Source organism: Enterobacter cloacae complex sp. AR_0002 (genome assembly GCF_001922365.1).
Lineage (GTDB): Bacteria > Pseudomonadota > Gammaproteobacteria > Enterobacterales > Enterobacteriaceae > Enterobacter > Enterobacter hormaechei_C.
In genome coordinates this window covers 287250-344362 of sequence record NZ_CP018814.1, presented here as the reverse complement: position 1 = coordinate 344362, position 57113 = coordinate 287250, and the positions used below count along the sequence as shown (strand labels likewise).

The following is a 57113-nucleotide window of genomic DNA, read 5'->3' as shown; positions in this document are numbered from 1 at the left end:
GCCATGAAGGGTAATGCGGCCAAATTCCGGGGCGGGCAGCAGCGTATCCAGCGCTACCTGCTGCGGATGGCCGATAAAGGCGCTGTAAGCCTCAAACACCTGGGTTGTGCCACGCGCTTTGCCTTCAAGGGTATAACCCGCGATATGTGCGGTACCTACGTCTACCTTATCCAGCAATGCGACGTTGAGATCCGGCTCTGGCTCCCAGACGTCCAGCACGACGCTAAGCTCTTGTTCTTCGTCGAGACATGCCAGCAGCGCCGCGTTATCCACCACCGGTCCCCGGCAGGCATTTATCAGAATAGTGCCAGCCTTCAGACGGCGGATCAGCTTTTCGTCGGCCAGGTGCAGGGTCTTATACGGCCCCTCTTTAAAGAGCGGCGTATGGAAGGTGATGACGTCGCACTCGTCGACCAGCTCATCCAGTGTGCGGAAGTCGCCTTCATCACCGTTATCCTTACGCGGCGGATCGCACAGCAGGGTGCGGATTCCCCAGGCTTCCAGACGCTTTTGCAGACGTCCGCCCACGTTGCCCACACCCACAATCCCGACGGTGCGATCTTTCAGCGTAAAACCATCGCGCTCGGCCAGCATCAATAGCGAGGAGAAAACATATTCCACGACGGCAATGGCGTTACAGCCTGGCGCCGCGGAAAAACCAATCCCCGCTTGCTTAAGCCACTGGTCATCCACATGATCGGTCCCGGCCGTTGCCGTCCCGACAAATTTAACCCCTTTGCCGGTGAGCAGCGCCTCATTTACTTTAGTCACCGAGCGCACCATCAGGGCGTCTGCATCGTCCAGTTCGCTGACCGGAATCGGGCGACCAGGGACAGCCTTAACCTCACCCAGGCGGCTGAACAGCTCACGGGCGTAAGGCATATTTTCATCAACGAGGATTTTCACGTCTGAGTACCTGTTTGAGAGGAAGTAAACCTGCCAAGTGTGCCATAATCTCGCCGCCGGGCATATATCTCCGCCCGGTTACGCAGAGTTTGACTTTAAGGATTTTTGACGATGCAGCCCATTTCAGGTACGCCTCCGCGCCCTCCGGGTGAAGGCCCCGTAACGCCCAACACGCCAGGCGAACAACCGCTCTCCACGCAGCAACGCACCGTACTGGAGCGTCTGATCACGCGTCTTATTGCGTTGACCTCACAGCAAAACGCAGAGGTGTGGGCCGGCGTGAAGCACGATTTGGGCGTCAGAAACGATGCGCCGCTACAGTCGCGCCATTTCCCTGCCGCCGAACAAAACCTGAACCAGCGTCTTACCAGCGCACAGCAGCAACATACCACCCGCCAGATTATCTCGCAGCTGACCGAGCTGTTGGGCCAGGGGAATAATCGCCAGGCGGTGAGTGATTTTATCCGTCAACAGTACGGTCATACCGCCCTGAGCCAGCTTTCGCCGGAACAGCTGAAAACCGTGTTGACCCTGCTGCAAAGCAATCAGCTTTCTATCCCGCAGCCGCAACAGCGCCCGTCTACAGAACGGCCATTGCAGCCTGCGGAGCATAATACGCTCAAGCAGATGGTCACTAAGCTGGCTGCCGCAACCGGCGAACCAACAAAGCTTATCTGGCAATCCATGCTGGAACTTTCCGGTGTGAAAGCGGGCGAGATGATCCCGGCAAAACAGTTTACCCATCTGGTCACCTGGCTCCAGGCGCGTCAGACGCTCAGCACCCAGAGCGCCCCGACCCTGCACAGCGTACAGGCGGCGCTGAAACAACCGCTGGAACCGCACGAGTTCGATACGATCCGGGATTACGCTCAGCAGAGCTGGCAGGCTACGCCGCAAACGCTGCTGACCACCGCCCAGGTGCAGGATGTGCTCAATCAGATCTTTGTTCGCCGCGCCGAGCGGGAAGGCGGCGTGCCGGAGGTAAGAAACATTCAGCCGATCTACAGCCCGCTGTTTGCCCCCGTAGTTGATACGTTCAAAACGCTTTCTGCCCGTCCGGGATTGATGTTGATCGCGTTGGTGATTGCGCTGGCGATTTTCTGGCTGGTTGCGTGAGGATTTGCCCGGTGGCGCTTCGCTTACCGGGTCTACAACGGCTCGAACCGTAGGCCGGGTAAGGCGAAGCCGCCACCCGGCAACATACTACCGCTTGCGAAACGCCACCAGCGTCACCACAATCCCCACCACCGCTGACACCGCACCGGCGAGAAATACGGAAGGATAGCCAAACGACGTTGCAAGCAGCCCCGCCAGCGGCCCGGTGACCCCGTATGAGATATCCTGAAACGCCGCATAGCCGCCCAGCGCCGTGCCGCGCACCTGCGGAGCCACGCGTTTCACCACTTCAACGCCCAGCGCCGGGAAGATCAGCGAGCAGCCGCAGCCGGTTAACGCCGCACCCAGCAGCGCAACGGATGCAGAGGGCGCCTGCCAGAGCAGTGCCAGACCCACGGTCTCAATGACAAGTGACGCCACGGCCACCTTCACGCCGCCAAAGCGATCCGGCATCCAGCCAAACAGCACGCGCATCAATACAAACGCGCCGCCAAAGGCCGTCAGCGTAAAGCCCGCCATCGCCCAGCCGCGGCTCATGAAATAGAGGGAGACAAAGGTACCAATAACCGCGAAGCCCACCCCCTGAAGCGCCAGCCCAAGCCCCGGCTGCCAGATTTGCCCCACCACGCTCCACAGCGAAGGACGCTCGCCTTTATGGGCGGGCACCTTACGCACCGAACCGTTAAACGCCCACGCCAGCAGCGGCAATACCATGGTGGTGCCTGCCAGCGCCGCAAAACCAAACTGGCTGTGGATCAGCAGCCCCAGCGGCGCGCCTGCCGCCAGCGCGCCGTAAATCGCCATCCCGTTCCAGGACATCACTTTTCCGGAACGCGCAGGTCCCACCAGCCCCATTCCCCAGGTCAGGGTGCCAGTCAGCAGCTGGCTTTCGCCAAAGCCGAGGATCAGGCGCCCTACCACCAGCAGCGCGAATTTATACGCTGCATCTATTGGCAACAGCGCCGCCAGCAGCCAGGCTCCCCCCGCCAGCCCGCAGGCAAACATGCCCTGCAACGCCGAGCGTTTTGCGCCGTGCTGATCCGCCAGGCGACCGGCGTAGCCCCGGGTTAATACCGTCGCTAAAAACTGAATGCCCACCGCAATGCCGACCATGGTGTTGCCATAGCCCAGCTCCTGGTGAACGAACAAGGGGATCACCGGCAGCGGCAGGCCAACGGTCATATAGGTCAGAAACACCGCAAAGGCGATGCGGAAAAGGGAAAGGTTCCCGGAAGGAGCGCTCTTCTCAGGGGTAACAGCCTTCATGCATAACTCCGTGTTCAGGCATAAAAAAAGGGAGCCGCGCGGCTCCCTTCTACTATACCTTCAAACGCTTACGCTTTCAGCTTACGCATCACCAGCGTGGCGTTGGTGCCGCCGAAACCGAAGCTGTTGGACATAACGGTCGTCAGCTCACGTTCGGTGGTTTCAGTCACGATGTTCAGGCCAGCCGCCTGCTCGTCCATCTCTTCGATGTTGATGCTTGGCGCGATAAAGCCGTTTTCCAGCATCAGCAGAGAGTAGATCGCTTCCTGCACGCCCGCCGCACCCAGAGAGTGACCGGTCATGGCTTTGGTTGCAGAGATAGCCGGGCTGTTGTCGCCGAACACTTCACGGATCGCACCCAGCTCTTTCACGTCGCCTACCGGCGTTGAGGTGCCGTGGGAGTTCAGGTAGTCGATTGGAGTATCAACACCGTGCATCGCCATCTTCATGCAGCGCACCGCGCCTTCACCGGATGGAGCAACCATGTCAGCGCCGTCAGACGTTGCGCCGTAGCCCACGATCTCAGCATAGATGTGCGCGCCACGCGCCAGCGCGTGTTCCAGCTCTTCAACCACAACCATACCGCCGCCGCCAGCGATAACAAAACCGTCGCGGTGTGCATCATAAGTACGGGACGCTTTGTCTGGCGTTTCGTTGTATTTAGTGGACAGTGCGCCCATCGCGTCGAACTCACAGGCCATTTCCCAGCCCAGCTCTTCGCCACCGCCAGCAAATACGATGTCCTGTTTGCCCAGTTGGATCTGCTCAACCGCATTACCGATACAGTGTGCGGAGGTCGCACATGCGGAGCTGATGGAGTAGTTCACACCGTGGATTTTGAACGGCGTTGCCAGGCACGCGGAAACCGCTGAACCCATGGCTTTGGTCACAACATATGGACCGACCGCTTTCAGGCCGCGCGGGCTGCGCATGGCGTCAGCACCGAACACCTGAGCTTTAGAAGAACCGCCGGAACCTGCAATCAGGCCCACGCGTGGGTTGTTCTGGTAAACGTCTTCGCTCAGACCAGAATCCTTGATCGCTTCCTGCATGGAAAGATAGGCGTAGATAGAGGCATCGTTCATGAAACGAACCACTTTACGGTCAATTAAACCGGTGGTGTCCAGTTTAACGTTACCCCATACGTGGCTACGCATTCCAGAATCTTTAAACTCTTCAGAGAAAGTGATCCCGGAGCGTCCTTCACGCAGAGATGCCAGGACTTCCTGCTGGTTATTACCGATGCTGGAAACGATGCCCAGGCCAGTAATCACTGCACGTTTCATTCAATACCTCTGTAAGTCGCACTATAAAAAGTTTCGAGTCGCACAATAGCGTACACTTGTACGCCGAACAAGTCCGATCAGCCATTTTCTGTGGAAATTTGCACCGATGGGCTCACATCGCTAAGATCGTGCCACTGCCTGTCGGACGAGTAACTTACGTGAAACAAAACGCCATACAACCTGCCAACCTCGAATTCAACGCTAAGGGTACACCTGTTTCCCGAGATTTTGATGACGTCTACTTTTCTAATGATAACGGACTGGAAGAGACGCGCTATGTTTTCCTCGACGGAAATCATCTCGGCACCCGCTTCCCTGAGCATCCGCGCAGTCTGTTCGTCGTGGCGGAGAGCGGTTTCGGCACCGGGCTGAATTTTCTGACCCTCTGGCAGGCATTCGATTGTTTTCGCGCTTCATACCCCGAGGCTACCTTACAAAGATTACATTTCATCAGTTTCGAAAAATTTCCGCTTACCGCGCACGATCTGCGGCTTGCCCATCAGCGCTGGCCGGAGCTTGCCCACTGGGCGGAACAGCTTCAGACTCAGTGGCCACCGGCTATCGGCGGCTGTCATCGTCTGATTCTGGATGACGGACGCGTCACCCTCGACCTGTGGCTGGGCGATATTAACGACCTGACCGATAAGCTTGATGACTCAATGAATCAGAAAGTGGACGCCTGGTTCCTGGACGGTTTTGCGCCCGCTAAAAACCCGGACATGTGGAGCCCGCACCTGTTCAGCGCCATGGCACGTCTGGCGCGCCCGGGCGCGACGCTTGCTACCTTCACCTCCGCGGGCTTTGTCCGTCGTGGGTTGCAGGAGGCGGGGTTTACCATGCGGAAAACCAAAGGCTTTGGCCGCAAACGCGACATGCTGGTCGGGGTGATGGAACAGGATCTGGCGATCCCGGCGCAGGCCCCCTGGTTTGCCCGCCGCGCCAGCACCTCGCGTGAGGTCGCTATTGTGGGCGGGGGTATTGCCAGCGCCCTGCTCTCGCTGGCGCTGCTGCACCGTGGCTGGCAGGTGACGCTCTACTGCGCTGACGAGGCGCCGGCGACGGGCGCATCAGGCAACCGTCAGGGCGCGCTTTATCCCTTATTAAGTTCACACGATCCGGCACTGTTCCAGTTCTTCCCGGCGGCGTTTACGTTTGCTCGCCGCCTTTACGATAGCCTGCCGGTTGCGTTCGACCACGACTGGTGCGGCGTGACGCAGCTCGGCTGGGACGAGAAGAGCCAGCAGAAAATCACCCAAATGCTGTCGCTGGGGCTGCCGGAGGACATCGCCCATGCAGTGACGGCACAGCAGGTTGCTGAGACCGCTGGTGTCGACACCGGCTGCGGCGGAATTCAGTATCCACTCGGCGGCTGGCTGTGTCCGGCTGAACTGACTTCTGCGGCGATAGCCCTCGGGCAGTCGCGTGGGTTGACAGTGCATTATGCCCATAAGGTTCAATCGCTAAGCCGCACTGCGCACTGGGAACTGCGTTTCGCTGACGGTAAAGAGGCCCAGCATGCCAGCGTTGTGCTGGCCAACGGACATCATATCAGCCAGTTTACCCAGACAGCATCATTGCCGGTTTATCCAGTCGGCGGCCAGGTGAGCCATATCCCGACCGCGCCCCAACTGAGCAAACTGCGTCAGGTGCTGTGTTACGACGGCTACCTGACGCCGCAAAATCCCTCCAACGGCCATCACTGCATCGGCGCCAGCTACCATCGCGGTGAAACAGATATGCATTACAGCGAAGCGGATCAGCAGCAAAACCGCCAGCGCCTGGTCGACAGTTTTCCGGATGCGTCGTGGGCGAAAGAGGTGAATGTCGGTGAGGGTCAGGCGCGCTGCGGCGTACGCTGCGCGACCCGCGATCACCTGCCGATGGCGGGAAACGTGCCGGACTATGACGCCACGCTTGAAGTCTATCAGGATCTTGCAGACAGCAAAGAAACGGCGGTAAGTGCGCCCGTTCACCCCGAGCTGTTTATGCTGGGTGGCTTAGGCTCGCGGGGATTGTGCTCCGCGCCGCTGCTGGCTGAAGCGTTAGCCGCGCAAATGAGCGACGAGCCGGTTCCGCTGGACAGGGTTACGCTCGCGGGGCTGAATCCAAACCGACTGTGGGTGCGGAAATTGCTGAAGGGGAAAATGGTCAAGTAGGGTGCGGTCTGGTGCCCTCACCCCGGCCCTCTCCCTGTGGGAGAGGGCGGTGATACACTTACTTCGCTTTCGCCTGCTGGAACAAATTATCCCACATGCCCAGCACTAAAGACTGGTCGCGCGGAGAGAGTTCCCCGGCCTGAATAGCGTTTTCCAGGCTGCGAGTGACTTCCGCGTGAACGGCGTCGGCAGAGTGATCGTCCCCGGCTTCCAGCGCGGCTACCGCCAGCGTCAGGTGACCACGCAGATAACCGCTGGCGAACAGCTCATCATCACTGGCGTGTTCCACCATGTCATCAATTAACGCCAGAATGCGTGATTCAAATTCTGCGATCATCTTCTTTCCTCTGTTAAAGATCTTCCGGCCACGGGAAGCGTTCCGCCGTGATCTCCGGCGTGTGGTAATAATTCTGTAAAGCCTCGATCAGGCGTGCCGGACGTGCCGGGATGCCTTTCTCAAGATATTCCATCACCTGCGCATGAACGCGGCGCTGGAAGACGATACGGTCTGGCTCGAAGTCGCCTTCGAGGTTGTCACAGCTCACGTTGAACGGGAAACCCGCCGCCACGCAGAACAGCCATTCCAGCGCCTGGGGTTTCACCTCCACATCTTCAAACTGCCCCTGGGTGGCGGCGTCGCGCCCGTCCGGGCAGTACCAGTAACCAAAGTCCACCAGCTCGCGACGCGCTTTCCCGGCGATACACCAGTGCGAAATTTCGTGCAAACCGCTGGCGTAAAAGCCGTGGGCAAAGATGATGCGGTTATACGGAACCTCGTCATCAGCTGGAAGATAGATCGGTTCGTCGTCGCCTTTAATCAGACGGGTATTAAAATCATCAGCAAAACAGCTATCGAAGATCTCAATCAGCTGTTCGTAGTTATGCGTACTGTTCATTAGTTCATCCCCAACCAGGTGAGGATCTCCTGTCCATGGCTGTCATAAAGAAGTTTGGCGCTCATCACCGCCGAGACGACAACAATCATCGGGCGGATCAGCTTTTGCCCTTTGCTTAATACCAGACGCGAGCCTGCGCGCGCGCCCAAAAACTGCCCTGCCATCATCACAAACCCGGTTGCCCAGATAACCTTGCCGCCAATGATAAACAGCAGCAGACCGCCAACGTTGGAGGTCGCGTTGAGGACTTTGGCGTGGGCGGTGGATTTGGCGAGGTTGAACCCGGCCAGCGTCACGAATGCCAGCGCGTAAAACGAGCCTGCCCCCGGGCCAAAGAAGCCATCGTAAAAACCGACGCAGCCACCGGCGATCAGCGCAAACGGCAGGCCGTGAAGGCGACGCTGTCGATCTTCTTCCCCGAGCTTTGGCATGAGTAAGAAATAGAGGCCGATACAGATAACCAGCAGCGGCAGGATCTGGCGCAGAATGTCGGACTGTACGTGCTGGACCAGCAGCGCGCCCGCCGTTGAGCCAATAAACGTCATCAGGATATTGAGCTTCTGATCGGCGAGATTCACAACTTTACGCCGAATGAAATAGAGCGACGAGGAGAGCGAACCGCCGCATGCCTGGAGTTTGTTGGTGGCAAGCGCCTGGGCAGGGCTCATGCCTGCCGCCAGCAACGCCGGAACGGTGAGCAACCCGCCGCCGCCCGCCAGGGCATCGATAAATCCGGCTAACATTGCAACAAAAAAGAGCACCGCCAGCAGCAGCGGTGACACCATGAACAGGTCGACGAAATTATCCATTAAAGTACATGCTCATCCAGTAGCGCCTGGCAGGAAGGCGGCAACGGAGGCGGTGTCTTCTTCTCAGGCTTAGAGGTTCCAGGCTTGGCTGGTTCAAACCAGCTTTGCAGTTCGTAACCACAACCATCGCCAGGCGGTGGCAGCGGCTGATCTTCACATTCCAGGCTGTTCGCCGGGCAGCGCAGGCGAACATGCATATGGGCACGATGCTGGAACCACGGGCGCACTTTACGCAACCAGTCGCGATCCGTTCCCGCATCCAGGCAAAGCTGCTGCTTGATGGCCGGATTAACAAAGATCCGCGTGACGTCGTTATCCTTTGCCGCCAGCTTAATCATGCTGGAAATTTCCGGCGACCATCGCGAGGCGACGACACGTTTACCGTCGGCCGAGACCAGATCCAGCGCCTGCGGTTTCAGCAGTTGCGCTGAGCTCCAGCGCGTTTTCGGCAATTGCAGGAAGATATCCACATCCAGTCCGGTCTGGTGGCTGGCGTGACCGCCGTTAAAGCGGCCACCGGCAGGCATCCCCATATCGCCAATCAGCATCGTGCCCAGCCCCAGATTATGCACCTGGTTGCCAAGACGCTGAATAAAAAGCACCAGGTCAGGATGGCCGAAATAACGGCGCTGGTCGGTGCGCATCACCTGATAGGTATCCGATTGCAGCGGAAGTTCCTGCGCGCCGACGATACACCCGTTGGAGAAAGCGCCAATGGACTGCGCGCTCCCCGCTACCGGATGGGTGATTTTCTGCCACGGCGTAGCGGCCAGGCTTGCTCCACTGACCAGCAGCGCCAGCAGAGCGATTGCGGTTTTTTTCATAGTTACCAGCGTGGAATGGTGGTCGTCACATCCGCATTCTGCGCGCGCTGGCGCAGGAAGTGATCCATCAGCACGATCGCCAGCATCGCTTCTGCGATCGGTACCGCGCGGATCCCCACGCACGGATCGTGACGCCCTTTGGTGATCATCTCAACTTCATCGCCAGCGCGGTTAATCGTGTGGCCCGGCACGGTAATGCTGGACGTGGGCTTCAGCGCGATATTGGCAATAATTTGCTGCCCGCTGCTGATGCCGCCCAGAATGCCGCCCGCATGGTTGCTCTGGAAACCCGCCTTCGTGATTTCGTCGCGGTTCTGGCTGCCGCGAAGCTTAACCACGTCAAAACCGTCGCCGATTTCAACGCCTTTCACCGCGTTGATGCTCATCAGCGCGTGGGCGATGTCGGCGTCAAGGCGGTCAAATACCGGCTCGCCCCAGCCAGCCGGCACGCCGTCGGCTACCACGGTGACTTTCGCACCAATGGAATCGCCCTCTTTTTTCAGGCCACGCATCAGCTCATCCAGCGCGTCCAGCTTGTCGGCATCGGCGCAGAAGAACGGGTTAAGTTCTACCTGATCCCAGTCTTTGATTGCCAGCGGAATGTCGCCCATCTGGGTCAGACAGCCGCGGATAACGATGCCGAATTTCTGCTGGAGATATTTTTTGGCAATCGCCCCTGCCGCCACGCGCATCGCGGTTTCACGTGCGGAAGAACGTCCGCCGCCGCGATAGTCGCGAAAGCCATATTTTTGTTCGTAGGTGTAATCAGCGTGGCCCGGACGAAAGACGTCTTTAATCGCGCCGTAGTCCTGAGAACGCTGATCGGTGTTTTCAATCAGCAGACCAATGCTGGTCCCGGTGGTACGGCCTTCAAATACGCCGGAGAGAATTTTGACCTGGTCCGGCTCGCGACGCTGCGTGGTGTAGCGAGAGGTACCCGGACGCCGACGGTCAAGGTCATGCTGTAAATCGGCTTCGGTCAGTTCGATGCCTGGCGGGACGCCATCAACGATACAACCCAGTGCCAGACCGTGCGACTCGCCAAAGGTGGTCACACGGAATACCTGTCCAATACTGTTTCCTGCCATCACGGCTCCGATGTTGTTGTTTGTGTTTGAGCGTTGTGAAACGGGCCGAAGCCCGCTGGATTAATCTTTGTAAATACTGAAGTATTCGCGTGCATCAAGCAGCTGCGCCTTGGTCAGCATAAAGACGCCGTCACCGCCGTTGTCGAACTCAAGCCAGGTGAACGGCACATCCGGGTACTGCTCTATCAGATGTACCATGCTGTTGCCCACTTCACAAATCAGAACGCCGTCGTCGGTCAGATAATCCGGCGCGCAGGCCAGGATGCGGCGGGTCAGCTTCAGCCCGTCAGAGCCGGACGCCAGACCCAGCTCCGGCTCGTGACGGTACTCGTTCGGCAGGTCGGACATGTCTTCTGCATCCACGTACGGCGGATTGGTGACGATCAGGTCGTATTGCAGCGTCGGCAGGTCGCGGAACAGGTCAGAGCGGATAGGCGTGACGTGATGAATCAGCCCGTGCTCTTCAATGTTGTGTTCGGTGACGGCCAGCGCGTCGGTGGAGATATCGACGGCGTCCACTTCCGCTTCCGGGAAGGCGTACGCGCAGGCAATGGCGATGCAGCCGCTGCCGGTGCACATATCAAGAATGTGCTGCGGCTGATGGTTAATCAGGCCGTCAAAGTGGTTGTTGATCAGCTCGCCAATCGGCGAGCGCGGCACCAGCACGCGTTCATCAACATAGAACTCATGGCCGCAGAACCAGGCTTTGTTGGTCAGGTAAGCCACCGGAATGCGCTCGTTCACGCGACGGATCACGCGCTCAACGATGCGGTGTTTTTCGCTGGAGGTCAGGCGCGCGGTGCGCATGTCTTCCGGAATATCCAGCGGCAGATAGAGAGACGGCAGCACCAGCTGAACGGCCTCATCCCACGGGTTATCCGTACCGTGGCCGTACCAGATATTGGCGGCGCTGAAGCGGCTAACCGACCAGCGCAACATGTCCTGTATGGTATGCAGCTCGTTTACTGCTTCATCGACAAAAATTTTATCCACTCTTTCCTCCAGGGCATGCTCGCATAATTTTCGGCGGCTAGTTTGCCATGAAGACGGCGATAAATCAGCAATGACGCGTGTCGCTTGAGGTTAAAAAATGCGTTTAGTCGGGTACACTATCGGAAATACGAGATGAGAATGACGAATGAAAAAGAAAACATCGCTCAGCGAGGAGGATCAGGCTCTCTTCCGCCAGCTGATGACCGGGACGCGTCAAATCACGCACGACACCATTGTCCATCGCCCGCAGCGTAAAAAAGTCAGCGAGGTTCCGGTCAAACGTCTGCTCCAGGAGCAGGCCGATAACAGCCACTATTTTTCAGATGAGTTTCAGCCGCTGCTCAATACTCAGGGTGCGGTGAAATACGTGCGCGAAGACGTCAGCCATTTTGAACTGAAAAAATTACGCCGGGGAGATTACTCGCCGGAGCTGTTCCTCGATCTGCATGGGTTGACCCAGATGCAGGCGAAACAGGAGCTGGGGGCGTTGATCGCGGCATGTCGTCGCGAGCATGTTTTTTGCGCCTGCGTAATGCACGGCCACGGCAAACATATTCTTAAGCAACAGACACCGCTGTGGCTGGCTCAGCACCCGCACGTGATGGCGTTTCATCAGGCACCCAAAGAGTACGGCGGAGATGCCGCATTGCTGGTATTGATTGAAGTGGAGGAGTGGCAGCCGCCAGAGTTGCCCTGACAGGATGGCGGGAGGCACGCTGCACCCCGCCATATCGCACGTCACGTCAGATGGCTTTTGCCATCTTCAGGTTGCACGGACTCATTTGCCAGTTAAAGACCCCTTTGCCGGTTTCGTCGAGGGTGACGTTGGCAATGGCGGACGTAGTGAACATCGGTGGCGTTTCGCCCGGGCACAGCTCAGATACCAGATAGCCGACCAGCGGCAGGTGGGAAATGACCAGTGCGGAAGCGACACCTTCATTGCACAGCGCCTGAAGATAAGCACTGACAAGGCCAACATCGCCACACGGCGTAAGTTCAGGGAGCACATCCACACTGGATGGCAGGTTCATACACTCCCCTACCACATCCAGCGTCTGTTCTGCCCGCAGGAACGGACTCACCAGAACGCGTTCAATGTCCACTTTTTGACCTTTAAGCCATGTCGCCATCTGACGGGATTCGTCGCAGCCACAGACGGTTAAAGGACGTACTGAGTCACTGGCGGCATCGAGTGCCGCGTCGCCGTGACGCATGATAAAAACTTGCATATTGCACCGCTTTTGTTAACCAGAATCACCGGCGTTGACTACCCGCGATTAATGCTCTGAGGTAGAAAACCCGATGGCCGGGCATTGTGCCTGATCCATTCGGTGAATGAAACGCTGTTTTTTACCTCAATGGCGTAAGTATAGTCAATCTCTGTTTACAATTTCGCCAGAACAGGTTCCATCACCTCAGGATTTACCCTTCTTTGACTTCAGTTTACGCAATCAGTTTCCCTTACGGGCCAGAATGTCTGACCCCGTTCCGCCATCTGCAATAATTCGTCACAAGGTGTAAACCGTGGACCATATTGCGAGGCCAGACGTTGCAGAATCGCAACCACTTCACCCGCCCCGAGGGTATCCATATACCGGAACGGACCGCCAAGGAATGGCGGAAAACCGATACCAAACACGGCGCCGATGTCGCCGTCGCGTGCGCTCTTGATCACCTGCTCACCAAAGCAGCGCGCCGCTTCATTGAGCATCATCATTACGCAGCGCTCAGCACACTGAACCGCCGACAATTTTGCCTGACCCGTGACAGGAATAAGCGCATAAACCGAAGGGTCGACCTGTTTCTTGCTTTTACGCCCTTTCGCGGCGTAAAGATAGAAACCGCGTTCATTTTTTCTGCCTTTGCGATCGTCCTTCAAAATTGCAGAAACAAAGTTTGCAGGCGGCGCAAAACGATCGCCATAAGCCGCTTCCAGCACAGGGATAATTTTAGTCCCCGTATCAATTCCTACCTCATCCAAAAGTTGGATTGGGCCGACGGGGAAACCAAACTTCACCAGAGCGTCATCGACGTGCTCAATTTTCTCCCCTTCCGTCAGCAACCGCATCGCTTCGTTAATGTACGGCGCCAGAATGCGGTTGACGTAGAAGCCGGCTTTGTCCGCGACCACAATCGGGGTTTTGCCCTGTTTTTTCGCCAGCTTCACCACGGTGGCAATAGTTTGCGGGCTGGTTGTGGCATGCGGGATAACCTCCACCAGCGGCATTTTTTCGACAGGGCTGAAATAGTGCAGCCCTATTACCTTCTCCGGGCGCACGGCTTTCGCCGCGATGTCGCCGATCGGCAAAGACGAGGTGTTTGACGCGAAAATGGTGTGCGGCGCGCAGTGCTGTTCAACGTCCGCCACCATCTGCTGCTTAAGGGCCAGATCTTCGAACACGGCTTCAATCACCAGATCGCGGTGTGCAAACCCACTGTAGTCGGTGGCGCCAGTGATCATCGCGAGGGTTTTATCGCGCTCACTGGCCTTGATATGGCGGCGTTTCACTTTGCGATCAAGGTTCTGCCAGCTGTACTGCAACGCGTGGTTGATACCCTTAGGGTTGATATCTTTGATACGTACGGGCAATTTGCCTTTGCTGGCGGTGACAAATGCGATGCCGCCGCCCATCAGCCCACCACCCAGAACGCCAATGGCGCGCAGCGGAGCCGGTTCAGCTTCACTGCCCGGATCTTTTTTAACCTCCGTGCTGGCAAAGAAAATGCCGCGCAGCGCCTGCGACTGCGGCGTCATCGCCAGCTCGCCAAAGGCTTTCGCTTCCGCAGCATAACCGCTGCTGCTGCCCTGCGATAAACCGGTTTCAATCACCTTCAGAATGCGCGTCGCTGCCGGATAGTTCCCTTTGGTTTTTTGCTCGGTTTTTTTACCCACCATATTGAACAGCAGCGTGCGCCCCAGCGGCCCGGCGAGGATACGCTCGCGCACCGGCAGAGGGCGTTTCGCCTGACGACCTTTCAGCGCCCGCTCAACGGCGGCCTCAAGCAAGATGGCGTGCGGAACGACCTCATCAACCAGACCCGCCTTTAACGCCTGACGGGCGCGCAGCTGTTTACCGGTTAAAATCATCTCCAGCGCCGTACTGACGCCCACCAGACGCGGCAGGCGCTGCGTGCCACCTGAACCGGGCAGCAATCCAAGCTGTACCTCCGGCAGTCCGAGTACCGTTTTCGCATCGTCGGTACAAATGCGGCTGTGACAGGCCAGCGCCAGCTCAAGCCCACCGCCCAGGCAGGCCCCGTGGATCGCAGCGACAACGGGTATCGACAGCGCATGGATCTCCGCCATTACCTGCTGCCCCTGACGCGCCAGGTCTTCTGCTTCCTGAGCGCTTTTCGCCCGGGCAATCATGTTGATATCGGCCCCGGCAATAAAGTTATCCGGCTTTGCCGAGATAAATACCAGGCCACGTATCGCTTTGTTTTCGCGGATCTGTCTGAGCATCGCACGCACCTGAACGCCGAACTCGGCCTTCAGGGTGTTCATCTTTTCGTCGGGTACATCAATGGTGATAACAGCCACGTTATCAAGGCGAACAGCCAGGTTAAATGCAGATGTCGTTTCCATTATTCAGCCTCCAGAACCATTGCTGCACCCAGGCCGCCCGCCGCACAGGCGGTAACGAGACCAAAACCGCCGCCGCGGCGACGCAGCTCGTGCAAAGTCTGGGTTATCATTCTCGCGCCGGTCGCCGCAAATGGATGGCCGTAGGCGATGGATCCGCCAAGCACGTTAAACTTACTCTGATCCACTTCGCCGGTCGCGTGGGCGCGGCCCAGTACATCGCGCGCGAAGCGCTCGCTTGCCAGCAGCTGAATGTTTGCCAGGGTTTGTGCGGCAAAGGCTTCGTGCATATCGATCAGGGTTAAGTCAGCCAGCGTCAACCCCGCACGCTCCAGCGCCAGGGGCGTGGACCAGGCCGGACCGAGCAGCATGTCCTGCCAGACATCAATGGCGGTAAAGGCGTAGCTACGCAAATAGCCCAGCGGTGTGATGCCAAGCTCTTTCGCCCGGGATTCCGTCATCAGGATCACGGCGGCGGCACCGTCCGTCAGTGGCGTACTGTTGGCCGCCGTAACGGTGCCATGTTTACGATCAAACGCCGGGCGCAGTTTTGCGTAATCCTCCAGCGTCGAGGTGCCACGGATATTGTTATCTTCCACCAGCGGTTCGCGGAAAGGCGGGATATAAGCCGTCATAACCTCGTCGGCAAGTTTGCCTTCCGACCAGGCCTTCGCAGCGAGCTGATGCGAGCGATGCGCCAGTGCATCCTGCTGTTCGCGGGTAATACCGTAGGTTTTTGCCATCTGCTCGGCAGTGTCGCCCATACGCAGGCCGGTGGAGTATTCAGCAACGGCAGGTGGCACGGGCATGAGGTCACGCAGGCGTAAACGCGAGAAGAGTTTAAGCTTTGCACCGGTAGTGCGAGCTTTGTTGGCATCCACGAGGATGCGGGCCAGCTGTTTGCTGACGCCGATGGGCAGCACGGAGGAGGAATCCGCGCCGCCGGCGATCCCCGCGCGAATGGTCCCCGCCATCAGGCTTTCCGCCACGTTCGCCACCGCCTGGAAACTGGTGGCGCAGGCGCGGCTGACGCTGTAGGCGTCGGTATGAACATTCATGCCGGTGCCCAGCACGATTTCACGCGCGATATTGGGCGCTTCCGGCATCTGCACCACCTGGCCGAAAACCAGTTGCTCAATAACCTCTGGCGGGATCTCGCTGCGAGCCAGCATCTCCCCCACTACCATTTTTCCCAGATCGACTGCCGGTATACCGTGAAACGCGGTTGCCTGACGCGCAAACGGCGTACGTAACCCGCTGATAATGGCAATGCGGTCACCGTGTCGGGTGATAAGCGGTAATGCCTGACTCATAACACTCCCCTGTAAAAAAATTTTGCGCGCACATTAAGTGGTCTGACCTGATAACAGTCTTAACTATTTTTTTACATTGAGCCAATCGGGGAAGCGAAAAATTGCGAGCTAAGGCACAGAGAAGAAAAAGAAAATGCCCCTGCATGGCAGAGGCATTTGTGAGATTTGTTGCCGGGTTGCGGCGTTGCCTTACCCGGCCTACACGATCATAGGCCCGTGCAAAAAGTATTAACGCAGGCCTAACTGGAAGATCAGCGTTTCTGCTTCGCAGGCGAACACAAAGTCGATATCCAGCTGCACGCCGCCTTCCACTTCCGTGAAGGTGGATTTGATTTCACACGGATCGGATTCGACTTCACGCGCGCGCTGGCTCAGCGCGGCCAGCGTCTCTTCCGCTTCAGCACGGTTAGGGAATACGCGGCTGTAAGAGGCGGTGCAATCGGTGTTGTCCATAATGGTGCCAACATCCATACAGCAGCAAACCGGGGTTTCATCAGCACTGCATTTACTCATAGCTCAATTTCCTCTGTATTCGCGCAGGGCGCGAGATAAACACGATGCGTCTATTTTACGCCCCCGGACGAGCCCCCTCCAGCCGTTAATGGCGCAAAATCGGATAAGTGAGCAATATCACACTAAAAAATGATCTAAAACAAAATTCCCCTTTTCAGAGGAATCGCACTGGTCACAATTTTGCCAACCAGATCTCGTTTCAAGAAACATATCTGAAAATATTAATAAACAAACTTGCAACATCCCAGCTGGTCAGACCTATACTCTCGCCACTGGTCTGATTTGTAAGTCATACCTCAGACCCTACACTTCGCGCTCCTGTTACGGTATGTAACAATTATTGAATAAAAATAACTCAATGAGGTTATGGTCATGAGCCAGAAAACCCTGTTCAAACAAACTGCTTTAGCAGTTGCAGTGGCAATCGTCTCAACGTCCGCCTGGTCAGCGGGCTTCCAGTTAAACGAATTTTCTTCCTCTGGCCTTGGCCGTGCGTATTCCGGGGAAGGTGCGATTGCCGATGACGCAGGCAACGCGAGCCGTAACCCGGCGCTGATCATGATGTTTGATCGCCCTACCTTCTCTGCCGGTGCGGTTTACATCGATCCTGATGTCAATATTTCTGGCAAATCTCAATTCACCGGCGCAGATCTGAAGGCGGATAACATTGCGCCGACCGCGTGGGTGCCTAACCTGCACTTTGTTGCGCCAATCAATGAACAGTTTGGTTGGGGTGCCTCTGTCACCTCTAACTATGGCCTGGCAACGGAGTTCAATAACAACTATCCGGCCGGGGAATACGGCGGTAAAACCGACCTGACGACCCTGAACCTCAACCTGAGCGGCGCATATCGTCTGAACGATAACTGGAGCTTTGGTCTGGGCTTTGATGCTGTCTACGCCGATGCAAAAATCGAGCGTTACTCCGGGGAGCAAACTGCTGCGCTGCCGAAAAACAGCAATAAAATTGCCAGCCTGAAAGGCGATGAATGGGGCTACGGCTGGAACGCCGGTATCCTGTATGAACTGGATAAAAACAACCGCTGGGGTCTGACCTACCGCTCAGAAGTGAAGATTGACTTCGATGGCGATTACAAAAGCGGCATCCTGAGCCCAGTCAACGGTATGGTACCGGGCGCAGGCACCACCATTCCATGGGGTACCTCGAATCAAACCGTACCGGGTTCACTGTCACTGCATCTGCCAGAAATGTGGGAAGTGTCAGGTTATAACCGCGTTGCGCCGCAGTGGGCTATTCACTATAGCCTCGCGTATACCAGCTGGAGCCAGTTCCAGGAGCTGAAAGCCACCGGCAGCAACGGCCAGACGCTGTTCTATAAAGACGAAAGCTTCCACGATGCTTACCGTATCGCACTTGGTACGACCTATTATATGGATGACAACTGGACGTTCCGTACTGGCGTGGCATTTGATGACAGCCCGGTACCGGCAGATAAGCGTTCTATCTCCATTCCGGATCAGGACCGTTTCTGGGTGAGTGCGGGGGCAACCTACGCGTTCAACGAGAATGCCTCTATCGACGCGGGCGTGTCGTACATGCATGGACAGAAAGTGACCTTCCAGGAAGGCCCTTACGAGTTTACCTCTGAAGGTAAAGCCTGGCTGTTTGGTACCAACTTCAACTACGCGTTCTAATTCCAACACGATTAAAAAAGGTGAGCATCGCTCACCTTTTTTATTTATTCCGAATCGATATCTTTTAATTCGTTCTCGATGGCTTTCGCGTTCGGATTATCTTCCGGCTTCAGCTTACCGCCGTTGGCTATAAAGTCATGGTTCTGGAAGTAGGCCTCGCGGACCATGATGTACGGATCGGAAGACTGACGCAGCAGACCGTCAGAGTCCAGCAGTTGCGCACGTGTTTCAATTCCTTCCACGGTCCATTTACCAATCGACAGCGGCCAGGTGAGCCATGACAGCACCGGATACAACGTATCCACCATGTCGCCGCCATCATCACGCACGGTAAAGCTGCCGTAGAATGGCAGGTGCACATACGGCCCATAACCTACGCCATAATGCCCCAGCGTGCTGCCGAAACGGTGCGGCTGTTCACGCTGTAATTTCGGGTTCGCCATGCCCGCGACATCAATTAAGCCGCCCATACCCAGCAGGGAGTTCAGGAAGAAGCGGGTGAAATGCACCATCCCCTGATACGGGTCGCCCTGGAGGAAGTAGTTGACCATAACCGCTGGCTCTTCCAGGTTACTGGTAAAGTTGCTCAGCCCGTTACGCGCCGGCTGCGGAACGTAGTCACGCCATGCCACGGCAACCGGACGAACCAGATACGGATCCAGCACATTATAGTTAAAGCTGTACATTGAACGGTTAAATCCTTCGAGAGGATCGGAGCGTCCCGTTTGCTCGCCAGAGCTGGCGCAGCCCACAAGCATTGTTACGCCCAGCGCAAGCGCCGACAGCCGAAGCTTCATAAATTTCTCCCTGTTCAATATGGCTATCGTTGAATGCCATCTGTGACGGAGCCGGTGATGCTCCGCCTGAAACGTGCAAGTGATTGTAACAGCACGCTTACCGATGTCTACGAGGACAATGACGACCCGCTCGCGTCATCACGCTAATTTCAGCATAGCCTGTCTTTCAGAATTCGTTTCGCTGGCAATTTTATATTGGCTTTGAAAGAGATGTCTCACCTTTATTGCCATTTACAGCAATTTAAGAGCATCCCCACGGGCAAGGCGCTAAAAGCCGCTACGCTTAAATGAGCAATTACCCCGAAGGAGCTGTTATGAAAGACATTAACGAAGAAAAAATTGGCAAGAACAATGAAGAACTTGAGATTGAAAGTGAGGAGAAAGACCGGGGAGAAGAGATAGAAGTCGATGAAGATCGCCTGCCGTCACGCGCCATGGCTATTCATGAGCATATTCGCCAGGACGGGGAAAAAGAGATGGAGCGCGACGCGATGGCCCTGCTGTGGTCAGCCATTGCAGCCGGTCTGTCAATGGGCGCCTCTTTGCTCGCCAAAGGGATATTTCACGTTCAGCTGGAAGGCGTACCGGGCGGGTTTTTGCTGGAAAATTTAGGCTACACGTTCGGCTTTATTATCGTCATTATGGCGCGACAGCAGCTTTTTACGGAGAATACCGTCACTGCCGTACTGCCCGTCATGCAAAATCCGACCCTCGGTAATTTCGGTTTACTGATGCGCCTGTGGAGCGTCGTGCTGCTGGGGAACCTCATCGGTACGGGTATAGCCGCCTGGGCGTTCGAGTATATGCCAATATTTGATGAACCGACCCGCGACGCATTTGTGAAAATTGGCATGGATGTGATGAAAAACACGCCGGTTGAAATGTTCTCTAATGCTATAATTTCCGGCTGGATCATCGCCACTATGGTGTGGATGTTCCCCTCAGCGGGCAGCGCGAAAATCGTGGTGATTATCCTGATGACCTGGCTTATCGCACTCGCCGATACCACGCACATTGTTGTCGGAACCGTTGAAATCCTTTATCTGGTATTTAACGGCACACTCCACTGGAGCGACTTTTTCTGGCCGTTCGCCCTGCCAACCCTCGCAGGCAACATTTGTGGCGGGACCTTTATCTTTGCGCTGTTGAGCCATGCGCAAATCCGTAACGACATGTCCAACAAGCGTAAGGCCGAGCTTAAGGCTCAGGAAAAAAAGGATAAAACTGCCGAAAAATCGGCGTGAACGGTGACTCTTTGACCAGTCAGGCGGCAATGCGCTTAACGAAAAGTGTAAATAACGCTATACTCTTGCCGCTTCGTCCCCTTAGTTAAATGGATATAACGAGCCCCTCCTAAGGGCTAGTTGCAGGTTCGATTCCTGCAGGGGACACTTCTGTCTTTCCTTACGCCCCCTTCCAAAGCTCCACGCAGTTTCGGCCACGCCGTTTCGCGCCGTATAAGGCTTCATCCGCCGCCTGAATCAATCGCTCGTAATCGGGATGCCCGTTGAACATCGCCACGCCTATCGAGAGGGAGAGCGGGATAATATCGCCGATTGGGGAGTTAACCTTGATTTTTTCCACCCGCCTGCGGATACGCTCGGCGATTCGCAGCGCGTCCACCTCTGAGATTTCCGTTAGCACAATCAGAAATTCATCGCCGCCGTAGCGAAAAACGTAATCACAGGTTCGCACGTTGTCGTAGAACGCGCCGGAGACTTTTCGCAGGATCTCGTCCCCGGTATTGTGCCCCCAGGTATCGTTGATTTGTTTAAATTTGTCGACGTCAATCAGCAGCGTCGAGAGCTTTGTTCCCGCCCGGGTGGCGTGCAGGATTTCGCGTTTGAAGATGGTTGGCAGGAAACGGCGATTCAACAGGCGGGTCAGGACATCAACCCCCACCTCGTGTCGCGACACTTCGTCAAACAGTTCGCGCAAAAGCGTGATGATTTGCGAGAGCGTATTACGCATTCGCTGCAAGAATTTATCCCGCTGCGCTTTATCACTCAGACCCTGCCCTGAAAGACGGACCTCGTTAAAAAGGTCATCGAATTCCTGAATCAGACGAGAGATATGACCAGCCTCAGCGATCCCGCTGAAATAGTGCCGACCTTTATGGCTAAACCACAGTCCAAATTCAGACTGCCCCAGCGGCAGACTGTTGCCGATACTGGAATTAAGCGTGATCTTATACAGAAGCACCATTTCCCATGACAGCAGCGCCGCGGTCTGTCTCTCCTTCTCCTCTTCTGCGTTCTCCATTAAGGAAAAGATGCGGTAATTTTCGTCCTCTTTCGCCGCATTGTTCTCGCTAAATACATAGGCCCGCGACATCACTTCCATGGCCAGATCGATACTGTTAATCGCGTAGTGATAAATATGCAGCTTCACCTCAGGCGAATGGGCGCTGGTAGTAATGACAGGTAACAGCAGCTTTTTCAGAACACGGAAGCCCATTTCAACTAAATCAACCGAAATACCAATACGGGCATGAACATCCGCAGCGCGCTGCTGCGCCCGCATCTGCTCTTCAACCTGCTCCACACGGCATGAGAGCACATCAATAAGCCAGCGACGAAGCGCCTCCTGAAGCTGCCTCTCCACCTGTTCGGTGGTCAGGAATTCAGCTGCCGAGGGATCTGCCAGCACAACACGATAGAATTCAGCGACCAGGGGCGTTGCGTTGTCCCTGGCAAGCTCAGTCGCAAGCCGATGCACATCGGGATCGGTTTCATTAATTAGCTTCACCCACTCTTCTTTCACCGTTTGCAGGTAGGTTTCCATGGTCTGCACCTTCAGGAGGCATGCGGGAACGCAGATTTAACAATAGCAAAATCAAACCACTCCGCAATTGCCGCTTTTTTAAACAAAAACGAGTGATAGCTCATAATGTATAACGGTGCTACATTATGCCGCCCACCCAAGTCAGCAATGGCCAGGCAACGTCGTAAAGAACGGTAAAGCCTGCAACCATGACCTCGTCCTACGGTCTTAATGGCACGTGGTATCGCGAAGTCTGCACTACCTTCACAGGCTTTACATAGGTTCCACTATTTTGTCTCAATCCAAATTTCAGCGGGCGTTTCTGCACCCGCGCTACTGGTTTACGTGGTTTGGCCTTGGCGTACTTTGGCTGCTGGTTCAACTTCCTTATCCCGTGATCCGTTTCCTGGGTTCGAAGCTCGGCAGCGCATCGCGTCACTTCCTTAAGCGTCGTGAGTCCATTGCCCGAAAAAATCTCGAACTTTGCTTTCCGCATTACAATGCGCAGCAGCGCGAAACGCTGATTGCGGAAAACTTTAAATCTATCGGTATGGCGCTGCTTGAAACCGGTATGGCCTGGTTCTGGCCAGACGAGCGTGTCCGTAAATGGTTTGACGTGGAAGGTCTGGATAACCTTAAACGTGCCCAGATGCAAAACCGCGGCGTGATGGTTGTGGGTGTGCATTTTATGTCGCTTGAGCTGGGTGGCCGCGTTATGGGCCTTTGTCAGCCGATGATGGCAACCTATCGCCCGCATAACAGCGCGCTGATGGAATGGGTACAAACGCGGGGCCGCATGCGTTCAAATAAGGCGATGATCAGCCGTAACAATTTGCGCGGTATGGTTGGCGCCCTGAAAAAAGGTGAAGCAGTCTGGTTTGCCCCGGATCAGGACTACGGTCCTAAAGGCAGCAGCTTTGCCCCTTTCTTTGCGGTTAAAGATGTCGCTACGACGAACGGTACCTTTGTGATTTCACGTCTCTCAGGCGCCGCGATGTTGACGGTGACCATGGTCAGAAAAGCGGATAAGTCAGGCTATCGTCTGCATATCTCCCCAGAGATGGCGAACTATCCTGAAGATGAGAGTGAAGCCGCGACCTTTATCAATAAGGTGATTGAGTTTGAGATTATGCGTGCGCCTGAGCAGTATCTTTGGATGCACCGCCGCTTTAAAACCCGCCCCCTGGGCGAAGCCTCACTCTATATCTGACCCCTTTCGAAGGTTAGTTTCGCTAAGAAACTAACCTTTTCAAACACCTGTAATCACAGTGCGTAACGGCTTTTATCGACCGTCGCTCAACAGGCATTTATTGCGTACCGAAATCAAACTGTCGCCGTTCCACGACACTCGTAAGTGTCGGAAATTATTTAAAAAAATGCCTCTTGTCACTCCTGAAATTTAGGCGTACATTAGCGCCGTCTGGCGACAGGAAAGCACAGAATTCAGAGCTGAAGTTAGCGACGTAACGGGATAATTCCGATTTCCCCTTTCGCATGATTTCAACTCTCTATACTCAGTTGGACTCTGTTTTTTTAATGCGTACCGGAAGATACGCGGAGCGATGAAACGTGAAATATTTCTTTATGGGCATTTCGGTTATTGTTTTAGTTTGGGCCGGAACGTTTGCTCTGATGATCTAGTTAAGAAAATGCAGTCAAAAAAACAGGCGCCGTTGGCGCCTGTTTTTTTTGGGGTCTGTTACGACTCGGGTTGTTCCGCAACGCTCTTCGCTGCAAGCAGGCCATCCGCACGGAACATGCTTTTAATGCCCCGCACTGCCTGACGGATACGGTCGCTGTTTTCAATCAGCGCGAAACGCACATGCGTGTCACCGTAGTCACCAAAGCCAATGCCTGGAGAGACGCAAACCTTCGCATCCTGAAGCAGTTTTTTGGCAAATTCCAGAGAACCCATCGCCGCATACGGCTCGGGGATTTTCGCCCAGACGTACATGGAGGCTTTAGGCATTTCCACCATCCAGCCTGCTTCATGAAGCCCTTTTACCAGCACATCACGACGGCGTTTGTACTGAGCGGCAATATCGAGCACGCACTGCTGATCCCCTTCCAGCGCCGCGATGGCCGCGACCTGTAACGGCGTAAAGGTGCCATAGTCATGGTAGCTTTTAATACGCGCCAGGGCACTCACCAGCGTTTTGTTTCCCACCATAAAACCAATTCGCCAGCCCGCCATGTTGTAGCTTTTCGACAGGGTGAAAAACTCAACCGCCACATCACGGGCACCCGGTACCTGCATAATTGACGGCGCTTTCCAGCCATCATAAACGATATCGGCGTAGGCGAGATCGTGTACCACCAGCACGTCGTAACGCTTAGCCAGCGCGACCACTTTCTCGAAGAATTCGAGTTCAACGCATTGTGCCGTTGGGTTTGACGGGAAACCGAGGATCATCATTTTCGGCTTCGGATAGCTTTCACGAATCGCCCGTTCCAGCTCGTTAAAGAAGTCGACGCCTTCCACCAGCGGGACAGAACGCACCTGCGCCCCGGCAATCACCGCCCCATAGATGTGAATCGGGTAGCTCGGATTCGGCACCAGTACGGTATCGCCGTGATCCAGCGTCGCCAGCATCAGGTGGGCCAGCCCCTCTTTGGAGCCAATGGTCACAATCGCTTCATTTTCAGGATCGATATCGACCTGATAACGATCCTGATACCAGCGGGAGATTGCCCGACGTAAGCGTGGAATGCCGCGTGAGGTGGAATACCCATGGGTATCGGGACGCTGGGCAACCGTGCAGAGTTTCTCAACAATGTGCGGCGGCGTTGGGCCGTCAGGGTTACCCATACTGAAATCGATAATGTCTTCGCCGCGCCGACGCGCAGCCATTTTTAGTTCAGCAGTAATATTGAAAACATAAGGGGGGAGACGATCGATACGCGTAAAACGGCGTTCAGGACTGAATTCAGCCATAGATTCCTCAGAGTCACGTTAGCGCCCGGACCGTCCGAGCGACGCTGCCACCCGTGTGGCATGCTTAGAAAATAACCTGAAGAAAAAGACGCTGTCGAGAGGATAACGGCAAAACAATATTTTGCGCTAAAACGGGAATGCGATTGCAGTGAAAAGCGGAACTCCTATCGCGAACAGGCAGTTTTAAGCTCTACAATTTAACACAATATTTTCAGTATCGTTACCTGACGTTTCTCCCCAAACGGAAAAGCGCCGGCTTTCAGTCAAAAGCCAGCAATCCCCTTTGAGAATTATGGTTTTTCCCCATTTGATAAATCTGATGGATAGCTGGTCATCAGGCCCTATGTTTTCTATCATAGATTTTTCCCGTTTTCCCAGGCCTGACCGTGCACGAAATCTTCAATATGCTCCTCGCGGTGTTCGACCGCGCGGCATTAATGCTGATCTGTCTCTTTTTCCTTATCCGCATCCGCTTGTTCCGCGAACTGTTGCATAAATCTGCCCATTCGCCAAAAGAGCTGCTGGCCGTCACGTTTATCTTTTCGATGTTTGCCCTGTTCAGCACCTGGTCCGGGGTGCCGGTAGAAGGCTCGCTGGTGAACGTGCGCATCATCGCCGTCATGTCGGGCGGGATCCTCTTTGGTCCCTGGGTCGGGATTATCACAGGCATTATCGCTGGCACCCATCGATACCTGATTGATATTGGCGGCGTGACGGCAGTTCCCTGCTTTATCACCAGCATTATTGCCGGGCTGCTCTCGGGCTGGATTAACCGCAAAATCCCGAAAAAGCAGCACTGGCGTGCGGGGATTATCGCGGGGATGGTCTGCGAAACGCTGACCATGATCCTGGTCATCGTCTGGGCGCCAACCGTTGCGCTGGGGCTGGATATCGTCTCGAAGATCGGTATTCCGATGATCCTCGGGAGCGTCTGTATCGGTTTTATCGTGCTGCTGGTGCAAAGCGTGGAAGGCGAAAAAGAGGCCAGCGCCGCGCGTCAGGCCAAGCTGGCGCTGGATATCGCCAACAAGACGCTGCCGCTTTTCCGGCACGTTAACGCCGAATCTTTACGTCAGGTTTGCGATATCATCCGCCGTGATATTCATGCCGATGCGGTCGCTATCACCAATATTGATCACGTGCTGGCTTACGTTGGCGTCGGTGAGCACAATTATCGCGACAGCGACGACACCATCAGCCCGACCACCAGACAGGCGATTAACTACGGAAAAATCATCATTAAAAACAATGACGAAGCCCACCGGACGCCAGAGATCCACTCAATGCTGGTGATCCCGCTGTGGGAAAAAGGCGTGGTCACGGGGACGCTGAAAATTTACTACTGTCATGCGCACCAAATCACCTCCTCGCTCCAGGAGATGGCGATTGGCCTGTCGCAGATCATCTCCACTCAACTTGAGGTTTCGCGTGCAGAGCAGCTGCGCGAGATGGCAAATAAGGCAGAGCTGCGCGCCCTGCAAAGTAAGATCAATCCCCATTTCCTGTTTAACGCGCTGAACGCTATCTCCTCTTCCATCCGTCTGAATCCGGATACCGCGCGGCAGCTGATATTTAATCTGTCGCGCTATCTGCGCTACAACATTGAGCTAAAAGACGACGAGCAGATCGACATCAAAAAAGAGCTGTATCAAATCAAGGATTACATCGCGATCGAGCAGGCTCGCTTTGGCGATAAGCTGACGGTCATTTACGATATTGATGAAGAGGTCAACTGCGTGATCCCAAGCCTGCTGATCCAGCCTCTGGTGGAAAACGCCATTGTTCACGGTATTCAGCCGTGTAAAGGCAAAGGCGTGGTAACAATTAGCGTAACGGAAAGCGGTAACCGCGTGCGTATCGCCGTGCGCGATACCGGGCACGGCATCGATCCGAAAGTTATCGAACGCGTCAAATCAAACGAAATGCCGGGCAACAAGATCGGACTGCTGAATGTGCATCACCGGGTCAAACTGCTGTACGGTGACGGGCTGCATATTCACCGCCTTGAGCCGGGCACCGAAATTGCCTTTTATGTTCCGAATGAGCGAACGCCCGTGAATGCCCCCATATCCTTGTTGCCGTAGGCCGGAGTAACAGATGAAAGTCATCATCGTAGAAGATGAATTTCTGGCTCAACAGGAGTTGAGCTGGCTTATCAAAACCCACAGCCAGATGGAGATTGTTGGCTGTTTTGAGGATGGTCTGGACGTGCTGAAATTTTTACAGCATAACCGGGTCGACGCGATATTCCTCGATATTAATATTCCGTCGCTGGACGGCGTCCTGCTGGCGCAAAATATCAATCAGTTCGCCCACAAGCCGTTTATTGTGTTTGTCACCGCGTGGAAAGAGCATGCCGTGGAGGCCTTCGAGCTTGAGGCGTTTGACTATATTCTAAAGCCGTACCAGGAGTCGCGTATTATCAGCATGCTGCATAAGCTGGAAGCCGCGTGGCAGCAGCAGTCCTTACCCGCCAGTGCCAGCCCGGTAGCGCGGGAAAACGACACAATTAATCTGGTGAAGGACGAACGGATCATCGTCACGCCTGTCGACGATATTTACTATGCCGAAGCGCATGAAAAAATGACATTTGTCTATACGCGGCGTGAATCCTACGTCATGGCGATGAACATCACCGAATTCTGCAATAAACTCCCGGCCGCCCACTTCTTCCGCTGCCACCGCTCGTTCTGCGTCAACCTGAACAAGATCCGCGAAATCGAACCCTGGTTTAACAACACCTATATATTGCGGCTGAAGGATCTGGATTTTCAGGTGCCTGTAAGCCGCAGCAGAGTGAAAGAGTTCCGCCAGCTCATGCACCTGTAGCACGTTCCCTCTCCCGCAGGAGAGGGAAATGAGCGTCAGAGGATCTGACCAAGAACCTGACGCAGATGCGCGCCGGATCCCAGTAAGCCTGGGTTGTCGTGGACAATCAGGTAAACAGGAATGTCCTGGACATAGCTCCTGAAGCGGCCTTTGTCTTCGAAGCCGCCACGGAAGCCGGAGGCGGTAAAGAAATCGAGGAAGCGCGGCACGATCCCGCCCGCAATATAGACCCCGCCAAAGGTGCCAAGGTTCAGCGCCAGGTTGCCGCCAAAACGCCCCATGATGACGCAGAACAGCGACAAAGCACGGCGGCAGTCAATACAGCTGTCGGCCAGCGCGCGTTCGGTCACATCTTTCGGTTGCAGATTTTCCGGCAGACGACCGTCTGATTTGACAATCGCCCGATACAGGTTCACCAGACCCGGACCAGAAAGCACCCGCTCGGCCGACACGTGACCAATCTCGGCGCGTAGCTCCTCAAGAATAATGCCCTCTTCTTCGCTGTTCGGCGCAAAATCCACGTGACCGCCCTCGCCCGGCAGGCTGACCCAGCGTTTGTCGACGTGGACCAGGTGCGCCACCCCCAGACCGGTTCCCGCGCCGTAAACGGCAATCGGTTTGCCTTCAACCGGGGCCGTACCGCCGAACTGAATCAGATGCTCTGGTTTAAGCATTGGGATAGCCATGGAAACCGCAGTGAAGTCGTTGATAATTTCAAGGTGCGAGAAGCCGAGGTTTTTCCGCATTTCGGCAATTGAGAAGGCCCACGTGTGGTTGGTCATCGCCACCCAGTCGCCGGTAATCGGACAGGCGATGGCGATACAACCGTCTTCAACGCTCACTTTATGCTCTTCCAGATAGACGCGAACCACCGCTTCCAGGCTTGGGTAATCCAGCCCTGAATAGGTTTTCGCCTGAGAAATTTCACCGCTGTTCACATCGCACAGGGCAAGGCGCGCGTTGGTGCCGCCTACATCACCTACCAAAGCATACTTTGTCATTCTTCTACTGCTCCGCTAAAGTCAGAATAAATCTTTGGGACACTGTAAATTCAAGGCGTGATAACAACAACGACCAGAAGGTGACTGCCCATGGATTATCGATCTTCGTCACATAATAACTTTACCGTTTCAGCACCTTTTGCACTATTGCCACAATGCTGATTGTGCAAAGTAACGTTAAGCCGTTTTGTACAAGGAAATCATCATGCTCCATCCGCGAGCCAGAATCATGCTGTTATTGGCTGTCCCGGCGCTGATTATTGGCGTGGCGTCGAGCCTGGTGCTCATCGTCGTCATGAAAGTGGCGGCGGTGCTGCAAACGATTTTATGGACCGCGCTTCCGGTAAAACTCGGCATCAGCATTGACTCGCCGGGCTGGATCATGGTGATGCTGACCCTGACCGGGATTGCCGTAGGGCTGGTGATCCGCTATAGCCCGGGCCATGCCGGGCCGGACCCGGCACTGGAACCCTTGATTGGCGCGCCTGTCTCCCCCTCGGCTCTGCCGGGGCTTATCATCGCGCTGATAATCGGTCTTGCGGGCGGCGTAAGCCTCGGGCCTGAACATCCCATTATGGCGGTGAATATCGCGCTGGCGGTCTTTCTGGGGGCGCGTCTTTTCCCGCGCGTTGGCGCGCTGGACTGGACGATCCTGGCCTCCGCTGGCACCATCGGGGCGCTGTTTGGCACTCCGGTCGCGGCTGCGCTCATTTTTTCGCAAACGCTCAGCAGTGATCATGAGGTGCCGCTTTGGGATAAACTCTTCGCGCCGCTAATGGCCGCCGCTGCGGGAGCCCTCACCACCAGCCTGTTTTTCCATCCCCATTTTTCACTCTCCATTCCCCACTACGGCCAGATGCAACTCACCGATATTTTCAGCGGCGCCGTCGTCGTCGCGATCGCCATTGCGCTGGGGATGGTCGCGGTGTGGTGTCTTCCTCGCCTGCATCGCCTGATGCACAGGCTGAAGCATCCGGTGCTGATTCTGGGCATGGGGGGTTTTATTCTGGGCGTTTTAGGCGCTATCGGCGGGACGGTTACGCTGTTTAAGGGTCTGGACGAGATGCAGCAGCTGGCCTTCAGCCAGGTCTTCAGCGTCTCAGATTATCTGCTGTTCGCGCTGGTGAAACTGGCGGCGCTGGTGGTCGCGGCGGCCTGTGGTTTCCGGGGAGGTCGTATCTTCCCGGCGGTATTTGTTGGCGTCGCGCTGGGGCTGATGCTGCATGAGCACGTTGACGCTGTCCCTGCGGCGATTACCGTCTCCTGCTCCATTCTGGGGCTGGTACTGGTGGTCACGCGCGATGCGTGGCTGAGCCTGTTTATGGCGGCCGTTGTCGTGCCGGATACCACGCTTCTGCCGCTGCTCTGTATCGTGATGTTGCCCGCCTGGCTCCTGCTGGCGGGCAAACCGATGCTGATGGCATGGCGAAACGACAGGTAATCAGGCGTTATTGCGCGCCTCCAGCGCTTTGGTCAGCGCGCTCAGCAGCGGCGGAATATCGGCTTTCGGCAGCATGACCTCGATCAGCGAAAGCCGCTCATGGTGTGCCACTTTATCCAGCACCTCCGCCAGCGCTTCCGCTTCGCTGACGCGCCAGCACTCTGCCTGAGGCGCCAGGCTCAGCGCCTGCGGTATCTGCGTCCAGTTCCAGAGGGCAATATCGTTATAGCGCTGCTCCGGCCCGTGGATGGCCCTTTCCACCGTGTATCCTTCGTTGTTAAGCACCAGAATAATCGGGCGCTGCTTGTCGCGCAGCATGGATCCCAGCTCCTGAATGGTCAACTGCGCGGCGCCGTCGCCCGTCAGGACAATCACGCGTCGATTCGGACACGCCGTTTGCGCGCCAAACGCCGCCGCCAGCGTGTAGCCAATCGATCCCCACAGCGGCTGGACGATAAAGTTCACGTCCGCCGGTAAACGCAGATCGATAGCGCCGAAAGCAGACGTCCCCTGGTCAGCCAGAATAATGTCTCCGGGGCGAATAAACGTTTGCAGGGTGCGCCAGAAGCTCTCCTGAGTCAGCGCCCCTTCAATAGTCGGGAACGAAAAGCCGCTGTGATCCGATGGCGCTCGCGTATCACGAACATAGGTTTTACACAGCGCTGTCAGCGTTTCAATGGCCTCCCTCATCGGGATACCCGTAAACCAGACGTCGCCGACGCGGGACGCGTGAGGCTGAACCTCTATCGTCTGGTCTGGCGTAAGCTGGTGGGTAAATCCGGCAGTGAGCGTATCGGTAAAGCGCGTGCCAATGCACAGCACCGTATCAGCACCCTCGATGGCCTCTTTGACCGGCGCGGCGCTCGCCGATCCGCTGTAGGTGCCGTAAAAACCGCTCTGTCGTTCGTCAAAAATGCCCTTGCCCATCAGCATGGTGGCGTGTGCCATCGGCACCTCTTTCACCCACGTCTGAAGGGCCGCGCGCAGACCGTGGCGGAGTACCAGGAAGTCCGCTAACAGCGCGGTGCGTTTGCTCGTAGACAAGCGCTTTTCGGCAGCCTCACGGAACGCCTGCAAGCAGGCTGAATCGGCCGGTGCGGGGTTAACAGTGAGAGCGCTTACAGGAGGTGTAGCGGCTTTTTTCGCCACATCGGCGGGCAGCATCAGATAGCCCGGACGGCGCTCCCGCAGCATGGTGGTCAGGACTCTGTCAATTTCATAGCAGGCGTTTTGTTCCGTAAGCACCGCCTGCGCAACGGTGATAGGTTCGCTCATATGATAGAAGTGGCGGAACTCGCCGTCGCCCAACGTATGGTGCAGTAACTCTCCTCGCTGCTGCGCCGCCATACCCGGGGCCCCTACAATATGGAGGACGGGAACATGTTCGGCAAAGCTGCCCGCCACACCGTTCATGGCGCTTAACTCCCCAACGCCGAATGTCGTCAGGAGTGCGGCAAAGCCCTTACAGCGGGCATAGCCGTCTGCGGCGTAAGACGCGTTCAGTTCGTTGGCACAGCCCACCCAGCAGATGTCCGGGCTATCTATCACGTGATCGAGAAATTGCAGGTTATAGTCGCCCGGCACGCCAAACAGATGATCGGCACCACAATCTGTTAGTCGGTCCAGCAGGTAATCGGCGACGCAATAGGGGGTACGCATATTATAAGTGTCCTTCTGACGTTGACCTCACTCTGAGTATTAAATAAGCGTGAAGCGTGTCCAGAATTGACGACAATCAGGGGCTGGAAAGAATGCTTTACGAAAAAAGCTGCGCTATGCTCATTTTCTTCAGATTAGTGTAAACGTATACACGGATGTTTCTTTCCAGCGCCAGAGGTCTCACAAATGGGTTATCAGCCTGACAAAAATCGTTATCAGACAATGCAATATCGCCGCTGTGGGCAAAGCGGTCTTAAGCTTCCCGCCATCTCGCTGGGGCTGTGGCATAATTTTGGCGACGCGACGTTGCTCGAAAACAGCCGTCAACTTTTACAGCGTGCTTTCAATTTGGGTATTACGCATTTTGACCTTGCCAATAATTACGGCCCGCCTCCTGGTTCGGCCGAACGTAATTTTGGGCGCATTTTGCAGGAGGATTTCCTGCCCTGGCGCGATGAGCTGATCATCTCCACTAAAGCGGGCTACACCATGTGGGACGGGCCTTACGGTGACTGGGGCTCGCGTAAATATCTGATCGCAAGCCTGGACCAGAGCCTCAAGCGTATGGGGCTGGAGTATGTCGATATCTTCTATCACCACCGCCCGGATCCACACACGCCGCTACGTGAAACCATGAAAGCGCTTGACCATGTGGTGCGTCAGGGCAAAGCGCTGTACATCGGTCTGTCCAACTACCCGGCAGAAATGGCACGGCAGGCGATTGAAATAATGGAGGATCTGGGCACGCCATGTTTGATCCACCAGCCGAAGTACTCCATGTTTGAACGTGCGCCTGAAGAGGGGTTGCTGGACGTGTTGCAGCAAAAAGGGGTGGGATGTATCCCCTTCTCTCCACTGGCGGGCGGACAGTTGACCGATCGCTATCTGAACGGCATCCCAGCGGATTCTCGCGCAGCAAGCGGCAGTAAGTTCCTTAATCCGGAACAGATCACCGACAAAAAGCTGGAAAAGGTACGTAAGCTGAATGCGCTGGCGGAAAAACGGGGGCAAAAGCTGTCGCAAATGGCCCTGGCCTGGATCCTGCGCCACGATGCGGTGACATCCGTGCTCATCGGCGCAAGCAAGACCGGACAAATTGATGATGCAGCAGGCGTGCTTGAAAATTGTCGGTTCACGGCAGAAGAGCTCAAGACGATAGATACGATCCTGTCCAGTTCAGATTAAAAACACTTTTAGCAAAAAGTGCTCTCGTTCATGATTTAGGAGTTGAGGCGATGAAACGAATGTTTACCAACTCGTAAAATTGCGTTAACAGGTCGCACAGCGGCCCCGATCGTGAAGGAGAAGAGTATGTTCAGGTCACTGATTCTTGCAGCGGTATTACTGGCTTCGGCCCCGCTGGTCGCCAATGCGGGCGAAATCACCCTGTTGCCATCGATTAAATTACAAATTGGCGATCGTGATGACTACGGCAGATACTGGGACGGTGGCTACTGGCGCGACCGTGACTACTGGCATCGCCATTATGAATGGCGTCAAAACCGCTGGTGGAAACACGATAACGGCTATCACCGTGGCTGGGATAAGCGTAAGGCTTACGAACGCGGCTACCGCGAAGGCTGGAAAGATCGTGACGACCGCCGTGGCGGCTGGGGTCACGGAAAAGGCAGAGGCCACGGTCACGGCCATCACCATTAACAACAAAAAGGAGCCTTCCGGCTCCTTTTTCTTTTACAGGCCTGCGGCTGTGCCTATCAGCAACCACAAGTTTAACGCCACCACCACGACCACAATGGCCCACCCGGCGCGTTTCACCCACGTCGAATTCACCAGATCGCCCATCAGTGATTTGTTGCTTGTGAAGATCAGCAGCGGCACCAGCGCCAGCGTAATCCCGAAACTCAGCAGCACCTGACTCATCACCAGAATGCGGGTCGGATCCAGTCCCATCAGGATCACAACAAAGGAAGGCAGCATCGTGACCGAGCGGCGAACCCACAGCGGAATATGGAAACGTACGAACCCCTGCATCACCACCTGCCCGGCCAGTGTCCCCACAACCGTAGATGAAAGGCCCGCAGCAACCAGGCTTAAACCAAAAATAGTGGCAGCGGCATGACTCAGCAACGGCTCCAGCGTCAGGTAAGCCTGGTCAAGATCGGCAACCCCGGTATGCCCGTTAAAGTGGAACGCGGCGGCGGCGGTGGCCATCATCGCCAGATTCACAAATCCGGCAATGGTCATCGCGATAGCCACATCCCATTTCGAGGCGGAGTAGCGCTCTTTACTCGTCCCGCCATGCAGATTCTGGGTTAATGAAGAGTGTAGATAAATGACGTGCGGCATAATGGTCGCCCCCAGCACCCCGGCAGCCAGAAAAACGGCTTCAGAAGTAGGTAACGACGGGATCACCATCCCTTTCGTCAGCTGCGCCAGATTCGGCTGGGAGAAAATCAGCTCAACAATATAGGCGGCAGCGACGAACAGCAGCAGGCCGCCGATGACTTTCTCCAGCGGTTTTTGCCCCCGCCGCTGGAGCATCAGAATCAGGAAAGTGGCGATACCGGTTAGCACGGCCCCCTGAAGCAGAGATACGCCCAGAATAAGCTTAAAGCCGATCGCCGCCCCGATAAACTCGGCGAGATCGGTGGCCATGGCGATAATTTCCGCCTGAACCCAGTAAAACCAAACTGCCGGACGTGGATAATGATCGCGGATTTGCTCCGCCAGGTTTTTTCCGGTAGCAATACCCAGCTTCGCGGAGAGCATCTGAATCAGCATCGCCATCAGATTGGCCCAGACCACAACCCACAGCAGTTTATAGCCGAAGCTGGCCCCGGCCTGAATGTTGGTCGCAAAATTACCCGGATCGATGTAGCCAATCGCGGCAATGAATGCCGGTCCCATTAATGCGAGCCGCAGCTTGCGTGCCGCTCTGCCGCTGCTACTCTCTACGCGACTATTCGTCATTTCTGCCTCTGGAAATATAGCCTTTGCTATGTTTTATGCTATCAAAATGAGAATGATTATCAAGTTCATTTGAAATGGTTAACATGATTTCTCTGATAGCCAGGAACGATAGACAGGCAGGTGGAGCAAGGTCACAGAATGTGAAAATGCGCAGACATTTGTGAAGCGTAGCACACAAACTTAACTTTTCACTCATTTACCTAACATAACAAAAATGTATTGTTGATCACTATTTTTGAGACTCGTCACAGGATGTAACTATAGTGTGGGCTTGATCTCGTTTTCTTTGTGCTTGTTACATAGAATGTGCACGGAAATTAAACCTGCCTCATATTTGGAGCAAATATGGACCGCGTCCTTCATTTTGTCCTGGCACTTGTTGTCGTTACTGCACTTGCATTGCTGGTCAGCACAGACCGCAAAAAAATTCGTATTCGCTATGTTGTCCAGCTGCTGGTCATTGAAGTTTTACTTGCGTGGTTCTTCCTGAACTCCAACGTAGGCCTCGGCTTCGTGAAAGGCTTCTCCGAAATGTTCGAAAAACTGCTCGGATTTGCCAACGAAGGGACAAACTTCGTCTTTGGCAGCATGAACGATCAGGGTCTGGCCTTCTTCTTCCTGAAGGTACTCTGCCCTATCGTCTTCATCTCTGCCCTGATCGGTATCCTTCAGCACATCCGCGTTCTTCCGGTGGTTATCCGTGCGATCGGCTTCCTGTTATCGAAAGTTAACGGCATGGGTAAACTGGAATCCTTTAACGCAGTCAGCTCACTGATCCTCGGTCAGTCTGAGAACTTCATTGCGTATAAAGATATCCTCGGCAAGATGTCCCGTAACCGCATGTACACCATGGCGGCAACCGCAATGTCTACCGTTTCCATGTCTATCGTGGGCGCGTATATGACCATGCTGGAACCAAAATACGTGGTTGCGGCCCTGGTTCTGAACATGTTCAGCACCTTTATCGTGCTTTCGCTGATTAACCCGTACCGCGTGGATGCCAGCGAAGAGAACATTCAGATGTCTAACCTGCACGAGGGGCAGAGCTTCTTCGAAATGCTGGGTGAATACATTCTGGCGGGTTTCAAGGTTGCAATTATCGTTGCCGCGATGCTGATTGGCTTTATCGCGCTGATCGCTGCGCTGAACGCCCTGTTTGCGGCCGTACTCGGTATCTCCTTCCAGGGTATTCTGGGCTACATCTTTTACCCGGTTGCCTGGGTGATGGGCGTGCCCGCTCACGAAGCGTTGCAGGTGGGCAGTATCATGGCAACGAAACTGGTATCCAACGAATTCGTGGCGATGATGGATCTCCAGAAGATTGCCAGCACACTCTCCCCACGTGCGGAAGGGATCCTGTCCGTCTTCCTGGTCTCCTTCGCGAACTTCTCTTCCATCGGTATCATCGCTGGCGCGATTAAAGGCCTGAACGAAGAGCAGGGTAACGTGGTTTCTCGCTTTGGCCTGAAGCTGGTTTACGGTTCAACGCTGGTGAGCGTCCTGTCTGCCTCTATTGCAGCACTGGTTCTGTAATTCATACCGCGTAATAAAAACCGGGAGTCCTCGCTCCCGGTTTTTTTATGCTTCCAGCGCCGCCAGAGGCTGGGGTTTACCAATCAAATAGCCCTGCAAATAATCTACGCCAAATCGCAACAACATCTCGCGTTGTTCAGCCGTTTCCACATATTCAGCCACCACACACAGCGATTTCGTTTTTGCCATGTTGCAAATGGACTGCACGATCATCGCATCCATGCTGTCGGTGCAGATATCTTTCACGAAGCAACCATCGATCTTAATGATATCGGCCTCCAGCCGCTTCAGGCGCTCAAAGTTGGCATAGCCGGTACCAAAGTCGTCTATGGCAATGCGGAAGCCGTAATCACGCAGCTGCTGGATATTTTTGATGCTGCTTCCCGAGTCTGAGAAAGCCTGTTCCTCGGTGATCTCAATGATGATATTTTGCGGCGCAATGGCGTAGCGTTCAAAAAGCGCGATGATCTCAGCCGCAATCTCATTTTGCATCAGCGTCAGCGGCATCAGATTAACGGAGAAGCGCGTTCCTGCACGTCCGGACGGATGGCTGCGCATCCACATCAGCAATTTTTCCAACACGTTCAGGTCAAACCGGTGGCTCAGGTTAAACTGAGCAATCAGCGGAATAAAGCGGTCAGGGGTGATGATCTCGCCATCGCTTTCCAGCCTGGAGAGGATTTCAAAGTACCCTTCTCCGCGCGCGTTGTGAATTGGCTGGGCGTAAAGGTGAAGACCGCCGATATCAAGGGCGCGTTTTATGCGGGCCAGCATTAGCACCCTGTCCGTCGTCTGACCAGAGACATCATCCAGACTGTTGGTTAACGCCAGAACGTTATGCCCGCCACAGGATTGCTCGGACAGCCAGCTCAGCTGACCCAGCGTGTGGTGCAGGCTTTCCCCATCCGGTACTTCGCCCCAGGAGGCGCCAAACTCAATGTCGAGCTCAGTCTTGTTCCAGACAATCTTACGGCTGTTCAGATGATCAACCATGTATTGCAGACGTTCAGCCGTGCCCGGACCCAACAAGACCACCACCAGCTCACTGCCTGGCAACTGAAAGAGCTTCTCGTCTTTTTGCAATAACGGTTGCAGCGACGCGGTGATCATCTTTTTACAGTGTACACGCATGAGGATGCCGTAATGACGGCTCAGAAATTCCAGATTATCCAGGCGCAGGCAGCAGATTTTGGCTCCGGGATGGTGCTGTAAAAACACTTCCAGCGCACGAATGTTAGGCAGACCGGTGAGCGGATCGGTAAGCGCCCTCTCCTGCCACCCCTGTTTCAGCCATTCACTTTTCTGATAGATCCGCGACATGTAAAGCAGGCAGATGGCGAAAGAGATCAGTACCGACAAGATAAAGGAGAGCGAGTGGCCCGATTCAACGCCATTAAGAAAATTATAATTGTAGGTCAACAGCATGAGCGCCGAGGCCGCCCAGAGTAAAGAGATGAGCGCATAGCTCAGACGACCAATCCCCAGGGTAAAAAGAATAAAAACGATTGGCATCAAATAACCAGCAATAAACTGTGACTCGAAAGGCGCGCACAAAATAGCGATCATCGAGACCAACAGCATCAGCCACACAACGATAAATAACACTTTTTTGTGACAAAAGAGGGGCTTCACGCTTCGCCGCCAGAATGTTCGGGCATACCGGGGATTAATTATCATTCTTAACGGGTAGTAGAACATCATGGTGAAAATCAGGGCGGCACAAATCAGGCTTTGAATATCGATAACGTTATAAATTGCAGAGCCTTCGCCGAAATAGGAGGAGATTGTCACCGGAAAATCAAATAAATATCCCGCCAGATACATCGATAATTTGGTGCCTACAGGAACCACAAATCCGAGCCAGAAAATACGTATACCGATGTACTTATTCGGGATGCTGTGTCGCCAGCGTTTGCCCAGCATCAGACGGATGACGCCACAGGCAGCGAAGACGGCAAACGTCTGACAAATTAATAACACGGAAGATTGTAGTAATGCTAAATCAAAGTAATAAATGTTAGTAACACTAAATCCAATCAGTAAAGGAATGATTGCCCGACGTCCAAATAACAATACGATGGCGAGCATGGCGCTTAAGGGCAACCACGCTAAATAAACATCATTTTCGTTGACGATAGCGCGCGGGGAGATATAACGGGAAAAGGGGATCGTAATCAGGCTTAACGCCAGGACAATCATAAATATTTTTACATTATTGTAAATTTTTCTATTCATTAATCCGTGTGATCTATTTAACCATCGTCTTATTGACCGGATGGATAATAGGTTTATTAATTGCACGAATCAAGTTCAGGTCTATTTATAGACTTGTTTATTGATTTGGATTGAGGTGATGTATAGAAAACGACATTGCTGGCAACAAAAATAGTCTAAACATTTTACAAGATATAAAAAAACCCCCGTCTTGCGACGAGGGTTTAAATTTTGGTGGAGCTAAGCGGGATCGAACCGCTGACCTCTTGCATGCCATGCAAGCGCTCTCCCAGCTGAGCTATAGCCCCACATGTTACTTTACCTACCGCACTCTGTTGGGTTCAGAGTTTGGTGGAGCTAAGCGGGATCGAACCGCTGACCTCCTGCATGCCATGCAGGCGCTCTCCCAGCTGAGCTATAGCCCCGTCGTAAAGCTGTCATGTTGACGGGCGGCATAATATGAATTCCGCCGCAGAGTGTCAACGGCAAATTCAACCTCCGCTTTTCAACCGCCGAAAAATCATGCAAATGAATCACTTTGCGAGCCTGCTCGCAGCCAGGAGTTAAGCTTGTCACGTTTTCACGTAAAACGGTGCTATAAAATGAACCACTAATTAACCCCACAGATATTCAGGAAATTGTATGATCAAGGAACGAATGACGCCAGAAGAGTTAGCCCTGCTGACTGGCTATAGCCGACAGACCATCAATAAATGGGTACGCAAAGAGGGTTGGATTACATCGCCAAAGCCAGGCGTTCAGGGTGGCAAGGCGCGTCTGGTACACGTCAATGAAAAAGTGCGCGACTTTATTCGCAGCGCGCGCAGGGCAACAGAGACGCCGGAACTGCCAGATACGTACCACGAGGGCTCGCTTCATGCCCTGCTCCTGACGCTGGCGAATGAAATGACGCCGGAAGAGCAAAAGCAGATGACATCGCTGTTACTGCGGGAAGGGATTACCGGCTTGTTACAACGTTTAGGGATTCGCGACCAACGCTGATATGAAAAGATTACGCAGCAAAATGACCACGGAAGAGCTGGCGGACAGTCTGGGCGTAGCCCGACAAACCGTTAATCGCTGGATACGACAGAAGGGATGGAAAACGGAGGGTATCAACGGTGTAAAAGGCGGAAGAGCGAGGGTGATATGTATTGATGCGCACGTTAAGGAGCACATCATTAGCCTTCCTGCCATTCGTAACCGTCGGGCTGTTTACCATGTGGCGGAAAGCCCTTCCCACTACGGCGTGGCAACCTCATCCAGCCTGCTTCCACAAATTATCGACTCGCTGGAAAACATGACGACTGTCGAACAGGAACGTTTGCACAAGTTGCTCGCTCGTGAAGGGTTGCAGGGTTTTCTCACGCGTCTTGGTATTGCTGAATAACAGGCATAAAAAAACGGCAGGTTACCCTGCCGTTTTTTGTATTACACGAGCATTACTGCTGGCTTTCGCGCTCAGCAATAAAGTCCAGGGCTTTGTTGATACGCGCAACGCTACGTGATTTGCCGATGGCATGTACGGTCACGTCCAGCCCCGGGGACTGGCCTGCCCCCGTCACCGCAACGCGCAGCGGCATACCGACTTTACCCATGCCAATTTCCAGCTCATCAGCGGTAGCCTGAATCGCGTGGTGAACATTTTCCGCAGTCCATTCGGTAATGGCTTCGAGTTTGTCACGCACCACTTCCAGCGGCTGACGCGCAACCGGACGCAGGTGTTTCTTGGCCGCGTCGGCGTCGAACGCGTCAAACTCTTCATAGAAGTAACGGCAGCTTTCAGCAATTTCTTTCAGCGTTTTGCAACGCTCGCCAAGCAGCTTCACCAGATCCGCCAGTTCAGGGCCCGTACGGGTATCGATGTTTGCCTGTTCAATGTGCCATTGCAGATAAGTCGCTACATATTCTGGCTGCATGGTATTGATGTAGTGATGGTTCAGCCACAGCAGTTTGTCAGTGTTGAACGCGCTGGCTGATTTGCTGACCGAGTTCAGAGAGAACAGCTCGATCATCTCTTCGCGGCTGAAGATCTCCTGGTCACCATGAGCCCAGCCCAGACGCACCAGGTAGTTCAGCAGCGCTTCCGGCAGATAGCCGTCATCACGGTACTGCATCACACTCACCGCGCCATGACGTTTGGACAGCTTTTTACCGTCGTCACCGTTGATCATTGATACGTGCGCATATACCGGTACAGGTGCGTTCAGCGCTTTCAGAATGTTGATCTGACGCGGGGTGTTATTGATATGGTCTTCACCACGGATCACGTGAGTGATTTCCATATCCCAGTCGTCCACAACTACGCAGAAGTTATAGGTTGGCGATCCGTCAGTACGACGAATGATGAGGTCATCCAGTTCCTGGTTGCTGAATTCGATCGGACCACGGATTTGGTCATCAAAGATAACAGAGCCATCCTGCGGGTTAGCAAAACGCACTACGCAAGGCTCATCAGCAGCATGCTCGCTGTGGTCATGGCGGCAACGACCGTCATAACGCGGTTTTTCGCCTTTTGCCATTTGCTCTTCGCGCAGCGCATCCAGACGCTCCCTGGAGCAGTAACACTTATAGGCCGTGCCTGCCACCAGCATCTCGTCAATTACGGCGTTATAGCGGTCAAAACGTTTGGTCTGGAAGTATGGGCCTTCGTCCCACGCCAGATTCAGCCAGTTCATCCCATCCATAATGGCTTCAATTGCTTCCGGCGTTGAGCGCTCCAGATCGGTGTCTTCAATACGCAGCACAAACTCACCTTTGTTGTGACGTGCGAAAAGCCAGGAGTAGAGAGCGGTACGTGCACCACCGACATGCAGATAGCCTGTCGGGCTCGGCGCGAAGCGAGTTTTGATTTTCATGAAATGGCCTTACGTTATAAAGATGCCGGTAATCGGCAAATTCCGGGAAGAAAACAATGGGCAATATTCTATCACTGTGGGCCGATTCCTCAATGTCGATCACTTTATCCGGTTCGAGATTGCTGTTTTTGTTTATAAATCATGCGCCACAGTCCGTTTTGCGATCGTTTTGACTAATTTTACGACGAACGAATAAAAACTTTAGAAAATGCGTTGACTCATTTTCAACTCTCCCTATAATGCGACTCCACACAGCGGGGGTGATTAGCTCAGTTGGTAGAGCATCTCCTTTACACGGAGGGGGTCGGCGGTTCGAGCCCGTCATCACCCACCATCTACTTCGGTAGACTCGCAGTGTAGATAAGAATTGAGATTGGGCGATTAGCTCAGTTGGTAGAGCATCTCCTTTACACGGAGGGGGTCGGCGGTTCGAGCCCGTCATCGCCCACCATTCTCACCTTATCGCAGCAGTTCCGAAATGGGCGATTAGCTCAGTTGGTAGAGCATCTCCTTTACACGGAGGGGGTCGGCGGTTCGAGCCCGTCATCGCCCACCATTTCGGGTCGTTAGCTCAGTTGGTAGAGCAGTTGACTTTTAATCAATTGGTCGCAGGTTCGAATCCTGCACGACCCACCAATGTAAAAAAGCGCCCTAAAGGCGCTTTTTTGCTATCTGCGACATAGCACATCCCCATTGCAGCCAGACCGCTTGTTTTACTCAAGCTCACGCCTTCTTTGCCGATACCTCTATTTTATGGCGAAAAGGATCTCAATATGACAACTCTTAAGCCCGTTTCTCTGTCGGCGATGGAAATCGGCAGCGTAGATAACAGCTCCGGCGGAAACGACATTGCTTCTCAAATCACCCGTCTGACCAAACAGATAACGAAAGTCACTCAGCAGCTCAAAGAAGTGGCCATGGGTGATGCCACAGCAGAAGAAAAGCAAAAGCAGCAAGAATTACTCGAATCTCAGCTGGCTATGTTGCAGGCACAGCTGGCGCAATTGCAGCGTCAGCAGGCCGAAGAGGCGATGCCAAAGCAGGAAAAAGGTGAGGCAGTCGCGGAAGGCATCAATAAGCCCTCCGCAGAACATCAGATTAATATCTACGTCTGATTATTGGTTTCGTTAAAAAGCGGATCACGTGTGCGGGCCTCCATCAAACGTTCGGCCTGCATACGCACCACATCCCAGCAGGCATGCGCCGCGCCGGAAAGAGACCTGTTTTTACGGCGTACCAGCATCAGCTGGCGTTCGACACAGGGTACGAAACGCTTCACCGTTAAACGACTCCCTGCGGCAGTGGCAGCGCCAGCGCCGGCAGAACGCTGATGCCAATCCCCGCTTCGACCATGGGGAACAGCGTGGCAGGATGCCCGATCTCCTGCACAATGGTTGCCTTAACACCCTGCGCGGTCAGTGCGGCATCTATCAGCGGGCGGCTGCCTGATGCATAATCCTGTAACACCAGGTTTGCCCCCTGCAAGGCCTGCCAGGCCACCTGCGGCAGCGATGCCAGAGGATCATCATCGCGGCAGAGCAATAAAAAGGGCTCCGAGAGTACCACTTCACATTCCAGGTCGCTTACCGCTCCGGGATCAATAACGATGCCAAAATCCACATCCCCCTGACGGATACTCTCAAGTACCCACTGCTGCGGCCTGTCATGCAAAACAAAATCAATATCCGGATAGCGGTGATTACTTTCAGCGATGCACTGGGGAATAAGATGCGCCGAAATCGTCTGGCTCGCCGCCACTCTCACGGTGCCGGAAAGCTGTTGTCCGAGCCGGCCGACATCCCTGAGCGTACTGTTCAGTTCATCCAGCAGCCTCTCCAGACGCATTGCCAGCTGCTGTCCCGCTTCGGTGAGCACCACTTCTCGCGTCGTGCGGTCGAGCAGCTTCACGCCCGTTTGCGTTTCAAGCTCCTTAACGCTATGGCTCACCGCCGACTGGCTGAGGCCAATGATCTCCCCTGCCCGGCTAAAGCTGCGGGCCTGCGCGACGGTGACGAAAACGCGAAGCTGACGTAACGAATAATTCATCTGTTTAATTCATGAATGGATGCAATAAATCAATTTTATTTCTCAAAGGGAAGAAAGCACAATAGCGGCATCTGTTTTCAGGAGTGATTATGAAACTTTTTCGTATCCTTGATCCGTTTACGCTGACCCTGATTGGTGTCGTCTTGCTGGCCTCGTTCTTCCCGGCGCGGGGCAGTTTCGTTCCGGTTATTGAAGGACTGACCACGGCAGCCATTGCCCTGCTGTTCTTTATGCATGGCGCCAAACTCTCCCGGGAAGCTATTATTGCAGGCGGTAGCCACTGGCGACTGCATCTGTGGGTAATGTGCAGCACTTTTATCCTCTTCCCGGTTCTGGGCGTGCTGTTCGCCTGGTGGGCGCCGGTGAATGTCGATCCGGCGCTGTATACCGGTTTCCTTTATCTGTGCATTTTGCCGGCCACCGTGCAGTCTGCAATTGCCTTTACCTCGCTGGCGGGCGGTAACGTCGCGGCGGCGGTTTGTTCTGCTTCCGCTTCCAGCCTGCTCGGGATCTTTGTTTCACCGCTGCTGGTCGGTCTGCTGATGAACATGCACGGGGCGGAAGGCAATCTGGAGCAGGTGGGTAAAATTTGTCTGCAACTGCTGCTGCCGTTTGTGCTCGGACACTTATCCCGTCCCTGGATTGGGGAGTTTGTGGCGAAACATAAAAAATGGATCGGGAAAACGGACCAAAGCTCCATTCTGCTGGTGGTTTACACGGCCTTCAGCGAAGCCGTGGTGAACGGCATCTGGCACAGGGTGGGTGCTGGATCGCTGCTGTTTATTGTGGTGGTAAGCATCGTTCTGCTGGCCATTGTCATCGCGGTTAACGTCTTTGTGGCCCGCAAATGCGGCTTCAACAAGGCCGATGAAATCACCATTGTATTTTGCGGATCGAAAAAGAGCCTCGCCAACGGGATCCCGATGGCCAATATCCTGTTCCCGACGTCCGTCATTGGGATGATGGTGTTGCCGCTGATGATTTTCCATCAGATCCAGCTGATGGTGTGTGCGGTACTGGCGCGGCGTTACAAGGCGCAGACTGAAAAGCTGGCGCAGGAAGAGACCCACGCCGCGAAAGTTTAAGGACGTTTCAGGGGCTGAACCAGCTGGGTCAGCCCCTCTGTTTTGATCAGTAACGTGATAGCCATCAGCTCGCCCAGACGCCCGGCGGGGAACTCATCCTTACGGGCAAACCACAGCAGATACTCTTCCGGTAAATCAATCAGCCTGCGACCCTTATATTTACCGAACGGCATCTCCGTATTGGCGATCTCAACGAGCTGCTCTTTTTCCACGTCACTCTCCTAACAGGCGCATCATTTCCGCTTCGTCGATTACCTCGATGCCAAGCTCCTGCGCTTTTGCCAGCTTCGAACCGGCCGCTTCCCCGGCAATCACCAGGTCGGTTTTCTTTGACACGCTGCCCGCCACTTTTGCCCCCAGCGCCACCAGGCGCGCTTTCGCATCATCGCGCGAGAGCTGGCTCAGGCTGCCGGTCAGCACCACCGTTTTACCGGCAAACGGGCTGTCGATCTCTTCGGCATTAACCACTACCGGTGCGGGCCAGTGAATACCCTGTTCCAGTAATTTACCGATCACTTCACGGTTGCTCTCTTCGGCGAAGAAGTTGAAGACGTGGGTGGCGACCACAATGCCGACATCAGGAACTTTCTGTAGCTCGTCGATGGTGGCTTTCTCCAGCGCGTCCAGCGTGCCGAAATACGCCGCCAGCCCTGCCGCCGTCGCCTCTCCGACTTCACGAATGCCGAGCGCGTAAAGGAAACGGGCAAAGGTGGTGTTTTTGGCCGCCTCGAGCGCGTTAACAATGTTCTGGGCAGATTTCGGTCCCATACGCTCAAGACCGGTCAGCTTACCTGCCGTCAGGGTAAAGAGGTCCGCAGGCGTATGGACGTACTCTTTCTCAACTAACTGGTCGATAATCTTGTCACCCATTCCGTCCACATCCATCGCCCGGCGGGAGACGAAGTGCTTCAGGGACTCTTTACGCTGCGCGCCGCAGATTAACCCGCCCGTACAGCGCGTTACCGCTTCACCTTCCACGCGCTCAACGTCAGAACCACATACCGGACAGTGGGCTGGAAACTCGATGGCACGGGTATCGGCAGGACGTTCAGACTCCACAACGTTAACCACCTGTGGGATCACATCACCCGCGCGGCGAATCACCACTTTGTCACCAATTCGCAGCCCCAGACGCGCAATTTCATCGGCGTTATGCAGCGTGGCGTTACTTACCAGCACGCCAGCCACCTGCACAGGCTCCAGACGCGCCACAGGCGTAATGGCCCCCGTACGTCCGACCTGAAACTCCACGTCGCGAACGAAGGTCATCTGCTCTTGCGCCGGAAACTTAAAGGCCACCGCCCAGCGTGGCGCACGGGCCACAAATCCCAACTGTTCCTGCAACGCCAGCGAATTAACCTTGATCACCACGCCGTCAATATCAAACCCGAGCGTGGGACGAGCTTCTTCAACCTTGTGATAGAACGCCAGCACCGCCTCCGGAGAGTCGCAGAGCTGCACGCGGTTGCTTACCGGTAATCCCCACTCTTTGAACTGCATTAAACGACCCAGGTGGGTATCTGGCAGGTCACCGCCTTCCAGGATCCCGACGCCGTAGCAGAAGAAAGTAAGCGGTCGCTTCGCGGTGATACGCGGATCGAGCTGACGCAGCGAACCTGCCGCCGCGTTACGCGGGTTAGCAAACACTTTCCCGCCGGTACGACGCGCTTCTTCGTTGATCTTCTCGAAGCCCGCCTGCGGAAGGAACACTTCCCCGCGCACTTCCAGCCGGGCGGGAATGTTATCGCCACGCAGTTTCAGCGGGATCGCACGAATAGTGCGCACATTGGTGGTGATGTCTTCCCCGGTAGTGCCGTCGCCGCGCGTTGCGGCACGCACCATCACGCCGTTCTCATAAAGAATACTGACGGCCAGACCATCCAGCTTTAGCTCGCAGCACCAGCTCAGATTGTCGACGCTCTTCAGGCGATCCTGCACGCGCTTGTTGAAAGCCAGAAAACTCTCTTCATCAAACACGTTATCCAGCGACAGCATCGGCACTTCGTGGCGCACCTGGCTGAAAGCGCCCAGTGGTTCCGCACCGACGCGCTGCGTTGGAGAATCGGGCGTAATCAGTTCGGGGTGCTGCGCTTCCAGCTCGCGCAGTTCACGCATCAGGCGGTCATACTCCGCATCCGGCACTTCCGGTGCGTCCATAACATGATAGAGATATTCATGATGGCGAAGCGTGGTTCGCAGTTCAGTAAGTTGTTGTTCGATTGAGTCCATATCGCACCATCAATGAGAAAAACCCCCGACAGGCGGGGGTTGAGGAGGAGTTGAAGTTAACGCGACGATTACGCGTTCGCTTCCTTAACTTCGCGGATGCGGTCCTGATACTCTCGCAGTTTCTGCGGCGTCATCATTCGACGCTGATCGTCGAGCACCACACCGCCCACTTCGTCGGCGATGTGCTGAGCGGACTGTAGCATCAGCTTAAAGTTTTGCAGCTCGTCACCGTAGGACGGCACCTGCATAAAGATCGTAACGCCTGGTGTGACGAAATCACCGGTCATTTCCGGGTCAAACGTGCCTGGATTGACCATATTGGCCAGGCTGAACAGCGCCGGACCGCTGCCGTCAGGACTCAGGTGGCGATGGAAAATATTCATGTCGCCGAACTTGAAGCCTGCCTGTTGGATGCTGTTAAGCAGCACATCACCGTTCAGATGGGTGCCATGATGAGCAGCCACGTTCATAATGATCACCGCTTCTTTACGCTGCGGCTTTTCAACAACCGGTTCTGGCTCTGCAACCGGCTCTGGCTCAGCGCGCGGGGCGGGCTGTGGCGCAGGCGGTTCAGGCTGCGGCTGCGGTTGTTGTACCGGCTGCGGCTGCTGAACAGGCTGTGGCTGATGCACTGGCTGCGGCTGCTGAACAGGCTGTGGCTGATGCACTGGCTGTGCAGGCTGTTGGACAGGTTGCGGCTGTACAGGCTGTGGCGCAACGGGCTGCTGTTGCACAGGCTGGTGCGGCGGATGACGAACAGGTTCTTCCACTGGCGGCGGCGCTGGCTGGCGCGGCTGGGCAGAGGCATACGGTGGTTGATACTGGTGCTGCGGAGCGCGGGGGGCTTCATGCTCTCCATGCGCTGCGCCGGGCGCAGTATTGACCCGATGAACACGAACTTCACCCACGCCGTCGTCGTCAAGACCGTCGATGTCGTCTTCAACGTCATCGTCGTCACGACTGGACTTCATGCGCTTCAGTGGACGATCGCGAAACATAGAGGAACGCTCTTTACGGCTGGTCCAGAAACCATGTACCAGTAAAGCGATTATGGCGATCGCGCCAACAATGATTAATATCAGACGCAAATCCTGCATCATTATATTCTCTGTTGTTCTAACACCTTGCCACCACGGCAAACATTTACTCACTAAGAGTATTTGCCGTTTACGTCAAGTGCAAGTGTATGCAGAGCATTCACAGCATAAAGATGAACTAAATCGTGCTTTTTGCTGGTTTTTCGAACATTTCCGAACTGGTCATTGGCCCGTAACTGGATAATATAGGCGGGCAATTCCACTGGTTGTGTAAAAAGGAGTACAGCCTGGTATGGTTTCAACATCTTCTTCTGCCCCACGCAGCGGGGTCTGGTACTTTTCTCAGGGCTGGAAACTGGTCTCCCTGCCGGGCATTCGACGCTTCGTTATTTTGCCGTTACTGATCAACATTATTCTGATGGGCGGGGCCTTCTGGTGGCTGTTCACCAGACTGGAAACGTGGATCCCTTCCCTGATGAGCTATGTGCCGGACTGGTTACAGTGGCTAGACTACCTGCTCTGGCCGATTGCGGTTATCTCCGTGCTGCTGGTTTTCGGCTATTTATTTTCGACGATAGCAAACTGGATAGCCGCGCCGTTCAACGGTCTGCTGGCCGAACAGCTTGAAGCGCGCCTGACCGGTGCGACGCCACCTGACACGGGCGTATTGGGGCTCGTGAAAGATCTCCCCCGCATCATGAAGCGTGAATGGCAGAAGTTCGCCTGGTACCTGCCGCGGGCGATTGTGCTGCTTATCCTTTATTTTGTACCCGGGATTGGCCAGACGGTCGCGCCCGTGCTGTGGTTCCTGTTCAGCGCCTGGATGCTCGCTATCCAGTACTGTGATTATCCGTTCGATAACCACAAAGTGCCGTTTAAAGAGATGCGCACTGCCCTGCGCACTCAGAAGGTTGCCAATATGCAGTTTGGCGCGCTGACCAGCCTGTTCACCATGATCCCTTTCCTGAATTTGTTCATCATGCCCGTTGCCGTATGCGGCGCGACGGCGATGTGGGTGGACTGCTACCGCGCTAAGCACGCGTTATGGAAGTAATGCAAAAATGTGTAAAAGAGGGGTGGCTTATGCCGCCCCTTATTCCATACTGATCCCCATTATTTCCTTGCAGCATATAGATATGCGATTTCCTTACTTCCCCATACCTGTTCAACAGGTATGCTGGGTCGGTATCCCAATTTCATACAGTTAAGGACAGGCCATGAGTAAGATTTATGAAGACAACTCGCTGACTATCGGTCATACGCCCCTGGTTCGACTGAACCGTATCGGTAATGGACGCATTCTGGCGAAGGTCGAATCTCGTAACCCAAGCTTCAGCGTTAAATGCCGTATCGGTGCGAATATGATTTGGGATGCTGAAAAGCGTGGCGTGCTGAAACCTGGCGTTGAGCTGGTTGAACCCACCAGCGGCAATACGGGTATCGCTCTGGCCTATGTTGCGGCGGCGCGTGGCTATAAGCTGACGCTGACTATGCCTGAAACCATGAGCATTGAGCGTCGTAAGCTGCTGAAAGCGCTGGGTGCGAACCTGGTCCTGACCGAAGGCGCGAAAGGCATGAAGGGCGCGATTCAGAAGGCCGAAGAAATCGTCGCCAGCGATCCTGCAAAATATCTGCTGCTCCAGCAGTTCAGCAACCCGGCCAACCCGGAAATTCATGAGAAAACCACCGGCCCGGAAATCTGGGAAGATACCGACGGTCAGGTTGATGTGTTTATCTCCGGCGTAGGCACCGGCGGTACGCTGACCGGGGTGTCTCGCTATATTAAAGGCACGAAAGGTAAAAAAGATCTGATTACCGTTGCCGTTGAGCCAACCGACTCGCCGGTTATCGCTCAGGCGCTGGCAGGCGAAGAGATCAAACCAGGTCCGCACAAAATCCAGGGTATCGGGGCTGGCTTTATTCCAGGCAACCTCGATCTGAAGCTGATCGATAAAGTGGTCGCCATCACCAATGAAGAAGCCATCTCTACGGCGCGTCGCCTGATGGACGAGGAAGGCATTCTGGCGGGTATCTCTTCCGGTGCGGCGGTTGCGGCAGCGCTCAAACTGCTGGAAGACGAAATCTTTACCAATAAGAACATTGTGGTTATCCTACCGTCTTCGGGTGAGCGTTACTTAAGCACAGCACTGTTTGCCGATCTCTTCACAGAGAAAGAACTGCAACAGTGATGCCAGCATGTTAAAAACGCGTAAAAAAGCACCTTTTCAGGTGCTTTTTTGTGGCCTGCTTCAAAGTTTTACCCCTCCTGGCATTGCTTCACCCCGTTGGGTCTGGTATTTAAACCAGCAATTATTTTGATGCGCGAAATTAATCGGTGAACGAAATAGCGCTGCTGAATCGATTTTATGATTTGGTTCAAGTCTTGCTTTCACTGCATAATGTTTAATGACGATTGAAACGTCAGCGCTAACTATACAGGCTAAAGTTAAGTCGCCAGGCTAGACTTTAGTTCCACAACACTAAACCTATAAGTTGGGGAAATACAATGTTCCAGCAAGAAGTTACCATTACCGCTCCGAACGGTCTGCACACCCGCCCTGCTGCTCAGTTTGTTAAAGAAGCGAAAGGCTTCACTTCTGAAATCACTGTGACTTCCAACGGCAAAAGCGCTAGCGCAAAAAGCCTGTTCAAGCTGCAAACTCTGGGCCTGACTCAGGGTACCGTTGTTACCATCTCCGCTGAAGGTGAAGACGAGCAGAAAGCAGTTGAGCATCTGGTTAAGCTGATGGCTGAACTCGAGTAAGTTTACCGGGTTCTTTTCAATATCAGTCACAAGTAAGGTAGGGTTATGATTTCAGGCATTTTAGCATCCCCGGGTATCGCTTTCGGCAAAGCATTGCTGCTGAAAGAAGACGAAATCGTCATTGACCGGAAAAAAATTTCTGCCGACAAGGTTGATCAGGAAGTTGAACGTTTTCTGAGCGGTCGTGCCAAGGCATCTGCGCAACTGGAAGCGATTAAAACTAAAGCTGGCGAAACTTTCGGTGAAGAAAAAGAAGCCATCTTCGAAGGGCACATTATGCTGCTCGAAGATGAGGAGCTGGAGCAGGAAATCATAGCCCTGATTAAAGATAAAGGCATGACGGCCGACGCGGCTGCGCATGAAGTTATCGAAGGTCAGGCATCTGCCCTGGAAGAGCTGGACGATGAATACCTGAAAGAGCGTGCGGCTGACGTACGTGACATCGGTAAGCGCCTGCTGCGCAATATCCTGGGTCTGGCCATCATCGATCTGAGCGCGATTCAGGACGAAGTTATCCTGGTTGCCGCTGACCTGACCCCGTCTGAAACCGCACAGCTGAACCTGAACAAGGTGCTGGGTTTCATTACTGACGCAGGTGGACGTACCTCCCACACCTCAATCATGGCGCGTTCTCTGGAGCTGCCAGCCATCGTGGGTACCGGTAGCGTTACCTCTCAGGTTAAAAACGACGACTATCTGATTCTGGATGCCGTAAACAACGTGGTTTACGTCAACCCAACTAACGATGTGATCGAGCAACTGCGCGCCGTTCAGGAGCAGGTTGCTACCGAGAAAGCGGAACTCGCTAAACTGAAAGATCTGCCAGCCATCACGCTGGACGGCCATCAGGTTGAAGTGTGCGCTAACATCGGTACCGTACGTGACGTTGACGGCGCTGAGCGCAACGGCGCGGAAGGTGTGGGTCTGTATCGTACTGAATTCCTGTTCATGGATCGCGACGCTCTGCCAACGGAAGAAGAGCAGTTTGCAGCGTACAAAGCGGTTGCGGAAGCGTGCGGCTCGCAGGCGGTTATCGTCCGTACCATGGACATCGGTGGCGACAAAGAGCTGCCGTACATGAACTTCCCGAAAGAAGAGAACCCGTTCCTGGGCTGGCGTGCCGTGCGTATCGCCATGGATCGCAAAGAGATCCTGCGTGACCAGGTTCGCGCTATTCTGCGTGCCTCCGCTTTCGGTAAACTGCGCATCATGTTCCCGATGATCATCTCTGTTGAAGAAGTGCGTGCACTGAAGAAAGAGATCGAAATCTACAAACAGGAACTGCGCGACGAAGGTAAAGCATTTGACGAATCCATTGAGATCGGCGTGATGGTGGAAACACCGGCAGCCGCGACCATTGCGCGTCATTTAGCCAAAGAAGTTGATTTCTTTAGTATCGGTACCAATGATTTAACGCAGTACACCCTGGCAGTTGACCGTGGTAATGATATGATTTCACATCTCTACCAGCCAATGTCACCGTCCGTACTGAATTTGATCAAGCAAGTTATTGATGCTTCTCATGCAGAAGGTAAATGGACTGGCATGTGTGGTGAGCTTGCAGGCGACGAACGTGCTACACTTCTGTTGCTGGGTATGGGTCTGGACGAATTCTCTATGAGCGCCATTTCCATCCCGCGCATTAAGAAGATTATCCGTAACACGAACTTCGAAGATGCGAAGGTGTTAGCAGAGCAGGCTCTTGCTCAACCGACAACGGACGAGTTAATGACGCTGGTTAACAAGTTCATTGAAGAAAAAACAATCTGCTAATCCACGAGATGCGGCCCAATTTACTGCTTAGGAGAAGATCATGGGTTTGTTCGATAAACTGAAATCTCTGGTTTCTGATGACAAGAAAGACTCCGGAACTATTGAGATTGTTGCTCCGCTCTCCGGCGAGATCGTCAACATCGAAGACGTGCCGGATGTAGTGTTTGCTGAGAAAATCGTTGGTGATGGCATTGCTATCAAACCAACTGGCAACAAAATGGTTGCTCCAGTTGACGGCACCATCGGTAAAATTTTTGAAACCAACCATGCGTTCTCTATCGAATCCGATAGCGGTATCGAACTGTTCGTTCACTTCGGTATCGACACCGTTGAACTGAAAGGCGAAGGCTTCAAACGTATCGCGGAAGAAGGCCAGCGTGTTAAAGTTGGCGACCCGGTAATTGAATTCGATCTGCCACTGCTGGAAGAAAAAGCCAAGTCTACCCTGACGCCGGTTGTTATCTCCAACATGGACGAAATTAAAGAACTGATCAAACTGTCTGGCAGCGTTACCGTGGGTGAAACCCCGGTTATCCGCATCAAGAAGTAATTCTTGCCGCACGGTAAAATGGCGCCTTCGGGCGCCATTTTTGTTTATGCAGGCAGGATAAGCTCGTCATAGCCTTTCGACTGCGTATAGATCATCACGTCAGTCACCCTGTCGCCCGCCATGCGAATGGCGTCGGCTACGGTTTTACCCCCGACGATACCGCTCACCAGCTCCGAACAGAACAGATCCCCCGTCCCTTTCAGATCCGTCTCTACGCGCGGGTGCGCGCTAACGGTAACACCTTCTTCGCTCACCAGCACGACGTGGATATTCTGCGGATCGTCAGCCACTGGCGCACTAGTGATAGCCACCCATTTCAGCGAGTTGGACAGCAGCCCCTGCGCGGCGGCAATGGCGCTCTCCGGCGTACGGCACGGTTTGCCGCTCAGCACTTCCAGTTCATACACGTTGGGCGTAATGCCCTGGGCCAGCGGGAGCAGATGCTCACGGTAAGCTTCAGGAATATCCGGCTTCACGTACATCCCGCTGTCGATATCCCCGATTACCGGGTCAACCAGCACCAGCAGATCGGGATGTTGCACTTTGATCGCCTTCAGCCACTGCGCCAGCAGCACGATCTGGCTGGCACTGCCCATATACCCGGTTGTCACCGCTTTTAACTCGCGTAAAATCTCACGCTCTTCCAGCGCCTTCAGGTAGCCGCTGAACCACTCGTCCGGGATCACCCCGCCGTAGAAGGTGTCGTAGTGTGGCGTATTGCTGAACAGCACCGTCGGCACGGCGGTAACGTTCAGCCGGTGGGTGCGAATATTCGGCACCGCGATGCTGTTTCCCACGCTGCCGTACACCACCTGCGACTGTACGGCGACAATATCGGTTTGCTGCGCCCGGGTGTTATCCCGGAATAAAATCATCTCCATGACGCTTAAATCCCCGCCCCCTGCGAATAACTCTCTTCACCAAAGACGCCGGTAGACAGGTAACGGTCGCCGCGATCGCAAATAATCGCTACGACCACCGCTCCCGGCGTGGACTCAGCCACCCGGATCGCGCCCGCTACGGCACCGCCAGAGCTGACGCCGCAGAAGATGCCTTCACGTACGGCCAGCTCACGCATGGTATTTTCCGCCTCGCGCTGATGAATATCCAGCACCTGGTCCACAAGCTGCGCATTAAAGATGCCCGGCATATACTCCGCCGGCCAGCGGCGGATGCCCGGAATACTGCTCCCCTCTTCCGGTTGCAGGCCGACAATCGTCACTGGCTTATCCTGTTCACGCAGAAAGCGTGACACACCGGTGATCGTGCCCGTGGTCCCCATGCTGGATACAAAGTGGGTGATGCGCCCGGCGGTTTGCTGCCAGATTTCCGGGCCGGTGGTGGTGTAGTGCGCGTACGGGTTGTCCGGGTTGTTGAACTGGTCGAGCAGCTTGCCTTCCCCGCGCTCCGCCATCGCTAACGCTAAATCTCGCGCCCCTTCCATCCCCTGCTCTTTGCTCACCAGAATCAGCTCGGCCCCGTAGGCACGCATGGCGGCACGGCGCTCCTGGCTCATGTTATCCGGCATCAGCAGCTTCATACGATAGCCTTTCAGGGCGGCTATCATCGCCAGTGCGATACCGGTGTTACCACTGGTGGCTTCGATCAGCACATCGCCGGGCTTTATCTCGCCGCGCTTTTCGGCCTGAACAATCATCGACAGCGCCGCCCGGTCTTTCACCGACCCCGCCGGGTTATTGCCTTCAAGTTTGACCCAGATTTCGCTGCCGTTGTCACACCCCATGCGCTGAAGTTTGACCAGAGGGGTGTTGCCGATGGTGTGTTCGAGTGTATTCACGATTTTTACTCAATAAAAAGCCCGGTAAGCATCACGCCACCGGGCGAAAAACATACTCAATAACCTATCAGGCTGACTCCGCCAGAGCAATATCCTCGCGCGTCTCGATGCGCTCGTTGCCGTGATAAATGCGTGCGTGTTGCAGCCCCACAAACAGGCGCTCCCCCCGGTGTGGAGGCACGTCGTCACGCATAACCACGGTCAGCGGCTCGGTGTACCAGCCCAGGGGCTGTACCACCAATTGGGTGTAGTGGCCTTTAGGGCTAGCTTCCAGCACCTGCACCGGAAGCGGTGAATCCAGGCTGGTACGGCGGCTGACGTCCACTTCCCACGGACGCAGGAACAGATCCACCGGCCCCTGATGCGCGGAGGTATACCCCAGCGGCCAGCGGTGCGCGCCAACGTGGAACTGACCGCCGCGAATGGTGCCCTGAAGGCGGTTTACTTCTCCCATAAACTCCAGCACAAAGCGGGTCGCCGGTTCACGCCAGAGCTGCTCTGGCTCGTCAACCTGCTCAATGTTGCCCTGACTCATTACCACCACGCGGTCGGCCACTTCCATCGCCTCTTCCTGATCGTGGGTCACGAAAACGCTAGTGAACTGGAGTTCCTCATGCAGCTGACGCAGCCAACGGCGCAGCTCTTTACGCACCTGCGCATCCAGCGCGCCAAACGGTTCGTCCAGTAGCAGGATTTGCGGTTCAACGGCTAACACACGCGCCAGCGCCACGCGCTGCTTCTGCCCGCCGGAAAGCTGAGCCGGGAAGCGGTCCGCCAGATGTGCAAGCTGCACCATCTCCAGCAGTTTGGTCACTTTCGCTTTGATGGCGGCGGCATCTGGACGTTCACGACGCGGCAGCACGGTCAGGCCAAACGCAATGTTGTCAAATACCGTCATGTGGCGGAACAGCGCGTAATGCTGGAATACAAAGCCCACTTTACGGTCGCGGGCATGCAGGCGGCTCACGTCCGTACCGTGGAAGCGGATATGTCCGCTGGTCTGGTGCTCAAGCCCGGCGATAATACGCAGCAGCGTGGTTTTACCGGAGCCAGACGGCCCCAGCAGCGCCACCATTTGTCCGGAAGGGACATCCAGCGAGATATCATTCAGCACCTGGGTGCGACCAAAAGACTTCTTAATATTGGCAATCTCAATGCTCATGATTTCCCTCCTGATGCTGACGTTTTTCCTGATTCTCTAAACGCCACTGCACCACACTCTTCAAAAACAGGGTCAAAATGGCCATCAGCGTCAGCAACGCTGCGGCAGTAAAGGAACCGACAGTGTTGTAGTCCTGTTCCAGTAATTCAATCTGTAACGGCAGCGACAGGGTTTCGCCGCGAATCGAGCCAGATACTACCGACACCGCGCCAAACTCACCGATCGCACGGGCGTTGGTCAGCACCACGCCGTAAAGCAGTGCCCAGCGGATATTCGGCAGCGTGACGCGGCGGAACATCTGCCAGCCGGAAGCGCCGAGCAGCACCGCGGCTTCATCTTCATGGCTGCCCTGGCTGAGCATCACTGGCACCAGCTCGCGCACCACGAACGGACAGGTGACAAAGACGGTCACCAGCACCATCCCCGGCCAGGCGAACATGATTTGCAGGTCGTGTTCATCCAGCCAGCCGCCCAGCGGGCCATTGGAGCCGTAGAAGAGCAGATAAACCAGACCCGCCACCACAGGAGACACCGCAAACGGGATATCCAGCAGGGTCAGCAGCAGCTGACGCCCCGGGAAGTTAAAGCGCGTTACCAGCCAGGCCAGCAATACGCCAAACAAAAGATTCACCGGGACAGTGATCAGGGCAATCATCACCGTCAGCCAGATGGCGTGGAGCATGTCCGGATCGGCCAGATTTTGCAGCGCGGGCATAATCCCTTTGCTGAAGGCCTGTACGAAGATGTACACCATCGGCACGACGAGAATGAATGCGGAGACCAGCACGCCGGTACCAATCAGAAACCATTTGCCCCAGTTGATGCGGGGCGCGTCATAGCGCTTCAATTGCGTAACTTCCGCCATCAGTGACCTACCACACGTCGACCAAAGCGACTTTGCAGAGTGTTAATCGAAAACAGTAGCAGCAGCGACGCGGCAAGGATCACCGAGGCAATCGCGCTCGCGGCCGGATAATCAAACTCCTGCAAACGGACAAAAATCATCAGCGAGGTCACTTCGGTTTTCCACGCGATGTTCCCGGCGATAAAAATGACCGCGCCAAATTCACCGAGGCTGCGGGTAAAGGAGAGCGCCACCCCCGCCAGCAAGGCCGGAGAAAGTTCCGGCAGAACAACCTTACGGAAACTCTGCCAGCGCGTGGCGCCCAGGGTTTCCGCGGCCTCTTCGTATTCGGGTCCTAACTCTTCCAGCACCGGCTGCACGGTACGCACCACAAACGGGATGCTGGTAAAGGCCATCGCCACCGCGATACCGAGCCAGGTATAGGTCACTTTGATATCA

The 57113-nt window shown here is 54.9% G+C and carries 51 protein-coding genes, 7 tRNA genes and 1 pseudogene (2 of these 59 cut by a window edge); 27 read left to right on the top strand and 32 right to left on the bottom strand.

Annotated elements, in window-relative coordinates; translation table 11 throughout:
- Window positions 1-906, bottom strand: partial view of a 4-phosphoerythronate dehydrogenase PdxB gene (pdxB, locus tag AM329_RS01825; protein ID WP_003861401.1) — the 5' portion only. It extends 231 nt beyond the left edge of the window; the window shows 906 of its 1137 coding nt (coding positions 1-906); it begins with the start codon at window positions 904-906; its stop codon lies off the left edge, out of view.
- Window positions 907-1017: 111 nt separating this feature from the next.
- Between pdxB and flk the strand changes: the two genes are divergently transcribed.
- Window positions 1018-2022, top strand: coding sequence for a flagella biosynthesis regulator Flk (gene flk, locus AM329_RS01820; protein WP_032609758.1), 1005 nt, complete (start codon window positions 1018-1020; stop codon window positions 2020-2022).
- A gap of 87 nt (window positions 2023-2109) precedes the next feature.
- Here the strand turns inward: flk and AM329_RS01815 are convergent, their stop codons facing one another.
- Entirely contained in the window at window positions 2110-3288 is a 1179-nt protein-coding gene (locus AM329_RS01815; protein ID WP_032609759.1) for an MFS transporter, read from the bottom strand.
- A 68-nt stretch (window positions 3289-3356) separates the two neighbouring features.
- The gene (gene fabB / locus AM329_RS01810) at window positions 3357-4574 is read right to left on the bottom strand and encodes a beta-ketoacyl-ACP synthase I (protein ID WP_003861395.1); all 1218 of its coding nucleotides are present in this window, start codon (window positions 4572-4574) and stop codon (window positions 3357-3359) included.
- 158 nt (window positions 4575-4732) lie between these two features.
- Between fabB and mnmC the strand changes: the two genes are divergently transcribed.
- Window positions 4733-6730, top strand: a complete 1998-nt coding sequence (gene mnmC, locus AM329_RS01805; protein ID WP_032609760.1) for a bifunctional tRNA (5-methylaminomethyl-2-thiouridine)(34)-methyltransferase MnmD/FAD-dependent 5-carboxymethylaminomethyl-2-thiouridine(34) oxidoreductase MnmC — start codon at window positions 4733-4735, stop codon at window positions 6728-6730.
- Between the two features lie 58 nt (window positions 6731-6788).
- On the opposite strand, the gene AM329_RS01800 is transcribed toward mnmC, so the two are convergent.
- Genes AM329_RS01800 through prmB form a run of 6 tightly spaced genes read right to left on the bottom strand, consistent with a single transcriptional unit; the run spans window position 6789 to window position 11340 of the window.
- On the bottom strand, window positions 6789-7067 hold the full coding sequence (locus AM329_RS01800) for a YfcL family protein (RefSeq protein ID WP_003861391.1): 279 nt from the start codon (window positions 7065-7067) through the stop codon (window positions 6789-6791).
- A 13-nt stretch (window positions 7068-7080) separates the two neighbouring features.
- Window positions 7081-7626: an elongation factor P hydroxylase gene (locus tag AM329_RS01795; protein ID WP_023314593.1), complete on the bottom strand. Its 546-nt coding sequence runs from the start codon at window positions 7624-7626 to the stop codon at window positions 7081-7083.
- On the bottom strand, window positions 7626-8435 hold the full coding sequence (locus AM329_RS01790; protein WP_003861386.1) for a sulfite exporter TauE/SafE family protein: 810 nt from the start codon (window positions 8433-8435) through the stop codon (window positions 7626-7628). Before AM329_RS01790 ends, AM329_RS01795 begins: the two co-directional genes overlap by 1 nt.
- A complete protein-coding gene (gene mepA, locus AM329_RS01785) occupies window positions 8435-9259 on the bottom strand; it encodes a penicillin-insensitive murein endopeptidase (protein WP_023325006.1) in 825 nt (274 codons plus the stop codon). Before mepA ends, AM329_RS01790 begins: the two co-directional genes overlap by 1 nt.
- Before the next feature lie 2 nt (window positions 9260-9261).
- Entirely contained in the window at window positions 9262-10347 is a 1086-nt protein-coding gene (gene aroC, locus AM329_RS01780; RefSeq protein WP_003861383.1) for a chorismate synthase, read from the bottom strand.
- 60 nt (window positions 10348-10407) lie between these two features.
- Entirely contained in the window at window positions 10408-11340 is a 933-nt protein-coding gene (prmB, locus tag AM329_RS01775) for a 50S ribosomal protein L3 N(5)-glutamine methyltransferase (RefSeq protein WP_003861381.1), read from the bottom strand.
- A gap of 145 nt (window positions 11341-11485) precedes the next feature.
- Here prmB and smrB point away from each other — a divergent pair, with 145 nt between their 5' ends.
- On the top strand, window positions 11486-12037 hold the full coding sequence (smrB, locus tag AM329_RS01770) for an endonuclease SmrB (protein WP_015572246.1): 552 nt from the start codon (window positions 11486-11488) through the stop codon (window positions 12035-12037).
- Between the two features lie 46 nt (window positions 12038-12083).
- Here smrB and sixA read toward each other — a convergent pair whose 3' ends face one another.
- From sixA to AM329_RS01750, 4 genes are all read right to left on the bottom strand, one after another.
- Complete coding sequence (gene sixA / locus AM329_RS01765) at window positions 12084-12569, bottom strand: phosphohistidine phosphatase SixA (protein ID WP_003861375.1); 486 nt, start codon at window positions 12567-12569, stop codon at window positions 12084-12086.
- A gap of 209 nt (window positions 12570-12778) precedes the next feature.
- Window positions 12779-14926: a fatty acid oxidation complex subunit alpha FadJ gene (gene fadJ, locus AM329_RS01760; protein ID WP_032609762.1), complete on the bottom strand. Its 2148-nt coding sequence runs from the start codon at window positions 14924-14926 to the stop codon at window positions 12779-12781.
- The gene (fadI, locus tag AM329_RS01755) at window positions 14926-16236 is read right to left on the bottom strand and encodes an acetyl-CoA C-acyltransferase FadI (RefSeq protein ID WP_032609764.1); all 1311 of its coding nucleotides are present in this window, start codon (window positions 16234-16236) and stop codon (window positions 14926-14928) included. The genes fadJ and fadI overlap by 1 nt, the downstream gene beginning before the upstream one ends.
- A gap of 228 nt (window positions 16237-16464) precedes the next feature.
- Window positions 16465-16749: a YfcZ/YiiS family protein gene (locus AM329_RS01750; protein WP_003861368.1), complete on the bottom strand. Its 285-nt coding sequence runs from the start codon at window positions 16747-16749 to the stop codon at window positions 16465-16467.
- Window positions 16750-17121: 372 nt separating this feature from the next.
- Here AM329_RS01750 and fadL point away from each other — a divergent pair, with 372 nt between their 5' ends.
- Complete coding sequence (fadL, locus tag AM329_RS01740) at window positions 17122-18405, top strand: long-chain fatty acid transporter FadL (RefSeq protein ID WP_003861367.1); 1284 nt, start codon at window positions 17122-17124, stop codon at window positions 18403-18405.
- Window positions 18406-18449: 44 nt separating this feature from the next.
- On the opposite strand, the gene mlaA is transcribed toward fadL, so the two are convergent.
- Window positions 18450-19202: a phospholipid-binding lipoprotein MlaA gene (gene mlaA, locus AM329_RS01735; protein ID WP_003861365.1), complete on the bottom strand. Its 753-nt coding sequence runs from the start codon at window positions 19200-19202 to the stop codon at window positions 18450-18452.
- A 314-nt stretch (window positions 19203-19516) separates the two neighbouring features.
- Between mlaA and AM329_RS01730 the strand changes: the two genes are divergently transcribed.
- Together AM329_RS01730 and AM329_RS01725 are read left to right on the top strand one after the other, a co-directional pair.
- Window positions 19517-20446 carry a formate/nitrite transporter family protein gene (locus tag AM329_RS01730; protein WP_032609766.1) on the top strand — a complete coding sequence of 310 codons (930 nt, stop codon included), beginning with the start codon at window positions 19517-19519 and terminating at the stop codon, window positions 20444-20446.
- Between the two features lie 75 nt (window positions 20447-20521).
- Window positions 20522-20593 (top strand) — tRNA-Arg (locus tag AM329_RS01725).
- Between the two features lie 13 nt (window positions 20594-20606).
- Here the strand turns inward: AM329_RS01725 and AM329_RS01720 are convergent.
- Window positions 20607-21986 carry a diguanylate cyclase gene (locus tag AM329_RS01720; RefSeq protein ID WP_032609768.1) on the bottom strand — a complete coding sequence of 460 codons (1380 nt, stop codon included), beginning with the start codon at window positions 21984-21986 and terminating at the stop codon, window positions 20607-20609.
- Window positions 21987-22254: 268 nt separating this feature from the next.
- Here AM329_RS01720 and lpxP point away from each other — a divergent pair, with 268 nt between their 5' ends.
- Both lpxP and ypdK read left to right on the top strand, forming a co-directional pair.
- Entirely contained in the window at window positions 22255-23175 is a 921-nt protein-coding gene (gene lpxP / locus AM329_RS01715; RefSeq protein ID WP_086527955.1) for a kdo(2)-lipid IV(A) palmitoleoyltransferase, read from the top strand.
- A gap of 359 nt (window positions 23176-23534) precedes the next feature.
- Window positions 23535-23606, top strand: a complete 72-nt coding sequence (gene ypdK, locus AM329_RS25340; RefSeq protein WP_099458937.1) for a membrane protein YpdK — start codon at window positions 23535-23537, stop codon at window positions 23604-23606.
- Between the two features lie 58 nt (window positions 23607-23664).
- Here ypdK and alaC read toward each other — a convergent pair whose 3' ends face one another.
- A complete protein-coding gene (alaC, locus tag AM329_RS01705; protein WP_023314600.1) occupies window positions 23665-24900 on the bottom strand; it encodes an alanine transaminase in 1236 nt (411 codons plus the stop codon).
- Between the two features lie 386 nt (window positions 24901-25286).
- On the opposite strand from alaC, the gene AM329_RS01700 reads away from it, so the two are divergent.
- Together AM329_RS01700 and AM329_RS01695 are read left to right on the top strand one after the other, a co-directional pair.
- Entirely contained in the window at window positions 25287-26984 is a 1698-nt protein-coding gene (locus tag AM329_RS01700; RefSeq protein ID WP_003861356.1) for a sensor histidine kinase, read from the top strand.
- Window positions 26985-26997: 13 nt separating this feature from the next.
- Window positions 26998-27729, top strand: a complete 732-nt coding sequence (locus AM329_RS01695) for a LytTR family DNA-binding domain-containing protein (protein ID WP_023325009.1) — start codon at window positions 26998-27000, stop codon at window positions 27727-27729.
- Between the two features lie 35 nt (window positions 27730-27764).
- On the opposite strand, the gene glk is transcribed toward AM329_RS01695, so the two are convergent.
- Complete coding sequence (gene glk, locus AM329_RS01690; RefSeq protein ID WP_003861352.1) at window positions 27765-28730, bottom strand: glucokinase; 966 nt, start codon at window positions 28728-28730, stop codon at window positions 27765-27767.
- A gap of 205 nt (window positions 28731-28935) precedes the next feature.
- Here glk and AM329_RS01685 point away from each other — a divergent pair, with 205 nt between their 5' ends.
- Window positions 28936-30171: an ion channel protein gene (locus AM329_RS01685; protein WP_039264705.1), complete on the top strand. Its 1236-nt coding sequence runs from the start codon at window positions 28936-28938 to the stop codon at window positions 30169-30171.
- On the opposite strand, the gene ipdC is transcribed toward AM329_RS01685, so the two are convergent.
- Window positions 30172-31830 carry an indolepyruvate decarboxylase gene (gene ipdC, locus AM329_RS01680; protein ID WP_022651551.1) on the bottom strand — a complete coding sequence of 553 codons (1659 nt, stop codon included), beginning with the start codon at window positions 31828-31830 and terminating at the stop codon, window positions 30172-30174.
- Window positions 31831-32016: 186 nt separating this feature from the next.
- Here ipdC and mgrA point away from each other — a divergent pair, with 186 nt between their 5' ends.
- Together mgrA and ypeC are read left to right on the top strand one after the other, a co-directional pair.
- Window positions 32017-33015: an L-glyceraldehyde 3-phosphate reductase gene (gene mgrA / locus AM329_RS01675; protein ID WP_022651552.1), complete on the top strand. Its 999-nt coding sequence runs from the start codon at window positions 32017-32019 to the stop codon at window positions 33013-33015.
- A gap of 126 nt (window positions 33016-33141) precedes the next feature.
- Window positions 33142-33489, top strand: coding sequence for a DUF2502 domain-containing protein YpeC (gene ypeC, locus AM329_RS01670; RefSeq protein ID WP_003861345.1), 348 nt, complete (start codon window positions 33142-33144; stop codon window positions 33487-33489).
- Between the two features lie 33 nt (window positions 33490-33522).
- On the opposite strand, the gene AM329_RS01665 is transcribed toward ypeC, so the two are convergent.
- Window positions 33523-34761: an Nramp family divalent metal transporter gene (locus AM329_RS01665; protein ID WP_032609772.1), complete on the bottom strand. Its 1239-nt coding sequence runs from the start codon at window positions 34759-34761 to the stop codon at window positions 33523-33525.
- 345 nt (window positions 34762-35106) lie between these two features.
- On the opposite strand from AM329_RS01665, the gene nupC reads away from it, so the two are divergent.
- On the top strand, window positions 35107-36294 hold the full coding sequence (gene nupC / locus AM329_RS01660; protein ID WP_003861341.1) for a nucleoside permease NupC: 1188 nt from the start codon (window positions 35107-35109) through the stop codon (window positions 36292-36294).
- 45 nt (window positions 36295-36339) lie between these two features.
- On the opposite strand, the gene AM329_RS01655 is transcribed toward nupC, so the two are convergent.
- The 3 genes from AM329_RS01655 to AM329_RS01645 all read right to left on the bottom strand — a co-directional run bounded on the left by AM329_RS01655 (window position 36340) and on the right by AM329_RS01645 (window position 38933).
- Window positions 36340-38529: an EAL domain-containing protein gene (locus tag AM329_RS01655; protein ID WP_032609774.1), complete on the bottom strand. Its 2190-nt coding sequence runs from the start codon at window positions 38527-38529 to the stop codon at window positions 36340-36342.
- A 211-nt stretch (window positions 38530-38740) separates the two neighbouring features.
- Window positions 38741-38816, bottom strand: a tRNA-Ala gene (locus AM329_RS01650).
- 41 nt (window positions 38817-38857) lie between these two features.
- A tRNA-Ala gene (locus tag AM329_RS01645) sits at window positions 38858-38933 on the bottom strand.
- 217 nt (window positions 38934-39150) lie between these two features.
- Here AM329_RS01645 and AM329_RS01640 point away from each other — a divergent pair.
- Entirely contained in the window at window positions 39151-39510 is a 360-nt protein-coding gene (locus AM329_RS01640) for a YfeC-like transcriptional regulator (RefSeq protein ID WP_003861339.1), read from the top strand.
- Between the two features lies 1 nt (window position 39511).
- Complete coding sequence (locus tag AM329_RS01635; protein ID WP_017383469.1) at window positions 39512-39898, top strand: YfeC-like transcriptional regulator; 387 nt, start codon at window positions 39512-39514, stop codon at window positions 39896-39898.
- A 52-nt stretch (window positions 39899-39950) separates the two neighbouring features.
- On the opposite strand, the gene gltX is transcribed toward AM329_RS01635, so the two are convergent.
- Window positions 39951-41366: a glutamate--tRNA ligase gene (gene gltX / locus AM329_RS01630; RefSeq protein WP_032609777.1), complete on the bottom strand. Its 1416-nt coding sequence runs from the start codon at window positions 41364-41366 to the stop codon at window positions 39951-39953.
- A gap of 258 nt (window positions 41367-41624) precedes the next feature.
- Here gltX and AM329_RS01620 point away from each other — a divergent pair.
- The 5 genes from AM329_RS01620 to AM329_RS01600 all read left to right on the top strand — a co-directional run bounded on the left by AM329_RS01620 (window position 41625) and on the right by AM329_RS01600 (window position 42481).
- Window positions 41625-41700, top strand: a tRNA-Val gene (locus AM329_RS01620).
- 41 nt (window positions 41701-41741) lie between these two features.
- Window positions 41742-41817, top strand: a tRNA-Val gene (locus AM329_RS01615).
- Window positions 41818-41846: 29 nt separating this feature from the next.
- Window positions 41847-41922: transfer RNA gene (locus AM329_RS01610), tRNA-Val, on the top strand.
- Between the two features lie 4 nt (window positions 41923-41926).
- A tRNA-Lys gene (locus AM329_RS01605) sits at window positions 41927-42002 on the top strand.
- Between the two features lie 137 nt (window positions 42003-42139).
- Window positions 42140-42481, top strand: a complete 342-nt coding sequence (locus tag AM329_RS01600; protein WP_003861333.1) for a FlxA-like family protein — start codon at window positions 42140-42142, stop codon at window positions 42479-42481.
- Here the strand turns inward: AM329_RS01600 and AM329_RS01595 are convergent.
- Window positions 42472-43412, bottom strand: a pseudogene (locus AM329_RS01595) (LysR family transcriptional regulator). The gene AM329_RS01600 and the pseudogene AM329_RS01595 sit on opposite strands and share 10 nt — an antisense overlap.
- 89 nt (window positions 43413-43501) lie before the next feature.
- Between AM329_RS01595 and AM329_RS01590 the strand changes: the two are divergent.
- Entirely contained in the window at window positions 43502-44497 is a 996-nt protein-coding gene (locus AM329_RS01590) for a bile acid:sodium symporter family protein (protein ID WP_003861330.1), read from the top strand.
- On the opposite strand, the gene AM329_RS01585 is transcribed toward AM329_RS01590, so the two are convergent.
- The 3 genes from AM329_RS01585 to zipA all read right to left on the bottom strand — a co-directional run bounded on the left by AM329_RS01585 (window position 44494) and on the right by zipA (window position 47826).
- On the bottom strand, window positions 44494-44709 hold the full coding sequence (locus AM329_RS01585) for a DUF3820 family protein (protein WP_003861328.1): 216 nt from the start codon (window positions 44707-44709) through the stop codon (window positions 44494-44496). The two genes, AM329_RS01590 and AM329_RS01585, sit on opposite strands and share 4 nt — an antisense overlap.
- 1 nt (window position 44710) lies before the next feature.
- Complete coding sequence (gene ligA, locus AM329_RS01580; protein ID WP_032609780.1) at window positions 44711-46726, bottom strand: NAD-dependent DNA ligase LigA; 2016 nt, start codon at window positions 46724-46726, stop codon at window positions 44711-44713.
- Window positions 46727-46794: 68 nt separating this feature from the next.
- A complete protein-coding gene (zipA, locus tag AM329_RS01575) occupies window positions 46795-47826 on the bottom strand; it encodes a cell division protein ZipA (protein ID WP_032609784.1) in 1032 nt (343 codons plus the stop codon).
- A gap of 229 nt (window positions 47827-48055) precedes the next feature.
- Here zipA and cysZ point away from each other — a divergent pair, with 229 nt between their 5' ends.
- From cysZ to crr, 5 genes are all read left to right on the top strand, one after another.
- A complete protein-coding gene (cysZ, locus tag AM329_RS01565) occupies window positions 48056-48817 on the top strand; it encodes a sulfate transporter CysZ (protein ID WP_032609786.1) in 762 nt (253 codons plus the stop codon).
- Between the two features lie 163 nt (window positions 48818-48980).
- Window positions 48981-49952, top strand: a complete 972-nt coding sequence (gene cysK, locus AM329_RS01560) for a cysteine synthase A (RefSeq protein ID WP_003861321.1) — start codon at window positions 48981-48983, stop codon at window positions 49950-49952.
- 317 nt (window positions 49953-50269) lie between these two features.
- Window positions 50270-50527, top strand: coding sequence for a phosphocarrier protein Hpr (ptsH, locus tag AM329_RS01545; protein WP_000487600.1), 258 nt, complete (start codon window positions 50270-50272; stop codon window positions 50525-50527).
- 45 nt (window positions 50528-50572) lie between these two features.
- The gene (gene ptsI, locus AM329_RS01540; RefSeq protein ID WP_023314613.1) at window positions 50573-52300 is read left to right on the top strand and encodes a phosphoenolpyruvate-protein phosphotransferase PtsI; all 1728 of its coding nucleotides are present in this window, start codon (window positions 50573-50575) and stop codon (window positions 52298-52300) included.
- Window positions 52301-52340: 40 nt separating this feature from the next.
- A complete protein-coding gene (gene crr, locus AM329_RS01535) occupies window positions 52341-52850 on the top strand; it encodes a PTS glucose transporter subunit IIA (protein ID WP_003861316.1) in 510 nt (169 codons plus the stop codon).
- Between the two features lie 44 nt (window positions 52851-52894).
- On the opposite strand, the gene pdxK is transcribed toward crr, so the two are convergent.
- From pdxK to cysT, 5 genes are all read right to left on the bottom strand, one after another.
- Window positions 52895-53731 (bottom strand): pyridoxine/pyridoxal/pyridoxamine kinase, encoded by an 837-nt coding sequence (pdxK, locus tag AM329_RS01530; protein WP_003861313.1) that lies wholly within the window; start codon window positions 53729-53731, stop codon window positions 52895-52897.
- A 5-nt stretch (window positions 53732-53736) separates the two neighbouring features.
- Window positions 53737-54648, bottom strand: a complete 912-nt coding sequence (gene cysM, locus AM329_RS01525) for a cysteine synthase CysM (protein WP_003861311.1) — start codon at window positions 54646-54648, stop codon at window positions 53737-53739.
- A 67-nt stretch (window positions 54649-54715) separates the two neighbouring features.
- Window positions 54716-55810, bottom strand: a complete 1095-nt coding sequence (gene cysA, locus AM329_RS01520; protein WP_032609789.1) for a sulfate/thiosulfate ABC transporter ATP-binding protein CysA — start codon at window positions 55808-55810, stop codon at window positions 54716-54718.
- Entirely contained in the window at window positions 55800-56675 is an 876-nt protein-coding gene (gene cysW, locus AM329_RS01515; protein ID WP_023325019.1) for a sulfate/thiosulfate ABC transporter permease CysW, read from the bottom strand. Before cysW ends, cysA begins: the two co-directional genes overlap by 11 nt.
- A protein-coding gene (cysT, locus tag AM329_RS01510; protein WP_003861303.1) for a sulfate/thiosulfate ABC transporter permease CysT crosses the window boundary here: on the bottom strand, window positions 56675-57113 show its 3' portion. 395 nt of this gene lie beyond the right edge of the window; only the last 439 of its 834 coding nucleotides appear in the window; the start codon falls outside the window, past its right edge; the stop codon is at window positions 56675-56677. The genes cysW and cysT overlap by 1 nt, the downstream gene beginning before the upstream one ends.

Coding starts and splice junctions, on each gene's coding strand:
- mepA (WP_023325006.1), bottom strand. CDS start 9,259: ATGAAAAAAACCGCAATCGCTCTGCTGGCGCTGCTGGTCAGTGGAGCA.
- AM329_RS01800 (WP_003861391.1), bottom strand. CDS start 7,067: ATGATCGCAGAATTTGAATCACGCATTCTGGCGTTAATTGATGACATG.
- AM329_RS01795 (WP_023314593.1), bottom strand. CDS start 7,626: ATGAACAGTACGCATAACTACGAACAGCTGATTGAGATCTTCGATAGC.
- AM329_RS01640 (WP_003861339.1), top strand. CDS start 39,151: ATGATCAAGGAACGAATGACGCCAGAAGAGTTAGCCCTGCTGACTGGC.
- alaC (WP_023314600.1), bottom strand. CDS start 24,900: ATGGCTGAATTCAGTCCTGAACGCCGTTTTACGCGTATCGATCGTCTC.
- cysW (WP_023325019.1), bottom strand. CDS start 56,675: ATGGCGGAAGTTACGCAATTGAAGCGCTATGACGCGCCCCGCATCAAC.
- fadL (WP_003861367.1), top strand. CDS start 17,122: ATGAGCCAGAAAACCCTGTTCAAACAAACTGCTTTAGCAGTTGCAGTG.
- ligA (WP_032609780.1), bottom strand. CDS start 46,726: ATGGACTCAATCGAACAACAACTTACTGAACTGCGAACCACGCTTCGC.
- mlaA (WP_003861365.1), bottom strand. CDS start 19,202: ATGAAGCTTCGGCTGTCGGCGCTTGCGCTGGGCGTAACAATGCTTGTG.
- ptsH (WP_000487600.1), top strand. CDS start 50,270: ATGTTCCAGCAAGAAGTTACCATTACCGCTCCGAACGGTCTGCACACC.
- AM329_RS01665 (WP_032609772.1), bottom strand. CDS start 34,761: ATGACGAATAGTCGCGTAGAGAGTAGCAGCGGCAGAGCGGCACGCAAG.
- nupC (WP_003861341.1), top strand. CDS start 35,107: ATGGACCGCGTCCTTCATTTTGTCCTGGCACTTGTTGTCGTTACTGCA.
- AM329_RS01695 (WP_023325009.1), top strand. CDS start 26,998: ATGAAAGTCATCATCGTAGAAGATGAATTTCTGGCTCAACAGGAGTTG.
- cysA (WP_032609789.1), bottom strand. CDS start 55,810: ATGAGCATTGAGATTGCCAATATTAAGAAGTCTTTTGGTCGCACCCAG.
- zipA (WP_032609784.1), bottom strand. CDS start 47,826: ATGATGCAGGATTTGCGTCTGATATTAATCATTGTTGGCGCGATCGCC.
- AM329_RS01590 (WP_003861330.1), top strand. CDS start 43,502: ATGAAACTTTTTCGTATCCTTGATCCGTTTACGCTGACCCTGATTGGT.
- AM329_RS01685 (WP_039264705.1), top strand. CDS start 28,936: ATGCTCCATCCGCGAGCCAGAATCATGCTGTTATTGGCTGTCCCGGCG.
- ipdC (WP_022651551.1), bottom strand. CDS start 31,830: ATGCGTACCCCCTATTGCGTCGCCGATTACCTGCTGGACCGACTAACA.
- AM329_RS01600 (WP_003861333.1), top strand. CDS start 42,140: ATGACAACTCTTAAGCCCGTTTCTCTGTCGGCGATGGAAATCGGCAGC.
- ptsI (WP_023314613.1), top strand. CDS start 50,573: ATGATTTCAGGCATTTTAGCATCCCCGGGTATCGCTTTCGGCAAAGCA.
- AM329_RS01750 (WP_003861368.1), bottom strand. CDS start 16,749: ATGAGTAAATGCAGTGCTGATGAAACCCCGGTTTGCTGCTGTATGGAT.
- smrB (WP_015572246.1), top strand. CDS start 11,486: ATGAAAAAGAAAACATCGCTCAGCGAGGAGGATCAGGCTCTCTTCCGC.
- AM329_RS01635 (WP_017383469.1), top strand. CDS start 39,512: ATGAAAAGATTACGCAGCAAAATGACCACGGAAGAGCTGGCGGACAGT.
- AM329_RS01730 (WP_032609766.1), top strand. CDS start 19,517: ATGAAAGACATTAACGAAGAAAAAATTGGCAAGAACAATGAAGAACTT.
- AM329_RS01720 (WP_032609768.1), bottom strand. CDS start 21,986: ATGGAAACCTACCTGCAAACGGTGAAAGAAGAGTGGGTGAAGCTAATT.
- sixA (WP_003861375.1), bottom strand. CDS start 12,569: ATGCAAGTTTTTATCATGCGTCACGGCGACGCGGCACTCGATGCCGCC.
- AM329_RS01815 (WP_032609759.1), bottom strand. CDS start 3,288: ATGAAGGCTGTTACCCCTGAGAAGAGCGCTCCTTCCGGGAACCTTTCC.
- aroC (WP_003861383.1), bottom strand. CDS start 10,347: ATGGCAGGAAACAGTATTGGACAGGTATTCCGTGTGACCACCTTTGGC.
- fadI (WP_032609764.1), bottom strand. CDS start 16,236: ATGAGTCAGGCATTACCGCTTATCACCCGACACGGTGACCGCATTGCC.
- cysZ (WP_032609786.1), top strand. CDS start 48,056: ATGGTTTCAACATCTTCTTCTGCCCCACGCAGCGGGGTCTGGTACTTT.
- cysK (WP_003861321.1), top strand. CDS start 48,981: ATGAGTAAGATTTATGAAGACAACTCGCTGACTATCGGTCATACGCCC.
- ypeC (WP_003861345.1), top strand. CDS start 33,142: ATGTTCAGGTCACTGATTCTTGCAGCGGTATTACTGGCTTCGGCCCCG.
- AM329_RS01655 (WP_032609774.1), bottom strand. CDS start 38,529: ATGAATAGAAAAATTTACAATAATGTAAAAATATTTATGATTGTCCTG.
- glk (WP_003861352.1), bottom strand. CDS start 28,730: ATGACAAAGTATGCTTTGGTAGGTGATGTAGGCGGCACCAACGCGCGC.
- flk (WP_032609758.1), top strand. CDS start 1,018: ATGCAGCCCATTTCAGGTACGCCTCCGCGCCCTCCGGGTGAAGGCCCC.
- fadJ (WP_032609762.1), bottom strand. CDS start 14,926: ATGGAAACGACATCTGCATTTAACCTGGCTGTTCGCCTTGATAACGTG.
- mgrA (WP_022651552.1), top strand. CDS start 32,017: ATGGGTTATCAGCCTGACAAAAATCGTTATCAGACAATGCAATATCGC.
- AM329_RS01790 (WP_003861386.1), bottom strand. CDS start 8,435: ATGGATAATTTCGTCGACCTGTTCATGGTGTCACCGCTGCTGCTGGCG.
- fabB (WP_003861395.1), bottom strand. CDS start 4,574: ATGAAACGTGCAGTGATTACTGGCCTGGGCATCGTTTCCAGCATCGGT.
- crr (WP_003861316.1), top strand. CDS start 52,341: ATGGGTTTGTTCGATAAACTGAAATCTCTGGTTTCTGATGACAAGAAA.
- gltX (WP_032609777.1), bottom strand. CDS start 41,366: ATGAAAATCAAAACTCGCTTCGCGCCGAGCCCGACAGGCTATCTGCAT.
- pdxK (WP_003861313.1), bottom strand. CDS start 53,731: ATGGAGATGATTTTATTCCGGGATAACACCCGGGCGCAGCAAACCGAT.